Annotated in this window: 46 protein-coding genes; 17 read left to right on the top strand and 29 right to left on the bottom strand. The window is 61.8% G+C overall.

Going from position 1 to position 56795, the window contains the following annotated elements; translation table 11 throughout:
* Positions 1-125: 125 nt before the first annotated feature.
* Positions 126-2219, top strand: a complete 2094-nt coding sequence (locus ACYVGC_RS23350) for a M13 family metallopeptidase (RefSeq protein WP_460586257.1) — start codon at positions 126-128, stop codon at positions 2217-2219.
* Between the two features lie 135 nt (positions 2220-2354).
* Here the strand turns inward: ACYVGC_RS23350 and ACYVGC_RS23345 are convergent, their stop codons facing one another.
* Complete coding sequence (locus ACYVGC_RS23345) at positions 2355-3563, bottom strand: glycosyltransferase family 61 protein (RefSeq protein ID WP_460586256.1); 1209 nt, start codon at positions 3561-3563, stop codon at positions 2355-2357.
* Positions 3564-4001: 438 nt separating this feature from the next.
* On the opposite strand from ACYVGC_RS23345, the gene ACYVGC_RS23340 reads away from it, so the two are divergent.
* The 4 genes from ACYVGC_RS23340 to ACYVGC_RS23325 all read left to right on the top strand — a co-directional run bounded on the left by ACYVGC_RS23340 (position 4002) and on the right by ACYVGC_RS23325 (position 9035).
* Positions 4002-5966, top strand: a complete 1965-nt coding sequence (locus ACYVGC_RS23340; RefSeq protein ID WP_460586255.1) for an endo-1,4-beta-xylanase — start codon at positions 4002-4004, stop codon at positions 5964-5966.
* Positions 5967-6109: 143 nt separating this feature from the next.
* Positions 6110-7108 carry a DUF1028 domain-containing protein gene (locus tag ACYVGC_RS23335; RefSeq protein WP_460586254.1) on the top strand — a complete coding sequence of 333 codons (999 nt, stop codon included), beginning with the start codon at positions 6110-6112 and terminating at the stop codon, positions 7106-7108.
* A gap of 158 nt (positions 7109-7266) precedes the next feature.
* Positions 7267-7689, top strand: coding sequence for a hypothetical protein (locus tag ACYVGC_RS23330; RefSeq protein WP_460586253.1), 423 nt, complete (start codon positions 7267-7269; stop codon positions 7687-7689).
* A gap of 257 nt (positions 7690-7946) precedes the next feature.
* Positions 7947-9035 (top strand): alpha/beta hydrolase family protein, encoded by a 1089-nt coding sequence (locus ACYVGC_RS23325; protein WP_460586252.1) that lies wholly within the window; start codon positions 7947-7949, stop codon positions 9033-9035.
* A gap of 136 nt (positions 9036-9171) precedes the next feature.
* On the opposite strand, the gene ACYVGC_RS23320 is transcribed toward ACYVGC_RS23325, so the two are convergent.
* The 8 genes from ACYVGC_RS23320 to ACYVGC_RS23285 form a co-directional block, all read right to left on the bottom strand.
* On the bottom strand, positions 9172-10209 hold the full coding sequence (locus tag ACYVGC_RS23320; protein WP_460586251.1) for an acetamidase/formamidase family protein: 1038 nt from the start codon (positions 10207-10209) through the stop codon (positions 9172-9174).
* A 181-nt stretch (positions 10210-10390) separates the two neighbouring features.
* Positions 10391-11461 (bottom strand): chorismate mutase, encoded by a 1071-nt coding sequence (locus ACYVGC_RS23315; RefSeq protein WP_460586250.1) that lies wholly within the window; start codon positions 11459-11461, stop codon positions 10391-10393.
* A gap of 140 nt (positions 11462-11601) precedes the next feature.
* Positions 11602-12450, bottom strand: coding sequence for a Rossmann-fold NAD(P)-binding domain-containing protein (locus tag ACYVGC_RS23310; RefSeq protein ID WP_460586249.1), 849 nt, complete (start codon positions 12448-12450; stop codon positions 11602-11604).
* Positions 12451-12515: 65 nt separating this feature from the next.
* Positions 12516-13742, bottom strand: coding sequence for a pyridoxal phosphate-dependent aminotransferase (locus tag ACYVGC_RS23305; protein ID WP_460586248.1), 1227 nt, complete (start codon positions 13740-13742; stop codon positions 12516-12518).
* Between the two features lie 77 nt (positions 13743-13819).
* Positions 13820-14728 (bottom strand): prephenate dehydratase, encoded by a 909-nt coding sequence (locus tag ACYVGC_RS23300; protein WP_460586247.1) that lies wholly within the window; start codon positions 14726-14728, stop codon positions 13820-13822.
* A 232-nt stretch (positions 14729-14960) separates the two neighbouring features.
* A complete protein-coding gene (locus ACYVGC_RS23295; protein ID WP_460586246.1) occupies positions 14961-15812 on the bottom strand; it encodes a pirin family protein in 852 nt (283 codons plus the stop codon).
* A 27-nt stretch (positions 15813-15839) separates the two neighbouring features.
* Complete coding sequence (locus ACYVGC_RS23290) at positions 15840-17135, bottom strand: glycoside hydrolase family 2 TIM barrel-domain containing protein (RefSeq protein WP_460586245.1); 1296 nt, start codon at positions 17133-17135, stop codon at positions 15840-15842.
* 209 nt (positions 17136-17344) lie between these two features.
* On the bottom strand, positions 17345-18694 hold the full coding sequence (locus tag ACYVGC_RS23285; RefSeq protein ID WP_460586244.1) for a Gfo/Idh/MocA family protein: 1350 nt from the start codon (positions 18692-18694) through the stop codon (positions 17345-17347).
* A 213-nt stretch (positions 18695-18907) separates the two neighbouring features.
* On the opposite strand from ACYVGC_RS23285, the gene ACYVGC_RS23280 reads away from it, so the two are divergent.
* Positions 18908-19984 carry an NADH:flavin oxidoreductase/NADH oxidase gene (locus ACYVGC_RS23280; RefSeq protein ID WP_460586243.1) on the top strand — a complete coding sequence of 359 codons (1077 nt, stop codon included), beginning with the start codon at positions 18908-18910 and terminating at the stop codon, positions 19982-19984.
* 158 nt (positions 19985-20142) lie between these two features.
* Here ACYVGC_RS23280 and ACYVGC_RS23275 read toward each other — a convergent pair whose 3' ends face one another.
* Both ACYVGC_RS23275 and ACYVGC_RS23270 read right to left on the bottom strand, forming a co-directional pair.
* Positions 20143-21165, bottom strand: a complete 1023-nt coding sequence (locus tag ACYVGC_RS23275) for a N(4)-(beta-N-acetylglucosaminyl)-L-asparaginase (protein ID WP_460586242.1) — start codon at positions 21163-21165, stop codon at positions 20143-20145.
* A gap of 288 nt (positions 21166-21453) precedes the next feature.
* Positions 21454-21975 (bottom strand): DinB family protein, encoded by a 522-nt coding sequence (locus ACYVGC_RS23270; RefSeq protein ID WP_460586241.1) that lies wholly within the window; start codon positions 21973-21975, stop codon positions 21454-21456.
* Between the two features lie 141 nt (positions 21976-22116).
* Between ACYVGC_RS23270 and lysA the strand changes: the two genes are divergently transcribed.
* Positions 22117-23322, top strand: coding sequence for a diaminopimelate decarboxylase family protein (gene lysA / locus ACYVGC_RS23265; protein WP_460586240.1), 1206 nt, complete (start codon positions 22117-22119; stop codon positions 23320-23322).
* A gap of 86 nt (positions 23323-23408) precedes the next feature.
* Here lysA and ACYVGC_RS23260 read toward each other — a convergent pair whose 3' ends face one another.
* Positions 23409-23825: a hypothetical protein gene (locus ACYVGC_RS23260; RefSeq protein WP_460586239.1), complete on the bottom strand. Its 417-nt coding sequence runs from the start codon at positions 23823-23825 to the stop codon at positions 23409-23411.
* A 132-nt stretch (positions 23826-23957) separates the two neighbouring features.
* On the opposite strand from ACYVGC_RS23260, the gene ACYVGC_RS23255 reads away from it, so the two are divergent.
* The 4 genes from ACYVGC_RS23255 (at position 23958) to ACYVGC_RS23240 (ending at position 26478) form a co-directional block, all read left to right on the top strand.
* A complete protein-coding gene (locus ACYVGC_RS23255) occupies positions 23958-24566 on the top strand; it encodes a pentapeptide repeat-containing protein (RefSeq protein ID WP_460586238.1) in 609 nt (202 codons plus the stop codon).
* Positions 24567-24608: 42 nt separating this feature from the next.
* Entirely contained in the window at positions 24609-24992 is a 384-nt protein-coding gene (locus tag ACYVGC_RS23250; RefSeq protein ID WP_460586237.1) for a cupin domain-containing protein, read from the top strand.
* An 8-nt stretch (positions 24993-25000) separates the two neighbouring features.
* Positions 25001-25792: an SDR family oxidoreductase gene (locus ACYVGC_RS23245; protein WP_460586236.1), complete on the top strand. Its 792-nt coding sequence runs from the start codon at positions 25001-25003 to the stop codon at positions 25790-25792.
* 158 nt (positions 25793-25950) lie between these two features.
* Entirely contained in the window at positions 25951-26478 is a 528-nt protein-coding gene (locus tag ACYVGC_RS23240; RefSeq protein WP_460586235.1) for an NADPH-dependent FMN reductase, read from the top strand.
* A gap of 177 nt (positions 26479-26655) precedes the next feature.
* Here ACYVGC_RS23240 and ACYVGC_RS23235 read toward each other — a convergent pair whose 3' ends face one another.
* The 3 genes from ACYVGC_RS23235 to ACYVGC_RS23225 all read right to left on the bottom strand — a co-directional run bounded on the left by ACYVGC_RS23235 (position 26656) and on the right by ACYVGC_RS23225 (position 31212).
* Positions 26656-28278 (bottom strand): PepSY domain-containing protein, encoded by a 1623-nt coding sequence (locus tag ACYVGC_RS23235; RefSeq protein WP_460586234.1) that lies wholly within the window; start codon positions 28276-28278, stop codon positions 26656-26658.
* Between the two features lie 105 nt (positions 28279-28383).
* Positions 28384-30723 (bottom strand): TonB-dependent receptor domain-containing protein, encoded by a 2340-nt coding sequence (locus ACYVGC_RS23230; RefSeq protein ID WP_460586233.1) that lies wholly within the window; start codon positions 30721-30723, stop codon positions 28384-28386.
* A 117-nt stretch (positions 30724-30840) separates the two neighbouring features.
* Positions 30841-31212 carry a hypothetical protein gene (locus ACYVGC_RS23225; protein WP_460586232.1) on the bottom strand — a complete coding sequence of 124 codons (372 nt, stop codon included), beginning with the start codon at positions 31210-31212 and terminating at the stop codon, positions 30841-30843.
* Positions 31213-31492: 280 nt separating this feature from the next.
* On the opposite strand from ACYVGC_RS23225, the gene ACYVGC_RS23220 reads away from it, so the two are divergent.
* Genes ACYVGC_RS23220 through ACYVGC_RS23210 form a run of 3 tightly spaced genes read left to right on the top strand, consistent with a single transcriptional unit; the run spans position 31493 to position 34536 of the window.
* Positions 31493-32257 (top strand): MbnP family protein, encoded by a 765-nt coding sequence (locus ACYVGC_RS23220; protein ID WP_460586231.1) that lies wholly within the window; start codon positions 31493-31495, stop codon positions 32255-32257.
* 7 nt (positions 32258-32264) lie between these two features.
* A complete protein-coding gene (locus ACYVGC_RS23215) occupies positions 32265-33395 on the top strand; it encodes a cytochrome-c peroxidase (RefSeq protein ID WP_460586230.1) in 1131 nt (376 codons plus the stop codon).
* A 22-nt stretch (positions 33396-33417) separates the two neighbouring features.
* Positions 33418-34536, top strand: a complete 1119-nt coding sequence (locus tag ACYVGC_RS23210) for a cytochrome-c peroxidase (protein WP_460586229.1) — start codon at positions 33418-33420, stop codon at positions 34534-34536.
* A gap of 169 nt (positions 34537-34705) precedes the next feature.
* Here the strand turns inward: ACYVGC_RS23210 and ftsZ are convergent, their stop codons facing one another.
* From ftsZ to ACYVGC_RS23140, 14 genes are all read right to left on the bottom strand, one after another.
* Positions 34706-36217, bottom strand: a complete 1512-nt coding sequence (gene ftsZ / locus ACYVGC_RS23205) for a cell division protein FtsZ (protein WP_460586228.1) — start codon at positions 36215-36217, stop codon at positions 34706-34708.
* A 95-nt stretch (positions 36218-36312) separates the two neighbouring features.
* Positions 36313-37722: a cell division protein FtsA gene (ftsA, locus tag ACYVGC_RS23200; RefSeq protein ID WP_460586227.1), complete on the bottom strand. Its 1410-nt coding sequence runs from the start codon at positions 37720-37722 to the stop codon at positions 36313-36315.
* A gap of 85 nt (positions 37723-37807) precedes the next feature.
* Entirely contained in the window at positions 37808-38566 is a 759-nt protein-coding gene (locus ACYVGC_RS23195) for a cell division protein FtsQ/DivIB (RefSeq protein WP_460586226.1), read from the bottom strand.
* Positions 38567-38692: 126 nt separating this feature from the next.
* On the bottom strand, positions 38693-40081 hold the full coding sequence (gene murC, locus ACYVGC_RS23190) for a UDP-N-acetylmuramate--L-alanine ligase (RefSeq protein WP_460586225.1): 1389 nt from the start codon (positions 40079-40081) through the stop codon (positions 38693-38695).
* 140 nt (positions 40082-40221) lie between these two features.
* Entirely contained in the window at positions 40222-41310 is a 1089-nt protein-coding gene (gene murG / locus ACYVGC_RS23185) for a UDP-N-acetylglucosamine--N-acetylmuramyl-(pentapeptide) pyrophosphoryl-undecaprenol N-acetylglucosamine transferase (protein ID WP_460586224.1), read from the bottom strand.
* Between the two features lie 130 nt (positions 41311-41440).
* Positions 41441-42640 carry an FtsW/RodA/SpoVE family cell cycle protein gene (locus ACYVGC_RS23180; RefSeq protein ID WP_460586223.1) on the bottom strand — a complete coding sequence of 400 codons (1200 nt, stop codon included), beginning with the start codon at positions 42638-42640 and terminating at the stop codon, positions 41441-41443.
* A 20-nt stretch (positions 42641-42660) separates the two neighbouring features.
* Positions 42661-44037 carry a Mur ligase family protein gene (gene murD / locus ACYVGC_RS23175; RefSeq protein WP_460586222.1) on the bottom strand — a complete coding sequence of 459 codons (1377 nt, stop codon included), beginning with the start codon at positions 44035-44037 and terminating at the stop codon, positions 42661-42663.
* Positions 44038-44123: 86 nt separating this feature from the next.
* A complete protein-coding gene (gene mraY, locus ACYVGC_RS23170; protein WP_460586221.1) occupies positions 44124-45344 on the bottom strand; it encodes a phospho-N-acetylmuramoyl-pentapeptide-transferase in 1221 nt (406 codons plus the stop codon).
* Between the two features lie 125 nt (positions 45345-45469).
* Positions 45470-46942 carry a Mur ligase family protein gene (locus tag ACYVGC_RS23165; protein WP_460586220.1) on the bottom strand — a complete coding sequence of 491 codons (1473 nt, stop codon included), beginning with the start codon at positions 46940-46942 and terminating at the stop codon, positions 45470-45472.
* Positions 46939-49521, bottom strand: a complete 2583-nt coding sequence (locus ACYVGC_RS23160) for a penicillin-binding transpeptidase domain-containing protein (protein ID WP_460586219.1) — start codon at positions 49519-49521, stop codon at positions 46939-46941. The genes ACYVGC_RS23165 and ACYVGC_RS23160 overlap by 4 nt, the downstream gene beginning before the upstream one ends.
* Positions 49505-50488: an FtsL-like putative cell division protein gene (locus ACYVGC_RS23155; RefSeq protein ID WP_460586218.1), complete on the bottom strand. Its 984-nt coding sequence runs from the start codon at positions 50486-50488 to the stop codon at positions 49505-49507. Before ACYVGC_RS23155 ends, ACYVGC_RS23160 begins: the two co-directional genes overlap by 17 nt.
* Positions 50489-50492: 4 nt before the next feature.
* On the bottom strand, positions 50493-51434 hold the full coding sequence (gene rsmH / locus ACYVGC_RS23150; protein WP_460586217.1) for a 16S rRNA (cytosine(1402)-N(4))-methyltransferase: 942 nt from the start codon (positions 51432-51434) through the stop codon (positions 50493-50495).
* Complete coding sequence (gene mraZ, locus ACYVGC_RS23145) at positions 51431-51913, bottom strand: division/cell wall cluster transcriptional repressor MraZ (RefSeq protein ID WP_460586216.1); 483 nt, start codon at positions 51911-51913, stop codon at positions 51431-51433. The genes rsmH and mraZ overlap by 4 nt, the downstream gene beginning before the upstream one ends.
* Before the next feature lie 279 nt (positions 51914-52192).
* Complete coding sequence (locus ACYVGC_RS23140) at positions 52193-53263, bottom strand: glycoside hydrolase family 43 protein (protein WP_460586215.1); 1071 nt, start codon at positions 53261-53263, stop codon at positions 52193-52195.
* A 174-nt stretch (positions 53264-53437) separates the two neighbouring features.
* On the opposite strand from ACYVGC_RS23140, the gene ACYVGC_RS23135 reads away from it, so the two are divergent.
* The 3 genes from ACYVGC_RS23135 (at position 53438) to ACYVGC_RS23125 (ending at position 56636) form a co-directional block, all read left to right on the top strand.
* Positions 53438-54496: a LacI family DNA-binding transcriptional regulator gene (locus ACYVGC_RS23135; RefSeq protein ID WP_460586214.1), complete on the top strand. Its 1059-nt coding sequence runs from the start codon at positions 53438-53440 to the stop codon at positions 54494-54496.
* 121 nt (positions 54497-54617) lie between these two features.
* Positions 54618-55724 (top strand): glycoside hydrolase 5 family protein, encoded by a 1107-nt coding sequence (locus ACYVGC_RS23130; protein WP_460586213.1) that lies wholly within the window; start codon positions 54618-54620, stop codon positions 55722-55724.
* A gap of 321 nt (positions 55725-56045) precedes the next feature.
* Positions 56046-56636 carry an RNA polymerase sigma-70 factor gene (locus ACYVGC_RS23125; RefSeq protein ID WP_460586212.1) on the top strand — a complete coding sequence of 197 codons (591 nt, stop codon included), beginning with the start codon at positions 56046-56048 and terminating at the stop codon, positions 56634-56636.
* The last annotated feature ends 159 nt before the right edge of the window (positions 56637-56795 follow it).

Below are 56795 nucleotides of genomic sequence, written 5' to 3'. Positions count from 1 at the left end.
AAACTACCTCGCCATGCTCCATTTTGCCTGCGCTCGAATCACTTGGTATAATTGCCTATTTGGATAGCCTCTTAGTTTATTTACCGTAGCATTTTACTTTCACGCTTCCTCCTCCCCGCTCCCCTATGGCTAAACGTTTCTTTCTAATCAGCGCCGGCCTGCTCGGCCTGGCGGGCTGCGCCAGCAGTGGCCCGGCCGCACCCGTGGCCACCGGCACCGCCCCTACTCCGCCCGCCGTTGCGCCCGCCCCGCCGGGCGTGGGCCTCGATGTGGCTGACCTCGACCGCGCGGTGTCGCCGTGCCAGGATTTCTTCGAGTTTTCGGGTGGCAACTGGCTCAAAGCCAACCCCATTCCGAGCTATGCTACCAGTTGGGGGCCGCGTAACCTACTGGGACTGCGTACCCAGGCCACGCTCAAGCAAATACTGGAAGAGGCCGCGGCCAACCGCAATGCTACACCCGGCTCCAACGCCCAGAAAGTGGGCGACTTCTACGCCGCCGCCATGGACACGGCGGCCATTGAGCAGGCCGGCATCGCGCCGCTCAAGCCCGAGCTGGCCCGCATTGCGGCCCTCAAAACCCGCGCCGGGCTGCCGGCGCTCATTGCCCACGAGCAGGACTTGGGCACTGGCGCGTTTTTCCGCGGCGGCGTGCAGGTTGATGAGAAGAATACCACGCGCTACGTTATCGGCCTCGACCAGGGCGGCCTGACGATGGGCGACCGCGACTACTACCTCAAGGACGACGCCCGCACCCAGAAAATCCGGGCCGCGTACCAGGCTTATATGCAGCAAGTATTTGGCTTGCTGGGCGATAACGCGGCCACGGCCCAGCGCAACGCCGCCACCGTGGAGCGCCTCGAAAAGCGCTTGGCCACCGCCTCACGCAGCCGCGTGGAGCTGCGCGACCCGCAGGCCAACTACAACCAGATGCCCCTGGCCGCCGCCGCCAAACGCTATCCGGCCGTGCAGCTGCCGCAGCTGCTGGCCGCTATGCAATTATCTAAAGCCCAAGAAGTTATTGTGGGCCAGCCGGCGTTTTTTGACGAGCTGAACAGCTTGCTTAAAACCGAGCCGCTCGCGGATATTCAGACGTATCTGCGCTGGCACTTGGTGCGCTCGGTGGCCGGCACGCTGCCGGCGGCTTACGTCGATGCCAGCTTTCGCTACAACCAGGCCCTGACCGGGGCTAAGCAGCAAACCGTGCGCTGGAAGCGCGTGCAGGCCTCCACCGACGCGACCATTGGGGAGGCCTTCGGGCAGCTGTACGTGGATAAATCTTTCTCGCCCGAGGCCAAGCAAAAGGCGCTGGCGATGGTGGCCAACATCAAGGCTAGCCTGGCCGAGCACATCCAAACCAACACCTGGATGAGCGCGCCCACCAAGGCCGAGGCCCTGAAAAAGCTGAACGCCCTGCGCGTAAAAATCGGCTACCCCGACAAGTGGAAGGACTATTCGGCGCTGCCCATCACGCGGGCCAGCTACACCACCAACATCCTCAACGCCCACCTGTGGGAGAGCAAGCGCGAGGCCGCCCGCTTTGGCGGCCCCGTGGACCATACCGAGTGGGGCATGACGCCGCCCACCATCAACGCCTACTACAACCCGCCGCTCAACGAGATTGTGTTTCCGGCCGGCTACTTGCAGCCGCCCTTCTTCGACCCCAAGGCCGATGATGCCGTGAACTACGGGGCCATTGGCGGTGTGATGGGCCACGAAATGACCCACGGCTTCGACGACCAGGGCCGGCAGTACGACAGCCAGGGCAACCTGCGCGACTGGTGGACGCCGGCCGATGCGGCCGAGTTTACGAAGCGCGCCGCCGTGGTGGGCCGCCAGTACGACGCCTTTTCGCCGCTCGACTCGGTGCACGTGAACGGCAAGCTGACCATGGGCGAAAACCTGGCCGATTTTGCCGGCCTCACCATCGTGCACGGCGCCCTCGAAAAGCAGTTGCAGCAGCGCTACGGCAACGGCCCGCGCCCGCAGTACGACGGCTTTTCGCCCGAGCAGCGCTTCTTTCTGAGCTGGGCCCAGCTACGCCGCACCAACATTCGGCCCGAAGCCCTGCGCCAGCAAATCCAGACCGACCCGCACTCGCCCGGCCAATACCGCACCATCGGGCCGATTATGAACATGCCACAGTTTCAGGAAGCCTTTGGCTGCAAGGAAGGCGACAAGATGACGCGCACGGCCGCCGACCGGGCCGTTATCTGGTAGGCGCGCCGCTTAGCCGGCCGACCGGTTGTCGTTGACACACTTAACAGAGTCAACCGGTCGGCCGGCTTGCGCCGGCGGACCGGCCAGGCGGCGCAGTTCTCAACTTAAAAGGACTCATGCAGAAGCTGCTTTGGCTTACTGATTCACGGGTATCAGCGCTGGCTGGTACCCGTTTTTTGTGCTGGCCAATGTGGCCAGCCAAGCTACGATATCAGCCACCGGCAGGTGGGCCGCCGCCGAAGGCACCGACCGCGAACTACCGCACAAAAACGGCGCGTACTCGAACCCCATGCTGCTAGCCAGGCGAGCGTAGCAGTCGTTGAAGCAGCCTTCGGGGAAGATTTCGGCTACCTGCACGGCCCCGGTGGCCCACACCAGATGGCTCAGCCCAGCCCCGTGCAAACCCACTAGCAGGCGCGCCTCAGCAAACAGCGCCACTTGCGCCAGCAGGGGCAGCGCCTCGCAATACACTATCTCGAAGCCCTGTTGCCGCAGCGCGGCTTCCAGCGCGGGCTCGCCGGGGGCCGAGCGGTTGGCGGTGCGCACCCGCGATATGTAGAGCCGGCGGTGGCCAGCCCCGCCCCGCCCCGCGGGCAAAAATGCCTTTCTAAGGTTCTTAATATCAGCTGGATGCACAAAGCCCGCCATCTCGTCCTTGCTGATTAGCAGTAGCTCGGCCACCCGCCGGGGGCCCGCCACCCGCCGGGTGCGCGCGGCGTAGTCGGCCGGGCCTAGCAGGTGTTGCAGCGCCTGCTCTACGAAGGCGGGCACCGTAGGGGGCAGCAGGATGCGTACCTCGGGCCAGCGGTCCAGGGCCAGTAGCAGGTTGGGCAGGGTTTCGAACAGCCAGTGGAAGAACGGGGCGGGCGGGCAGGCTACCAGCAGCCCGGTTTCGGCCAGGGGCGGGGTGGGCAGCAGTAGCTCGGGGGTGAGCGCGGCCCAGCCCATGAGGCGGTGCACGCAGCCTACGCTTTCGGCCAGGGCCAATGGGGCGTCGGGCAGCCAGGTGAGGCCGCTGGCGGCCGACACGCACACATCGCGCAGCACGTAGGCCCGCCGCGCTTCGAAAGCCTTGGTACGGCGAAAGGCGGCGGGCAGCTCGGGGAGCAGCGCATACGTGAGGGCCAGGGGCGGCAGCAGCGTGTGGGTGGCCACCACGTGGGGACGCAGCTCATCGCGCAGCGAATGCTCTTCTACCGAGCGCAGGGCACTGCTGGGCAGCTCACTCACTAAGGGCCCCAAAATCAGCTTGTTAAGCACTTGGGCCAGCCGCACCCGCAGCTGGCTGCTACGCTGGGCTGACGGCAGGGCCAGGAAACGGCTTAAAAAGGCGGGCTTCGTCATGGGGCAGCAGCCTGAGCGCACAAAGGGCGAATACGGGCGCGGGGGCCGCGTAAATGTAGCCAGCTTTTTCAGCCTCCTCATTTTAAGGGGCTTGAAAAATTGTAACTGGCGCGAACAGGCAAGCCTAGCGCGGCCGAGCGGCATTTCGCGGGGCATGAGCGGCCTTGTGCCACCAGTACTCAAGGCAAGCCGGGCGCGCCGCAACTCTCCCTGACGCCGGCCGCACCAAGGGCAGTTGAGTAAGCACTATTTTTTAACCTATCGCAATCGATGTTGCAGCTACCGCAATCGTTTCCGCCAGTTGACGAGGTTATTTATTTGATTTTCAGACTTTTATTTAGCTAACCAGCTAGCCTACCTTTAGCCAACTGGCCAGGTTGAGGCGCGCTTGCGAGCCACCGGCCGGCCTTCCTTTTTCCCACCCACTCCTTCTTCCACATGAAGAAACCTCAACTCCTGGCGCTTGCGCTGGTAGCTGCGCTTGGCAGCTACGCTCCCTTACTAGCCCAAACTACCCCCGTGGTGGTCGAGGCCGAAACCGGCACCTCCACCAACCCGGCCACGCCCCTGCCAAACACCACCACCGGCGACTGGGCCGCCCGCACCATCGATGCTTCGGGCACCACGCCAGCCATTACGTACGTGACCTCGCTCAGCGACGTGGCGTCGGTGCCGGGCGGTGGCTCGGCCCCCGGCACGGCGGCGCGGGTGCTCAGCTACACGGTCACGTTTCCGGCGGCGGGCACCTACGACCTCTACGCCCGCCTGCGGGTGGGCAGCGGCGGGGCCAACGACGACAGTTATTTTTATGGTAAAACCTTCGGCAGCAAAGACTTCGCTACCACCAGCGCGGATTGGGTGAACGCCAACGGCCTCTTCAACGTGGGCTACGTCAACGGCAGCCCGCTGGCCGTAGATGGTGCCGGCAGCGGCGCCACTGGCGTGTGGAAATGGGTAGACCTGTCCAAATTTACGGTCAACGGCAGCGCCGCTACCACTTTTACCGTGCCGGCCGGCGCGCTCACCCAAACCTTCCAGATTGGGGCGCGCGAAGACGGGCTGGACTTTGATAAGTTCGTGTTTGGGCAGTCGGGCCTGTACTTCACCGTGGCCAACCTCAACGCCGGCGCGCAGGGCAGCCCCACCGCGCCCACTCTCTTTGTGCCCACCGGCCCGCCGCTGGCCACCGGCAAAACCAAGTACCTGGGCTGCGCCTACAGCGACGCGCAAGCCCCCAACTTCGGCGCCTACTGGAACGCCGTGACGCCCGAAAACGGTGGCAAGTGGGGCAGCGTAGAAAGCACCCGCGGCACCTATAACTGGGCCGACCTCGACAAGGCCTACGCCCAGGCCAAGCCCGCCACCGGCCCCCAGACCATCTTCCGCATGCACACCCTCATCTGGGGCGCACAGCAACCCGCCTGGCTCAAGGGCCTCTCGGATGCCGACCAGTTGGCGGCCATCAACGCCTGGATGGCCGCCGTGGCGGCGCGCTACCCCAAGATTGATTTTATCGACGTGGTGAATGAGCCGATTAACACGCCGCCCACGGGCCTCGTCACCATCGGCTCGCCCACTACGCCCACCGGCACGCCCGACCCCACCGGCGGCGGCTACATTAATGCGCTGGGCGGCGCGGTGGGCAACGCCTGGATAATCAAGTCGTTCCAGCTGGCCCGCCAGTATTTTCCGGCGGCCAAGCTCATGATTAACGAGTACAGCGTCGAGAACTCGACCACGCGGGCCACGGCCTACGCCGCCATCATCAACCAGCTCAAGGCGCTCAATCTGCTTGATGGGGTGGGGATTCAGGGCCACGCCTTTTCTACGGCGGGCCAGTCGGCGGCTACCATCAACGGCAACCTGGCCCTGCTGAGCGCCCCCGGCCTGCCGCTCTACATCACGGAGTACGACTCCGACGGCCTCACCGATGCCGTGCAGCTAGCTGAATACCAGCGCGTTTTCCCGCTGTTTTGGGAAAACCCCAGCGTGAAGGGCATCACCCTGTGGGGCTACCGCCCCGGTCACTGGCGCACTGCCCAGGGCGCGCCCCTGGTGAATGACGACAACAGCGAGCGCGCCGCGCTGGGGTGGCTGCGCGGCTACGTGCAGAGCACCGTGCTGGGCACCAAGGCCACGGCGGCCACGGCGGCGGGCGTGTTTCTCTACCCCAATCCCGCAGTGGGCGGCCGCGTGTCGCTGAACTTACCGGCCAGCCTGGGCCAGCAAGCCATCGGCGTGTCGCTGCTCAATGCGCTGGGCCAGACGGTGTTCAAGCAAACCCTCGCTCCTTCTACCGAAGCCAGCCGCGCCCTGGCGCTGCCTGGCGTGGCCCGTGGCCTCTACACCGTGCGCCTGCAAACCAGCGCCGGGGCCCTCAGCCAGCGCCTGACGGTGGAGTAAAGCTCCGGCACTAAACTTAGCTTTTGCCTAACTACTTACTATGCAGCCTCCTGGCACTTTTGCCGGGAGGCTGTTGGCATTAGTAGTCAGCCCGTAGCCAGGGCTAGGCCGGCGGGGGGCTACATTCGCTTTTCTTCCAACTTATGCTTCGCAAACTCCTACCTTTCTTCGCGGCGCTGCTGCTGCTGGCGCGCCCGGCCGCTCAGGCGCAATCCATCTACTCGGCCACCGACCCACTGGCCCACACCTTCAGCATTGTGGCCCGCGACCCCAAGACCGGCGAGATGGCCGTGGCCGTGCAAAGCCACTGGTTTTCGGTGGGCACCAGCGTGAGCTGGGCCGAGGCCGGCGTGGGTGTGGTAGCCACGCAATCGTTTACCAATAAGTCGTTTGGCGTACGCGGCCTGGCCCTGCTGAAAAGCGGCAAAACCGCCCAGCAGGCGCTCGACGAGCTACTAGCTGCCGACGATGCCCGCGAAGTGCGCCAGGTGGCCATTCTGGACAACCAGGGCCGCGTGGCCACCCACACCGGCAAAAAATGCGTGGATATGGCCGGCCACCAGCAGGGCGCGCAGTTCTCGGTGCAGGCCAATATGATGCTGAATGCCACCGTGTGGGGGGCCATGGCCAAGGCCTACGAAGCCGCCACCATCCTGCCGCTGGCCGAGCGCGTGCTCGCCGCCCTCGATGCAGCCCAGGCTGCCGGCGGCGACATCCGGGGCCGGCAGTCGGCCGCGCTACTCGTGGTGCGCGGCACCACCACCGAAGGCCCCTGGGCCGACCGCCTCGTGGACCTGCGCGTGGACGATAGCGCCGCGCCGCTGCCCGAGCTGCGCCGCCTCCTCAAGCTGCACCGCGCCTACGACCACATGAATGCCGGCGACCTGGCGGTGGAGAAAAACGACATGCCGACGGCGATTGCGCAGTACCAGGCGGCCGAAAAGATGTTTCCCCAAAACCTGGAAATGAAGTACTGGCACGCCATCACGCTGGCCAACAAGCAGCAAGTGCCCGCCGCGCTGGCCCTGCTGAAACCTATTTTTCAGCAAGAGCCCAACTGGCGCGTACTGACTGAGCGCCTGCCCAAAGTAGGCCTGCTCACCGTGAGCCCGGCCGAGTTGAAGCAGATACTGGCATTGTAGCGTAAGCTTCAGCTTGCGAGCGAGCGCAGCGAGCAGGCGGTACCGGACGCCGCGCTTATGTATGCGCGCTACCAGCATTCTTACTACAATTAATTGTTAATCAGAATAAAAGCTAGCAACTAAAGGCTAATGGCTCACTATTTAACAACCAAGCAGCAATGTCTAATCTGGATTCCTTTCTGGCTAAGCTGGGTCAGCTAGAAGCGCAGCTTCTAGCGTTGAGCCACGAATACGCTGAGCTGTATCAGCAGTTTGCCGGCGACGCGTTTGCTGAGCAAAATGCGTGTGCCAGCTACCTGGAAAATTTGGTTTTAACAGCTACCCACGAAAGCGCCACCGACCTGGGCTTTGCGAGAGAAGCAATTATAGTCGTGGCCAAATTCATTGAGTTTCGTCGAGACTATAAACACCTTTCTGATTGGCAGTTAGCGCAGATTATTGATAACCTAGAGCTAGCAGCCCCGGCTAAGCTGGAACTGAAAAACCAGTTGGCTATCATGGATACAGCGCACTTGCTAGCGCTCCTCGCTGAAGTCAAAAAGGCGTGGCAACTGAAGTTTCCCACCAAAACCTACGCGTAGGTAAAGCAGGCCGTTGCCTAAATCGGCGGTCAGTACTTACTCTTTCACTAGCCCGCCCTGGTACACAACTAATTGTAATATAAGTATTTATAATTCAGGCTTTGAATTCCTTTGGCACGAGCGATAGCCCCGTAGCGTAAGCTTCAGCTTGCGAGCGAGCGCAGCGAGCAGGGGCGTTCGTGCTGTGCGGTACCGCCTGCTCACTGGCGCTCGCTCGCAAGCTGAAGCTTACGCTACATCTTCACTTACTCTCCGCTATGCGTCTCCTCCTCCTTACCCTACTCGTCACCCTCGCCGCCCGGGCCCAAACCAAGCCGGCCGCGGCCCCAGTACCGCACCATTTTTTCACCCTCACCAACTTCAAAACCGAGGGCGGCGCGGTGCTGCCCCAGGCGCGGGTGGGCTACGGCACCTACGGCCACCTCAACGCCAAGCGTGATAATGCCGTGCTGCTGCCCTCGCACTACATGGCCGGCCACCGGGGCTACGAGTGGCTCATTGGCCCCGGCAAGTGCCTGGATACCACCAAGTTATTTTTAGTTACGACAGAGCTGTTTGGCAATGGCAAGTCGTCGTCGCCCAGCAACACGCCCGAGCCGTTTCATGGGCCGCGCTTCCCAGTGATGACCATCCGCGACAACGTGCAGGCGGTGCACGAGTTGCTGGCTAAAGACTTGAAAATAACGCATTTGCGCGCCATTATTGGCTTTTCGATGGGCGCGCAGCAGGCGTTCCAGTGGGCCGTGAGCTACCCCAGCTTTGCCGACCGCATTGTGGCCACCTCGGGCACGGCCAAGAATTATCCGCACGGCGTGGTGCGCCTCGAAGGCCAGATTGCGGCCCTCACCGCCGACGCCGCCTTCCAAAACGGCGACTACACCGCGCCGCCCACCAAGGGCATCGAGGCCTTCGCCACCGTCTGGACGGGCTGGCTTTTCTCGCAGGAGTGGTGGCGTAAAGAGCTGTGGCGCAACGAGGAAAAGCCCGGCGTCACCTTCGAGCAGGTGCTCAATAACTATCGCACGCACTTCATCCCGGGGGCCGACGCCAACGACCTCATCGCCCAGATGCGCACCTGGGAATACCACAACGTGGGCACCACCCCCGGCCTGAGCGGCGACATCGAAAAAGCCCTGCGCAGCATTAAAGTGCCCATTTTATACATGCCGTCGGAAACGGATTTGTACTTCCCGGTGGGCGACGCGCGCTACGAGGCGGCATTCATTCCGGGCGTGCAGCTACTGCCCATCCCGTCGCTATGGGGCCACACCGCCGGGGCCGCCAGCAACCCCGCCGACGCGAAGTTTCTAAACGAGAACATCAGCAGGTTTTTAGCTGGTAAATAATAGCGTATCATTCCCTAATAGAACGTCATGCTGAACGCAGTGAAGCATCTCTACCGCATCGTTGAATAAACACTGACGATGCGGTAGAGATGCTTCACTGCGTTCAGCATGACGTTCTTGTTTAACCCATTAGGGGCTACTTCTTTTTCCCGAAAATGCTTTTGGGCAGCAGCATGTGCGCGCCGCGGGTGCCGTCTACCACCTGCGTCACGTTGAGGTCGGCGGCCACGCTGCACAGCATGTAGGCGTCGTCTTTGGTCAGGCCCTTCGTTTTCATTAGGAAATCAATCATTTCGCGCACGGCCTGCTTGCCGGCCAACGTCAGGTCTTCGTTGAGGCCCATGCTGATGTAGTGGGTCGGCGTTTCGGCGCGGGGCATGGCTAAGTGCATGTCTTTATGCACGATAAACTCCAGGTTGCCGGTCAGCGAGGTTTCGAGCGCGGTGATATCTACCTCGCCGTTGCCCTGGCCGGCGTGGCCGTCGCCCACAAAAAAGAGCGCGCCCGGCACGTGCACCGGCAGGTAGAGCGTGGTGCCCACCACCAGGTCTTTGTTGTCGAGGTTGCCACCGAAAATGCCGGGCGGGGCGCTGTTTACCCGGCCCATGGCGGGCGGCGGGGCCACGCCCATGCTCCCAAAAAACGGGTGCAGCGGCAGTTCAATGCCCGGCGCAAAGTCGGCCACCATCCGCTTTTTATCGAGCGGAATAATTTTCATCTTGGCGTAGCCAAAGTCTTCGGGAATAAACCCGCTCTTCGGCCCAAACCCGTTGTATGCGTACGGAATGGCCAGCTCAATCGCCTTGATGCGCACTTCCAGCACGTCGCCCGGCTCGGCCCCTTCCACAAAAATGGGCCCGGTGAGAATGTGCCCGCCCGGCCCTTTGTTGGTCACTTTCTCATAAATATCGCGCAGCGACTGCTCTACTTGGGCTGGGGCCACGCCCGCGCCTTCGAGCCGCGTGGGGCTGGAGGTGAGAAGCGTGTGCACCTGCACCGTTTCGCCCGATTTGATGCGCAGCACCGGCGGCGCATCGGCCGAGTAGTAGCCCCAGGCCACGGTGGTGGGCGTGGCCAGCAACTCGTGCTGGGCCTTGGGCAGGCGCTGCGCCTGGGCGCTGAGGCCGAGTAGTAGGCCGGCAGCCAGGAGGAGGAATCGGGTATTTTTTTTCATTGCTGAAAAATACGCCCTGTGATTATTAAATCCCATTAAAAAAGAACGTCATGCTGAGCTTGTCGAAGCATCTCGCTCGCGCCGTTAGGTTAGCCACCCAGCGGCGCGAGCGAGATGCTTCGACAAGCTCAGCATGACGTTCTGTTGGTCTGGTTGTTCTGGCAGCTTATGCCAGTACTACCTATCCGTTCATTACCCGCTCCTGGCGCATAACCGACTCTAAGTGAACCGCTTCCATGTAGCGCTCCACAAAGTCCTCGGTGAGGCCCACCTGGGCACCCTGGCGCTTGCTGCGCTCCAGAATCTCGTTGAGGCGGGCGGTTTGCAGGATGGTGATGTCGTTCTCTTTCTTGTACTGACCGATTTTTTCGGCCACGGCCATGCGGCGGCCCAGCAGCTGCATCACCTCGGCGTCGAGGTTGTTGATTTGCTCGCGCAGGCCGGCCAGCGCATTCAGGTACTCGGCCTTATCGGTGGTTTCGTGGCGCCACACCAAGTCGGTGATGAGCTGGCCCAGCACCTCGGGCGTAATTTGCTGCTTGGCATCGCTCCAGGCATTGTCGGGGTCGATGTGGCTCTCAATCATCGTCCCGTCGAAGTCGAGGTCGAGCGCCTGCTGGGCCACGGCAAACAGCGTGTCGCGCCGGCCGCAGATGTGGCTGGGGTCGTTGAGGATGGGCAGCTCGGGCATCCGGCGCTTCATCTCGATGGGCAGGTGCCACATCGGCGCGTTGCGGAAGTCGGTATTACCGTAGCTCGAAAAGCCGCGGTGAATCATGCCAACCTGCTTCAAACCAGCCTTTTGCAAGCGCTCGATGGCGCCCACCCACAGCTCCAGCTCGGGGTGAATGGGGTTTTTTACCAGTACCGGAATGTCCACGCCACGCAGGGCATTAGCAATTTCCTGCACCGAAAACGGGTTGCCGGTGGTGCGCGCGCCCACCCACACCAAGTCCACGCCGAAAGCCAGGCAGTCTTCCACGTGCTTGGCGGTGGCTACTTCCACGGCCACCGGCAGGCCGGTAAGCTCGCTAGCTTTTTTGAGCCACGGCAGGCCCTTGGCGCCCACGCCCTCAAACCCGCCGGGCTTGGTGCGGGGCTTCCAGATGCCAGCGCGCAGGGCCTGCACCTTGCCGGTGGCCGCCAGGCGCTGGCAGGTTTCGAGCACCTGCTCCTCGGTTTCGGCCGAGCATGGGCCAGAGATGAGGAAGGGCTTATCCTCGGGTTTACGGTTGAAGAGGTCGTTGAACATGGGGATTAGGGATTTTATTAGTTGTTGATAATTAATCAGTTGTCATTGCGAGCACAACGAAGCAATCGCACGGGCACGATGACTGAACGATTCCGTTCTGGTGCGATTGCTTCGCAGGCTCGCAATGATAGAAGGGGTTTTCAAGGAATAATCTTGCGGATTTCATTGGCGTGTTCCAATTGCTCAGTAAGGCCCACGTAGTCCTCAGTGGCCAGCATTTCGCGCAGCTTTTGTAGCTGCACCAAGTGCTCATCGAGCACGTCGAGCACGTTGAGCCGGTTTTGGCGGAAGATGGGTACCCAGGTGGCCGGCGCGCTTTTGGCCAGCCGCACGGTGGAGGCAAAGCCGCCGCCCGCCAGGTCAAAAATGCGCTGCTCGCCGCGCTGTTCTTTCTCTAACACCGTGAGTGCCAGTGCAAACGAGGTGAGGTGGGAAATATGCGATACGTATGCTGTGTGCAGGTCGTGGTCGGCCGCGCCGAGGTGCAGCACCCGCATAGGCAGCGCCCGAAACAGCGCCTCTACTGTGGCCACGGCATCGGGGTCGCTGGCCTCGGCATCGCAGACTACCAGCGTTTTGCCCTCGAATAAGCCGCTCACCGCCGCATCCGGCCCCGAGTATTCGGTGCCCGCCATGGGGTGAACCGCCACGAAGCGGCCCCGGCGGGGGTGCCCGGCCACGGCCGCCAGCAGGTTGCCTTTGGTCGAGCCCACGTCGATAACCAGCTGCTTATCAGTCACCAAGTTAAGCACCTGGGGCAACACCGTGAGCATGGCATCCATGGGCACCGCTACAATGACGAGGTCGGCCGGCGCCACGGCCGCCGCCAGGTTAGCGGCGATTAAATCGACCAAGTCCAGCTCCAGTGCCCGGCGGGCGTAGGCAGGGTTGGCCTCCAGGCCGATAAGCCGAGTGGCCAGGCCGTGCTGCCGCAGGCTGAGGGCCAGCGAGCCGCCGATGAGGCCCAGGCCGATAATGGTGATAGTCATTTGATTAAATGAGATATAAACCGTTTGTCATTGCGAGCAACGCGAAGCAATCGCACTAACACGAGCTAGCGGGGTGCAACTGCGCGAACGTCTTCGTTCTGATGCGATTGCTTCGCGTTGCTCGCAATAACAGGCATATTCTTCACCCGTTCCAGGGCCTCGCGCAGCACGCTTTCAGGCTGGCACAGACTAGCCCGGATGTAGCCGAGCCCGTTGCTGCCAAATATGCCGCCGGGCGTGAGAAACACGCGCGCCTCGGCCAGCACGGCGTCGCTCAGGGCGTAGCCATCGGCGTACTGCTGCGGCACGGCGGCCCAGACGAACAAGCCCGTTTGGCCCGGCGCGGCCTCGCAGCCGAGCGCCGCCAGCAGCTCGCGCACCAGCGCCCGGCGGGCGCGGTAGGTGGCATTCAATTCTGCAAACCACTCCTCGCCCAGCGCCAGCGCGGCCACGGCGGCCTGCTGAATGCCCAGGAACACGCCCGAATCCATGTTGCTCTTGAAGCGCAGCACTTCAGTCAGCCAATCGGCGCGGCCCACCAGCATGCCCACGCGCCAGCCAGCCAGGTTATGGCTCTTACTCAGTGAGTTGAGTTCCAGCGCCACTTCCTTCGCGCCCGGGATACTGAGCAGGCTGGTGGGCGGCGTCTCATTCAGCACGAAGCCGTAGGGGTTGTCGTGCACCAGCATAATATCGTGCTCCGTGGCAAATTCGACCAGCTTTTGCAGAAATTCGGGGCTGGCCGGCGTACCGGTGGGCATGTGCGGGTAGTTGACGAGCATCAGCTTTACGCGGCTCAAGTCACTCTGGGCCAGCGCGCCTAGGTTAGGTAGCCAGCCGGTAGCGGCGGTCAGGTCGTACTCGCGCACCTCGGCCCCGCAGATTTCGGCCACGGCGCGGTAAGTGGGGTAGCCGGGGTTGGGGATGAGCACCGCGTCGCCAGCTTCCAAAAACGTCATGCCGATGTGCATCAGGCCTTCTTTGGAACCAGCTAGGGGCAGCACTTCGGTGACGGAGTCGAGGGCCACGCCGTAGCTTTTTTGGTAGAAGCCGGCCATGGCCTGGCGCAAAGCCGGCGTGCCCTGGTAGCTCTGGTAGCCGTGGGCGTTGGGCTGGGCGGCGGTGGCCGCCAGCGCGGCCACCACGCTCGGGTGCGGCGGCAAATCGGGGCTGCCGATGCCCAGGCTGATGATATTGGCCCCGGCCGCGTTGAGGGCAGCCAGCTCGCGCAGCTTGCGTGAGAAGTAGTATTCGCCGGTGTGAGCAAGGCGGCTGGCAGTGGAAACTTGCATAAAATCAAATTTTTCGGTCGTGCTGAATGCAGTGAAGCATCTCGCTCGCACCGTTCGGGTATCGTTCAACGATTGAGTTACTGCTGCATGCGAGATGCTTCGGCAAGCTCAGCATGACGTTCTTTTGGGTCGGTTTCGGCAGCCGGTTCCTGCCCAAAATCCATGCTCCCGCGTTGGTACGCGCCCAGCACGCGCAACTCCTCCGTCACGGTGGGCAGTTCGGCCAGCAGGGCTGCCAGCTGGGCTGGTGTAGCAAACTCTACATCGGCGTGGAAGCCGTAGTGCCAGGGTTGGCTGGGCCGCGGGCACGACTGCAACTTACTCAGGTTCAGGCCGTGGCTGGCTACCAGCGTGAGCACCCGCGCCAACATGCCGGGCGCGTGCGAGGTGTAGAAATACAGCGACGCCTTATCGGGCTGAGCCACCAAGTGGGCCTCAGCGGCGCGCTCCAGCACCAGGAAGCGGGTGTAGTTGCTAGGGTCGTCGTTGATGGCGGGGGCCAGAATATGCAGGCCGAACGCCTCGGCGGCCTGCGCGCCGGCTACTACGGCCACGCCCGCCGGGCGGCGCTCGGCCAGCAGCTGGGCGCTGAGGCCGGTGTCTTCCGTTTCGACTAGCTGCCAGTGGGGGTACTGGCTCAGGAAATCGCCGCACTGGCGCAGGGCCATGGGGTGCGAGTGCACGGCGCTGACGTCAGCCAGCGTGGTGCCGGGCAGCACCAACAGGTGCTGATGGATGGGCAGGTACACCTCGCCCGTGATGGTGAGGTGATTGCGCTCCAGCAATAGATAATTGGGTAAGATACTGCCAGCCAGCGAGTTCTCCATTGCCATGAGCGCGGCATCGGCGCGGCCGTCGGCTACCTGGGCCACTACTTCGCCAAAGGTGGCGCAGAAATTAAGCGCCGGGGCGGCCCCGAAATACTGGCGGGCCGCTACTTCGTGAAAACTGCCTTGGAACCCTTGGATGGCGACGTGCTGGGGCATGGGATTGGAAAACTAGGCGGTAATACTGGCGGGCGCACCGCCAAAAAAACACAAAAAAAGCGCCACCCGAAGAACGAGTGGCGCTGCTAAATCTCAGTGGCTTAGCTACATGGCGACTCGTTCTACGCGGGAGGCGTAAAATAATAGAAGCCAAAAAAGTAGCGGGCGGTGAACATGGTATCTGTCGAATTGGCTGGCAAGGTAGGCAGGAATTTTAAACTGGCAATTTTTATTACCCCTTCCAAGTGCCAAATTTACCCTGCTGGTAGTCAGCATACGCCTGCTCAATTTCGGCTTCGGTATTCATCACAAACGGCCCACCCGACACCACCGACTCGCCGAACGGCTCGGCGTGACCAAGCAACAATACGCTGTCAGTCAGGGCTTCAATAGCCAGCTCGTTGCCGTCATAGTCGAACTCGACCAGCTCGCGGGCGAAGGCCTCGGTGCCGTTGACGCGCACGCTGCCGCTCACCACGTAGAAAAGAATGCTGCGGCTGGCCGCAATGGGCAGCGTGGCCACCGCGCCCTCTGCCAGGTCGAGCCAGGCCAGGGCCACATCGGCCAGCGGCTGCATGGCCCCGGCAGTACCTGACCAGTCGCCCGATACGGCGTGCGCCGTAATGCCGGCGGCTAACTCTACTACGGGTATCTCATTGGTTTGTAGGCCAATGTAACGTGGCTCCGTCATCTTAAACTTCGCCGGCAAATTCACCCACAGTTGGAGAATTTCGAGCGGGCCGCCTGTTTTCTTGAACTCGTTGGACGACACTTCGGCGTGGATGAGGCCCGCGCCGGCCGTCATCCACTGGATGCCGCCGGCTTTTATCACGCTCTCGTGGCCGCTGCTGTCCTTGTGCAGGATGTCGCCTTCCAGAATAAACGTGACCGTTTCGAAGCCCCGGTGCGGGTGCGGGCCGAAGGGCAGGCCCCGGTTATTGGCCCGGTACACCTGCGGCCCGTGGTGGTTCAGAAACAGAAAGGGGTCGATGTACTCGACTGATTGCGTGGGGATTGCCCGGTACGTAACGAGGTCGGCAATGGGGGCATTCACGGCCCGGTGCTTTTGAATGACAGTGCGCATAGACCGTTTAAACCTACTAGAAAGACGTTAGTTCGGCACCAGAAACGGCACGTTGCCGGTGGCTACGTTGCCGTGGTCATCGTGGGCGTACACAAACAGGCGGTAGGCGCCCGGCGTGGTGGGCGCGGTGAAGGTGGTTTGGCCCGTGGCGCCGGCCGGCACGCTGCCGGCTACGGGCGCGGGGCGGCTTTCGCGGTCGCCACCCTGCTTCAGGTAGGTGCTCTCGGGCAGCAACTCCCACTGGTAGGTGAGGGCACCATGCTCGGGGTCGGTGACGGCGGCAGCCAGCGGGTAGGGCTGACCGAGGCGCAACGTGACGCTGACCGTAGCAGACTTGTTATCAAGGGTTAAGGAGGCAATGTGCGGGGCGCGATTCTGGGGATAGCGGCCGGTCCAGAGATACTGAATCACGTCCACTACCTCCGTTTCTTCCCCTTTCTCAGTGAAGAGGCCGTACCAGGTGGGCGTACGCTCCTGCTTCTGACCCCATAGAAAAACGTAGCTGCCCAGGCAGTGCGCCCGGTCCTTCTCGATAGAAGCCTCGTAGCGGCTCTTGTACACGGCGGCTTTCTGGCTGCTGGTTTCCTCCACGGAGGCTTTCCAGGCCGTTTGGGGGCCTTCCCAGTGGCCGGTGGGTCCCCACTCGGCTACGAGGTAGGGGCCGGTCCAGCCAGCTTCGGCCACCTGCTGGGGCAGGGTGGTTAACCCGGCATACGTGTTGATACTCAGGATATCTACGGCCGGGCAGCGGGTTTTCACGTACTCAACCTCCTTTTTATTGGCCCCGGCCAGCACGGTCGAAGTTGGGTGGTCGGGGTCAGTTTCGTGAATCATCTTGGCGATGTCGTTCACGGCATCCCACACCTTGGGGTTGGTGTAGTCGAGGTTCAATTCGTTGCCGATGCCCCAGAGCAGCACGGCCGGGTCGCCTTTATACTTCAGTACTTCTTGCTTAATTATTTGCAGCTGCGCGGCCACGGCCACAGGGTCGTTGTAGTCGAAGCCATGGCGCTCGCGGGCCACGTCGAGGCCCATCATCACGGTAAGGTGGTTCTTGTTGGCAGCCGCCAATACGCTTGCTGCCTCATTGGTGCTCCAGGTGCGGATGGAGTTGCCGCCGTAGGCCGCAATGCGCTCGGGATACTGGCTGCCGCCCGCGCCTTTTACAAAGTACGGCTGCCCGCCGCGCTGCAGCTCGTAGCTGCCATTCGCCTGGTGCACAGTCACTTTAATGGAGCCGGCAGGTGGGCTAGCCACGGCTAGCGTGCTGGTGAGCACGGCCAGGGACAGCGGCAGTACGAAGTACGGAAAAGGGTTTTGCATGGGGTGGGGCGAGATAGAATGGGCAAAAGTAGAAGTGTTACTTGCTTTCACTCCTCCTCTAAAACACGAACGTCATGCTCATCTGGCGTCCACGCAGTGAAGCATCTCGCTCGCATTGCTGGGGTATCAATCCAACGATGCGAGCGAGATACTTCACTGCGTGGACGCCAGATGAGCATGACGTTCTTTTAGATGAAGGCAATCGGGTGCTACGCTTCTTCCTCCGTGGGCGGCGTGCCGCGGAAGGCGTCGGTTTTGCCTACTCCGGCGGTCAGCTTCACGGGCCGGTTCTCCTTGGCCGACTGATAGATAGCCTCCATAATACGCTGGTCCTGCAAGCCTTCTTCGCCGGGCGTGTAGGGCGTTTTGTTGCCGCGCACGCACTCGGCCATGTGGTCCATTTCGAGGGCGAAATGCTGCTTGGCGGGGTTGCTCGGAATTTCGGTTACTTGCTTACCGTTGGGGGCGTGCACCAGTTCCTGCTTGAGGCCTTTGTAGGGGAAAGCCGGGTCCATTTTGATGGTGCCGGCTTCGGCGTGCACGGCGTAGCTCTTGGCGTTGAATGAGCCGTAACCCGTCATGCACTGCGAGATAACGCCGCTCGGGAAGCGCAGCGTAAAGCTCACATTCTCTTCGATTTCCTTGAAGCGGTCGTCGCCGGGCGTGCTATAGATTTGGGCCGAAACCTCGGTCGGCTCCTCCCCTAGCAGAAAGCGCGTGGTATTGAGGCAGTACAAACCCACATCGGGTAGCGAGCCACCGCCGGCCAAGGCCTTTTTGTGGCGCCACTGCTGGTCGTGAGCCTGGTTTTGGCAGTTCATCATCTGGATGAGCTTGGTGGTGCCGTATTTCTTTTCGCGCACCATTTTCATGGCGGCGCGGTTAAGCGGCTCGTACTGAATGCGATAGGCAATCATGAGCTTCTTACCGGCCTTGTTGCAGGCGGCAATCATTTCCTCGCACTCCTTCACCGAGTTAGCCATTGGCTTTTCGCAAAGGATATGCTTACCAGCCTTCGCGCCCCGCAGCGTGAACTCGTGGTGCTGCGAATTGGGCAACACAATGTAAATCACCTCCACCTCCGGGTTATCCTTGAGCTTATCGTAGGTTTGGTACGAGTAGCAACTGCTGGCTTTGATGCCGTACTGCTTGGCGGCCTTGGCCATTTTGTCGGCATCGCCGCTCACCAGGGCCACGGCCTTGGCGTGCTTGCACTGGCCAAACGCGGGCAGAATTTCGGCCAGCGTGAGGTGGCCCAGGCCTACGATGGCGTAGCCCACGCGCTGGTCGGGCGCATCGGGGTTGGGGAAGGGGCCAGCCTTGGGGTCGGTGGGCGCTTCGAGGGGCGGCAGCTTAATGTCGAGCGGGCCGGTGACGAGCGGCGTATCGAAGCCGCCGAGGTCGGCGGCTTCGGCGGCGGCCAGCGGCAGGGCGGTGGCCAGGCCGGCGGCCAGCAGGCCACGCCCGGCGTGGTTGATAAACTGGCGGCGCGAGGCATCGCAGGCAGTATCGACCGCAACCCGGTCGAGGGTTTCGGCAGTGGAAATCTCGTGGAACATAGTAGCGGGGGATAGAAAGCTGGCTTTACGTACCACGGGGGGCCTAGCGTTGCCCCCGTAGCGGGTAAGCTCGGCGGTGATAACCTCTCCTGCATAAGCTGGTTTAGCACAAGTCAATTGCTGGCTACCAGCCGCTTACCTGTTTTACCAACTTCTTGATAGACAAGCAGTAGCAAGCTAATTTTTCTTTTTCCGACGCTCATTTCCTTTCGCATGTCCGCACTTTTCGAGCCGCTTACCCTGCGCGGCCTCACGCTCAAAAATCGTATTGTTGTTTCACCCATGTGCCAGTACAGCGCGGTTGACGGCTTTGCCAACGACTGGCACCTGGTGCACCTGGGCAGCCGCGCCGTGGGCGGGGCCGCGCTGCTCATTCAGGAAGCCACGGCCGTATCGCCCGAGGGCCGCATTACGCCCGAAGACCTCGGCATCTGGAAAGACGAGCACATTGATTTTCAGCGCCGTATCAACCAGTTTATCGAAGCCCAGGGCAGCGTACCGGGCGTGCAGCTGGCCCACGCCGGCCGCAAAGCCAGCACCTACACCAGCTGGCTGGGCAAAGGCCACGGCGCGGTGCCCGAGGCCGAGGGCGGCTGGCAGGTAGTGGCGCCCAGCGCCCTCCCGTTTTCGGCCGACTACCCCCAGCCGGTGGCGCTCGATGCGGCCGGCATCAAAAAGGTAATTGCCGATTTTCGCAGTGCCACTGAGCGGTCGTTAGCGGCTGGCTTTAAGGTAATTGAGCTGCACGCGGCCCACGGCTACCTGCTGCACGAGTTTCTGTCGCCGCTCAGCAACCAGCGCACCGACACCTACGGCGGCTCGTTTGAAAACCGTATCCGGCTTCTGCTGGAGGTAGTGGCCGCCGTGCGCCAGGTGCTGCCCGACGACTTTCCGCTACTGGTGCGCATTTCGGCCACCGACTGGACCGAGGGCGGCTGGTCGGCCGACGAGTCGGTGCAGCTCAGCGCCTGGCTGCGCGACCGCGGCGTGGACCTCATCGACTGCTCGACGGGCGGCAACATCGGCGACGCCAAAATCCCGGTTGGCCCTGGCTACCAAGTCGAGTTTGCCGAGCGCATCAAGCGCGAAGCCAACGTACCCACCGGCGCTGTGGGCCTCATCACCACGCCCGCCGAGGCCGAGAAAATCGTGGCCAGCGGCCAGGCCGACCTCGTGCTGCTGGCCCGCGAAGAGCTGCGCGACCCCTATTTCGCGCTGCACGCCGCTCACGAGCTGGGTGCCGAGGTAACCTGGCCCGTGCAATACGAGCGCGCCAAGCCGCGCAAGTAGCCCGCAAGGATTGATAAAAAAGAACGTCATGCTCATCTGGCGTCCGCTTGCCGAAGCATCTCTACCACGCCAACAGGTTAGTAACCCCAGCGGCGTGGTAGAGATGCTTCACTGCGTTCAGCATGACGTTCTTTTTTATCCGACTGACTTATTGTTTGCTACTTCAGCAAATACTCGCTGGTCACCAGCTGCTTCTGATTGGCGGCGTTGCACACGGCGTAACTGAATCCCTTTTGCAAAGCAAAGGCGCCGTGCTGGCCCTGGTTGTTCACGGCAATAAAGCACACCTGAATGTCTTTGGCGCTGGCCCCCTTTATTTTCGCTACCCGCTCCACGGCGGCGCGGCAGGCGGCGGTGGGCGATAAGCCCTGGCGCATAAGTTCCACCACGGTATGCGCGCCGGCCATGCGAATCACGTCTTCGCCCTGGCCGGTGGCGGCGGCCGCACCTACTTCATTATCAACGAACAAGCCCGCCCCAATAATGGGCGAGTCGCCCAGGCGGCCCCGCATTTTGAAGCCCATGCCGCTGGTGGTGCAGCTGCCGCTGAGATTGCCGGCCGCGTCGAAAGCGAGCATGGCAATGGTATCGTGGTTTTGGGGGCCGCCCACCGGGCCTACCTTTTTATTACCTGTGTTTTCGACATTGATGACGGGCTTGTAGGTGCTGGTTTTCAGCCACTCACGGTACGCTTTTTCGGCGTCGGGGCTCAGCTGATTGGGCTCCAGTGGGAAGCCCTGCGCCACGGCAAACTGCTGGGCACCCTCGCCCACGAGCATCACGTGGGGCGTTTTTTCCATAATGCGCCGCGCCACGCTAATGGGGTGCTTGATGCGCTCGAGCGCCGCCACGCTGCCGCAGTTGAACTGATGGTCCATGATGCAGGCGTCGAGCGTGACGATGCCCTCGCGGTCGGGATTGCCGCCCAGGCCCACGCAGCAGTTTTGCGACGACTCGGTAATCATCACGCCGGCTTCGGCGGCGTCGAGGGCCGCGCCGCCTTTTTTCAGGATTTCCCAGGCACCTTGGTTAGCGGCCAGGCCCTCATCCCAAGTGGAAATAACCAGGGCTTTGCCGCGCACATTGGGCGGGGGCGAGGTAGCTACGGCGCTCGCCGGGCCGGCGGCCAGCAGGGCCAGCCCCGCCGCCGAGGAAGTCACAAATTTCCGACGAGTGGTCATGGTCAGGAATATAAAAGGAAACGTGAAGTCAGTAAATCAGGTCCCAAATAACGCCTTGCCAGGTAGAATCCCGGCCCGGGCGGCCGGTGGGCCAGGTCGCCATAATTGGGTTTACTCGTAGGACTCGCGCAACCCGCCTGTCCTTGCGAGCGCAACGCAGTGGAGCGCGGCAATCGCACCTAAACGATACCCGCCCATCGTCGTTCAGGTGCGATTGCCGCGCTCCACTGCGTTGCGCTCGCAAGGACGGCCGGCTTCCAAATCAGTAAATTATATTCATCCTGAAAACTATGCACCGGCCTCATTGCCCACTAGTCTAACCGTTACTAGCAGCTGCCCCACGTGGCGGGTGGTGTGCTCGGCGGCGTGCACCAGCAGGCCCATAACGGTGCTCGGCAGCTGCGCCCGGCCCACGCCGCGCCACTCGGGCAGGCTGGCTTCGGGGGTAGCTTCCAATTGCGCTAAAGCCTTAGCTACTTGCTCACCAAATAGTTGCACCAGCTCTTGCGCGGCCCCGGCATGTGTAGGCGGCTGGCCCTCGGCGGCCAGGTAAGCGAGTTGCGCTTCGCTAAGAGCCTCGCCGCGGGCGTAGGTGAAGGTGCGGTCGAGCACGCCCGCCAGGTGGCGCAGGTGAAAGCCCACCGAAGCCAAACCCAACGGGCGCTCGGCCAGGCGCGCCGCCGGAAAACCGTGCAGCAGCTCGGTTACTTCTTCGCGGGCTTGCAGCAGGGCGTGGGCCACCGGCTGAAGCAGCGGCGGCACGGCGGGCAGCGGGCCACGCAGCCAGACTTCGGGCAAGTTTTGAGACATAAGCGATTATTAATTAACGCGTAACGCGCCACCGAGCGTTGCAAACAGTCGCGTTCACTACTCACGCGGGCCAGGGCGGCGGACAAAGTTCGGGCACCCGCGCTACTAGCGGGGCCGGCCAACGTATTTTTGCGGGTACTTATGTCTGCACTTCCAACTACGGCCCTGCTGGCCGCCGCCGCGCAGTTTGGCACCCCGCTTTACGTGTACCAGGCCGATACTATTCGTGCGCAGTACCAGAAGCTTACCACCGCTTTTACGGGCCACCCCACGCGGTTTTTCTACGCCTGCAAGGCGCTTACCAACGTCGCCATCCTGAAGGTAGTGCTAGCTGAGGGCGCGGGCCTCGACTGCGTGAGCCTCAACGAAGTGCGGCTAGGTTTGCACGTGGGCTTTCTGCCTGAGAACATTCTATTTACGCCCAATAGCGTGGCGTTCAGCGAGTTGGTTGAGGCCAAGGAGTTGGGCGTGAACCTCAACATCGACAACTTGTCGCTGCTGGAGCAGTTTGGGGCCACGTACGGCGGCAGCTACCCGGTGTGCGTGCGCCTGAACCCGCACATTGAGGCGGGCGGCAACTACAAAATCTCGACCGGCCACATCGACAGCAAGTTTGGCATCAGCATTCACCAAATGCGCCACCTGGAGCGCGTGGTGAAGGGCACCGGCCTGCACGTGCGCGGCCTGCACATGCACACGGGCTCCGAAATAAAGGATGTGGCGGTATTTCTGCGGGCCCTCGAAGTGCTGTTCGACGCCGCCCGGCGCTTCCCGCAGCTGGAGTTTCTGGATTTGGGCTCGGGCTTCAAAGTGCCCTACAAGCCCGGCGACTACGAAACCGACATGACCAGCCTGGGCCAGCAGGTAACGGCCGCCTTCGCCGAGTTTGAGCAGGAATACGGCCGGCCGCTCGAAGCCTGGTTTGAGCCCGGCAAGTACCTGGTGAGCGAGGCGGGCTTTCTGCTAGTCGAAGTTTCGACGGTGAAGCACACCACGGCCACGGTGTTTGCGGGCGTCAACTCGGGCTTCAACCACCTCATCCGACCCATGATGTACGATGCGTACCACTACATCAGCAACCTCTCGCACCCCAGCGGCCCCGAGCGCCTCTACACGGTAGTGGGCAACATCTGCGAAACCGACACCTTTGCCTGGGACCGACTGTTGCCTGAAGTACGTGAGGATGACGTACTTGCCTTCCACAATGCCGGCGCTTATGGCTTCGAAATGAGCAGCTCGTTCAACTCGCGCCTGCGCCCCGCCGAGGTGCTGCTCGACGGCGACGCCGCCCCCCGCCTCATCCGCCGCCGCCAAACCTTTGAGGACCTGCTGGCCGGGCAAGTGTAGCCACCCGTTGGTTTGCTGCAAAAAGGAAGAGGTGCTGTTCTAAATTTATTGAACAGCACCTCTTTCACTTTATAAACGCAGGCAACTTACGCCTGTTGCAGCAACCAGCTTACCGCTTCGGTTTCCTCTTCAAAATTACGGTAGAGGTGACCCAGCTTGCGGCTGGTGGTCAGCAGGCTATTCATGGCGAGACGGGCAAATACGTCGTGCGCTACCAGCACGGCTCCGTAGCGATAGCCGTTTTCGTGCACAGCCTTAGGCAGCCATTCTGTGGTCATCCAGGTTTCTTCGGCGGCCGTGAAGGCGCTCATTTCGTGCTGGTTGATGAGCAGGCGGTCCCAGCGACGGCGCTGCATGGCCTGCCGCGCGTGCGTCAGTAACGACCGGAATTGCACCTCCTCGCGGGGGCCGGGGTAGTAGTCGAGCCGCAGGTAGGCCTGGGGCTCTTCCCAAATGCAGCCAATGCTGTTTTTGAAGTAGATAGTGCGAGAATCAGCGGACATAACGCGCAAGCAAAACGCCCAGCTCGTGCCCAACCGAAATATGCCGGTGGGTGGGGCGAAGCCGGGGTAACTTGCCTTAAACTGCGAACGGCCGCCTTGGGTTAGGGCGGTGCGCCGTTTACTTTGCGGCCTATGAAGCCCCGCCGCAAGCCCGCTGCCCTCCGCAAGCCCGATTATTTCCCAGTCGACCACGTACTCACCGGCCTCGATGCGCCTCGTTTGCTAGCCTTAGGTACTGATTTTGAGCAGTTTCGCTTTGTGCAGTGCGACTTTAGCGAGGCCAGCCTGGCCGGCCTGCGCTTCGAGGATTGCCTGTTTGAGCGCTGCAACCTCACCACCACCAAGCTCAGCGGCACCTCCCTGCAAAACGTAGCCTTTGCCGATTGCAAGCTGCTCGGCGTGAGCTTCGGGGCGTGCCTCGACATGCTCTTTGGGGTGCATTTCGATGGCTGCCAGCTGCGCTACGCCTCCTTCGGGGGCAAAAAAATGCCGGGCACCCGCTTCGGGCAGTGCAGCCTCGACGAGGCCGATTTCACGAATGCCGACCTGAGCAACGCCGCTTTCCCGGGCTGCGACCTCACGCGCACCAACTTCCACAACACCCTGCTGGCCGGGGCCGACTTCACTACGGCCACCGGCTTCAGCCTCGACCCCGAGAACAACAATCTGACGGGAGCCCGCTTTGCGCTGGCCGGCCTGCCGGGCCTGCTCGACAAGTACGGCCTCGTAGTGGAAGCGTGAGCAGGGCGTTCTTTTGCACTCTCACACCCCACCCCATTTTCCATGAACCAGATTCCCCCCGCCACCCACTACCGCTGGGACGATATGCCCAAGGACGAGCTGTCGGACACCATTGCGCGCCGCCTCATCACCGGCGACCAGATGATGCTGGCCCACGTGTACCTCAAAAAAGGCGCCATCGTACCCAAGCACTCGCATCATAACGAGCAGATTACCTACATCTTAGAAGGTGCCCTGCGCTTTCACCTCGGCGAAGACGAAAGCCAGGAAGTAATCGTGCGGGCCGGTGAAGTGCTGACCATCCCCTCAAACCTGCCGCACAAAGCCGAGGCGCTGGAAGACACCCTCGACGTGGACGTTTTTAGCCCGCCCCGCCAAGATTGGCTCGATGGCAGCGACAGCTACCTACGCAACACTCCCAAATAACCCCACCCATGGACCTCGGAATAACCGGAAAAGTAGCCCTCGTAACGGCCGCCAGCAAAGGCCTGGGCCGCGCCGTGGCCGAAGAGCTAGCCGCTGAAGGCGCCAGCCTAGTGCTGTGCGCCCGCACCGACGAAACCTTGCAGGCAACCTGCGCCGCCATTCGGGCGGCTACCGGGGCACGGGTGCTGGGCGTAGCCGCCGACGTGGCCAACCCCGCCGACGTGGCCCGGCTGGTGCAAGCCGCGCAGACTGAATTTGGGCAGGTCGATATCCTGGTGACCAATGCTGGGGGACCGCCCGCCGGCACCTTCGAGCAGCATGATGCCGCTGCCTGGGATGCCGCTACCCGCCTGCTGCTCAGCAGCGTAGTGGAGCTGACGCGGGCCGTGCTACCCGACATGCAAGCGCGTGGCTGGGGCCGCATCCTCAACATCACCTCCATCGCCGTGAAGCAGCCCGTAGCGGGCCTCATGCTTTCCAATAGCCTGCGGGCGGCCGTCACGGGCATGGCCCGCACGCTGGCCACTGAAGTGGCAGCCAGTGGCGTCACGGTCAACAACATTTTGCCCGGCTACACCCGCACCGAGCGCGTAGAGCACCTGGCCAGCGCCGCCGCCACCCGCGACAACATTAGCCCCGAGCAGGCTACCGAGCGCTGGACCAGCGAGATACCCATGCGCCGCCTGGGCGAGCCCCGCGAGTTTGCGGCGCTGGCCGCGTTTCTGTGCTCCGAGCGGGCTAGCTACATCACCGGCACCTCCACGGCCGTAGATGGCGGCTGGCTGCGGGGGCTGTATTAGGCTTGTTCTTATTGATTGTCATTGCGAGCGCAACGCGGCAATCGCCCCAGAACGAAACCAGAACAAGCTAATTGAGTTGTTTTAGTATCGCTCTAGGGCGATTACCGCGCTCCTATTCGTTGCGCTCGCAATGACCTATTTTTCCCGAATTCTCTACCTTGATTACCCTGCTTGTCGGCACTAGCCGCCCCCAGTCGCGCACCCGGCGCGTGGCCGAATTCTACGCCAGCCTGCTCGATGAGCTGGGCGCCGCCTACCAGTTTCTGGATTTGGTGGATTTGCCGGTCGATTTTCTCAGCGCCGCCCTTTACCACAACGCGGGCAAACACGCGGCTTTCAACCAGTTGGCGGCCCCACTCGACCACTCGGAGCGCGTCGTCATCTTCGCGCCCGAGTACAATTGCTCCATCCCCGGCGCGCTCAAGGCCTTTATTGATGCGCTGCCCTACCCCGGCGGCCTGCGCGGCAAAAAAGCGGCTCTCGTGAGCCTGAGCAGCGGCGGCCAGGGCGGCCTGCTGGCCCTGAGCCACCTCACCGATATCCTGTTCTACCTAGGTAGCAACGTGTTGCCCCAGCGCGTGCGCCTGCCCAACATCAGCCAGCACCTTTCACAAGAAGGCCAGATAACCGACCCGCTGCTGCGCCAAGTGCTGCGCGAGCAGGCCCAGGCGCTGCTAAATTGGTAGTGGGGTAAATGGGTAAGTGGGGTAGGGTAAAAAAGAACGTCATGCTGAACGCAGTGAAGCATCTCGCTCGCAGCAGTAATTCAATTCTTTGACGGCATTGATTACTACCCTACGCGAGATGCTTCACTGCGTTCAGCATGACGTTCTTGTTGATTACTAATTACCTCCTACCCACTACTACCGCCGGGTGCGCAGCAGCAACCCAAAGCCGTAGAGCGTAACAGCCAGCACGCCCAGCGCCGACAGCATGGCCACGGCGTCGCGCACGTTTTTGCCGGCCCAGTCCATCAGGAAGAACTTATGGAGCACGGCAAAAGATAGCCCCTCGCGCCGGTCGCCATCCGTGACGAAGGCGGCGAGGCGGCCGGTGCCGGGCTCCACGTACAGGGCCGGATGGCTCGCCCCGGCGTAGCTGAGCTTCACTACGGGCAGGCGCTTGTTTACGAAGCCATACTCGCCGGCAAACTTGGTCACCAACTCGGGGCTGCCCAGGCTGGCTGCGGCCGGCGCGGGGCTGCCCCCCACTGCGGCGGGCACACCGATGGCCGCCGGGGCTTCGGCGGTGAGGGCGGGTGCGGTGCAACAGTCGGGCAGGGCCCCGTCTTCGGCCGCGCCGGTAGCGCTGGCGGTGGCTGGCTGGCCATCAAGCGCCAGCATAAATTCCTGGCCCAGCTCGGCGGCGTAGCTCATTTCGCCGTCGGGCAGCAGGGTGCCGTCACGGGTGCTGCGATAATACACAATTGGCTGGCCATCAGCGCCCTTTCTTACCAGGCGGTAGTAGGGCTGGCCGGCTACTCGCACCAGCGACAGCCGAGTAGGGGGCACGGGGCCCGCCAGAGCGTCGGCCAGCGGCCAAGTCAATTCGCTGGCGGCGAAGGCGCTCACCCGCGCCACGGAGTCGCGGCGGTCGGGCGCAAATTTTTGCCAGAGGTGATACGAGGCGCTGAACGCGAACGTGCACGTGACAAACGCCACCCACAGCCCCAGCGTGCGGTGCCGGCGCCGCAGCCAGCCCACCTCATCCTGCGCCGAGCGGGGCTGCCGCAGCTTCTTGCGCACGAAGCCATAGATAACCAGCCCGCTCAGCGCCGACAGCCAGATAACGGTGGTGAAAACCAACATAATACCCAGGTGCAGCGGCCGGGGCAGCACCTCCAGAAAATCCCAGTTGTGCAGCATGCCAAACACCCACAGGAAGCGGGCGCGGGCGTGGTTGTTGAACGTGCCCAGCCGGCTCTGCCCGGTTTCGAGGTACACGGCCATGCCGTCGGGCCGGGCCAAGGTGATTTTCCAGACGGGCAGCAGGCGGTTAATAAACTTATAATCACCGGTATAGTGCGTCAGGCGCTCGGCGCTGGCCACGGCGCTGGTCGAATCGGCCAGCAGGTAGCGGGCCACGTCTTCGGCATAGGCGCGGTCGCCGCCGGGCACTTCCTGGCCAGTGGCGGCCAGGAAGTAGCGTAGCCGCCCCCGAAAGTCGGTGAGCTGGTACGTGGGCTGGTGGTGCAGCTGCACCACGCGCAGGTTTTGGATGGCTGCCAGGTGGTTCTGGGTGAGCACCTGCGTCAGCGGCACGGCCAGTTCACTGGGCAGCAGCGGCGGCGCGGGCACGGTTTCGTGGGCAATGGCCGGGCGCAACCAGTTGGACATCAACGGGTGCGAGAGCCCGCTGAGCGTCCACATGATAACGGGCAGCAGCGTGACCAGGCCCAGCGTGCGGTGCCAGCGATACATAGTGCGGCCCACAAAACGCCGCACGGGCGAGGCCGCCGCGCGGGGCGGCAAAGAAGTGGTTTGCATAAAGGAAAGATTGTAGCGTGGACTCTGCGAGTCCGCGCGTGGGAGCATTGGGTTATAAGGCAGGGCAACGGCGCAACGCGCGGACTCGCAGAGTCCACGCTACTTCTACTCCCGGGCCTTGCCGGCAAACGTGTAGCCCAAGCCTAGCGTGACGGTGCGGGGCGCGGCGGCCTGGTAGGTGGTGCCGTACTGGTTGCTGGTTACCAAGCTGGCATACAGCTCATTACTAAGGTTCACCACGTTCATCCACACTTCGAGGCCGCGCACGGCGGGCTGCGGCAGGCGGTAGCCCAGGCGCAGGTTCAGCAGGTTGTAGCCAGCATAGGTCTTGGTATTGGCCGTGTTGGTGAAGTACTGGCCAATGCGCTGGTACTCCAGCCCCAGCCGGGCCCCGGGCACGAAGCGCGGCTTGTAAAACACCTCCGCATTGGCAATCCAGGTGGGCGCGCTCACCATGCGGTTACCGGCGTAGTCGCGGTTTTTGCCCTGCACTACTTCGCTGTATTCCAGGTAGGTATGCCGCACGTTGGTACCGCTGAAGCGAAAATTCACCTCCGACACCGGCGCGTAAGTCAGCGTATATTCGATGCCCTGGTGGCGGGTCGCGCCCACGTTTTCGCTCTGGGTGGTGTTGTCGGGCTGCAAGAGGCTCACAATCTCGTTGCGGCCCTCTAACACATACGCACTCAGGTCGATATACACCTTGCGCTCAAACAGCGCCACCCAGCCACCGGCCTCGTAATTGTTGAAGTTGGCCTGCTTGAGCTCAATAGTCTGGCGTGAGCTATAGAGGCTACCCGTTTCGGGCGGCTGAAAACCCGTGCTGAAGTTGGCGTACAGGCCCTGCGCCGGCCCCAGGGCATAGGTGAGCCCCAGCTTGGGGGCCACGATGTTATACGTATTGTTCTGGGCCGCTTTTTTAGACGTTTGCGCGCCGCTCAGGTTGTTGATGAAATTGTACTGCACCCGGTCGTAGCGCAGGCCGCCTACCACGCGCAGCGCCTCGGTAGCCTGCACCTCATACTGGGCGTAGGCCGCCGTGTTAAAGAGGTCAATCTGGTAGTCGTCGAGGTAGCGGCCGGTATCGGTGTAGCCCGTGTAGAAGTTGTTGGCCACGTCCTTGTCAATGGTTAGGTAGCGGGCGTAGTACGTGCTCGGGCTATAATCAAAATACCCGCCCACGATGAGCCGCGAGTTCAGAAAGCCCAGGTCGAGGCGGTGCTGCGCTAGGGCTCCGTAGCTATGAAACGACTGGTTATTTACCTGGCCATTAGAGCTTTGATATACGCCATTGGCACGCACATCGGCAATGAAGTAGCTCGGCAGCTGCCCGGTCGAGTTATAGCGCGTAAACGCCGTAAACGCCGTTTGCTGGCGCGCGTTCCAGTCGTGCTCCAGGCGCAGGCTGGCCCGCACGGCCGTGACCACGCGGTTGGTGAAGCGGTTGTTGCTCTGGTAGCGGCGGCTATAAAAATGCGCGCTGTCCAGGGTGCCCGGCGTTTGGGTGTTGAGGTAGTTGTAGGTGCCCATACCCACTAGCCGCGTTTTAGCACTAAACCGGTAGTCGGCCCGCGCCGTCCACGACTGCTTATCGAAATCCGTGTAGTCTTGCCAGCTGTTGCGCTGCCGGGCCGCGTAGCCGCCCACGTACAAACCCAGCCGGCCGGCCGTGCCGCTGGCGCTGGCATCCACGCGCCGGTAGCCAAAGCCGTCGCCCTGCACCGACACGCCCGCCGTGGGCAGCGGCGTGGGGCGCTGGGTCAAAAAATTCACCGCCCCGCCAATGGCATTGGAGCCGTAGAGCGACGAGGCCGGCCCTTTCACCACCTCTATGCTGCGCACGCCGGCCTGGTTTATCTCATACAGCGCGTTGTGGTTGAAAATCCCAATGGGCCGAATCGGCAGGCCATCTTCCAGGTACAGGTACACCGAGTTGGTGCTAATGGGCTGGCGGATAGCCATCATATGCTGCTCATTGCCGAGGTTCACCATGTACACGCCCGCCACCTTGTTGAGCAGCTGGTAGGGCGCGGTAGCCTTGGTATCGGCCAGGAGCTGCGGCGAGAGCTGGCTGATGGCCACCGGCGCTTCAGTACGCTTTTCCTGCTCGCGGCTCGCCGACACCACCACGCCTTGCAAGCTCACCGGCGCGGCTTCAAGCCGCACGGTAAGGGCCTGGCCGTGGGCAGGCACGCGCACCTGCTGAGCATTATACCCAATGAATGAGATAGTTACCTCCCGCGCATCGACCGGTGCGGGCAGTGTAAAATGGCCGCCGGCATCGGTAGTGGTGCCCAGGCTGCTGCCGGGCAGCAGCACCGTCACGCCCGGTAGCGGCTGTTGCGACTGCGCATCGAGCACGGTGCCGCGTAAGGTAGTTTGCTGCGCAACGGCGCAGCTCAGGCTGGCAACAGCCAGCCCGGCAGTCATAAAAACAGCTTTCATTCCCTTGATAATCAGGCTATAAACAAACCAAGGGGGCAAGGCCCAGCAAGCCGGAATACGCGCCAAGCGGCATCCGGGCCACGGCCGGCCGGCAACTCCCCAATCGAAGGTTGGTTTTTAGCCCAGCGGGGGGCGGAACACGGTGCCCAGCGGGGCGGCGTAGGTGCCTGGCACGAGGCGGCGGTAGCGCGCCGCCACCCGCGCCACGGGGCGCACAGCCTGCGGGTGCCAAGCCGCGAAGGCGGGTGGCAGCATTTCGAGGCGCTCCTTTAGCGGGCCGGCCGAGCGGCTTTCGCGCTCCTCCTGCTGCTTCAGCTTTTTGGCGAAGTAGCATTTGCCGTTGCAGTGCAGCATTGGCCGGGCCTTATTCACGCAAAAGCGCGCCGTAATGGTGGCTTGGTTCAACGCGAAATCCACCACCAGCAGCTCGCGGCTGAAGGTTTGCAGCAGCACCAGGGCCGCGAGCAAGTAGGCAAAACAGGATTTCAACAGAAAATAAACAGGGTGAACCGGCGGCAAAAATACGAGCACCTGTCGATTATCCGGCTCTTTTGGCAGTTTATTGGCAGTTTCTTCACGCGCTTCACAAGTGGCAGCGCTAGCTTAGCCTCTGTAAATCTGCTACCTTTAACCTACCCTGCGTAGGTACTTAGCTGCCCCGCCGCGGCCGAACTTTTCGGCCGCGCTGCGTGTGCTAGCAGGCCCACTTTCCTTCGCCCTGCTCCTCTTGGCATTTTTTACTATTTCGATGAGAACCCGCTCGTTTACTATGCTTTGCAGCCTACTGTTCGTGGCTTCGGCGGCCGTTTTTGTCGGCTGCAAAAAAGACAGCGACACGCCCTCTACCATGCCCGGCGAGGTCGATTTACAGATTGCCAACGTAGTGGGCACTAAAGCATTGGCGCTTGACGGTACCACCTACACCACCCCAGCAGGCGAAACGTTTACTGTTACCACACTCAAGTACTACGTTTCCAACCTGAAATTCACGAAGAGCGACGGCACCGTATACGCCGCGCCCAACACGTATTTCCTCGTTGACCAGGCCCAGCCTGCCTCCCAGCACCTGGCCGTAACGGGCGTACCCGCCGGCACTTACACCGGCGTGAGCTTCGTGGTGGGCGTAGACGCGGTCACCACCCAGGCCGACCCACTCACGCTAACCGGCGCGCTCAACCCCGCCAACAGCATGTGGTGGGCCTGGGCCACGGGCCACATTTTCATGAAGATGGAGGGCACCGTGACCTCCGCCAGCCCCGCGCGGCCCATCACCTGCCACATCGGCGGCTACACCGAGCCCAACAATGCCATTGTCACGGCCGCGCCGGCGCTGGGTAGCAACGTACTCACCGTGAGCGGTGCGCACACCGCCACGCTCTTCGTCAATGCCAACGTACTGAAGATGTTCGACGGAGTTAACCACATTACGCTCAGCACGTTCTCGAACGGCATGATGCCCGGCGCCGAAGCCATGCAGGTAGCCAAAAACTACGCCGCCGGCATGTTCACTGTTACTAAAACACAGGTCAACTAGCGCGGCCGTGCGAACCGGGCGTTGGAAATCGGCGGGGCCCTGGCTGGGGCTGCTGGGGCTGGGAGCCGTGCTGGCGGCCGGTAGCTATGGCGCGCCGCGGTCGGCCGCGGCCACCGCCGTGCCGGGGGCCACGCAGCCCGCCAACTTCCCGGCCATGACCTACGCGCTGGCCAAGAACCAGCCCGACCGCGCCACCTTCGAGCTGGGCCGGGCCCTGTTCTACGACCCGCGCCTGTCGAGCAGCGGCACCGTGTCGTGTGGCTCGTGCCACCAGCAAAGCCGGGCCTTCACCGACGGCCAAGCGCTGGCCATTGGCGTGGCCGGCCGCCGCAGCCCGCGCAACGCTCCCACCCTGCAAAACCTACGTTGGCGCACCAGCTTCATGGCCGACGGTGGCGTGCACGGCCTCGAATTACAGGCCCTGGCCCCCCTCACCAGCCCGGCCGAGATGAACACGCCCCTGGCCACCGCCTTGGCCAAGCTCAACGCTAACCCTGCCTACCGCCAGCGCTTCGCGGCTATTTATGGACCCGGCACCATTGATACGCCGCAGTTTCTGCGGGCGCTGGCGCAGTTCACGGCGGCCCTCACGTCGGCCGACTCGCGCTACGACCAGTACGTGCGCCACGAGGCGGGCGGCACGCTCACCCCTACCGAACTGCGCGGCCACGCGCTGTTTACGGCTAAGTGCGGCAATTGCCACACCGGCGAGTTATTTAGCGACAACTCCTTTCGCAACAATGGGTTAGATAGAGCTTTTTCCGTCGATTCGGGTCGGGCGCACATCACGCTGCGGCCCACCGATGCGGGCCGGTTTGCCGTGCCCAGCCTGCGCAACGTGGCTCGCACCGCGCCCTACATGCACGATGGCCGCTTTGCCACGCTGCCCCAGGTGCTGGCCCACTACGCCCACGGCGTGCAGCCCTCGCGCACCCTCGACCCGGTGCTGCGCCGGCCGGGCAGCCGCCTGGGCATTGCGCTCAATAAGACGCAACAGGCTGATTTACTAGCCTTTTTGAATACGCTCACCGACAATATCTTTTTAACCGATAAGCGCCTGGCCGACCCCAAGCTGGAAACCAAGCCGGCTGCTTCGCGCGTTGGGGCTGCGGTGGCCGCCGTACCTTTTGGCCGCTAACTCCGCTTTCTAACTCTTTACTATGGCGCTGTTTACTACTCGGTTTTGGGCCCCTTTGCTGCTGGCAGCCAGCGCCTTGCTGGGCCTCAGCAGCTGCGGCAAGGGTAGTGAGCCGTCGGTAGAGCCCACGCCCACCGCGCCCACGGCCTACCAACTAGTGGTGCCGGCGGGTTTCCCCACGCCCGTTATCCCAGCCGATAACCCGCTCACCAACGAAGGCGTGGCGCTGGGCCGCCAGCTGTTCTACGAAAAGGCGCTGTCCAGCACCGGCACCATGAACTGCGGCTCGTGCCACCAGCAAAGCAAGGCATTTACCGACGGCCGGGCGCTGGCTGTGGGCGTCGATGGCGTGGCCAACCCGCGCGGCACCATGTCGCTGGCCAACGTGCTCTGGAGCACCCAGCTCACCTGGGACGGCGCCTTCACCACCCTCGAAGCCCAGGCCCTCAAGCCCCTCGAAAACCCCATTGAGCTGCACCAGTCGCTCACGGTAGGCGTGGCTAAGTTGCAGGCTAGCAGCACCTACCCGGCGCTCTTCCAGGCTGCGTTTGGTACCAAAACGATTACCAACGAGCTAACCCTTAAGGCCCTGGCGCAGTTTGAGCGCACGCTCATTTCGGGTAATTCGCGCTACGATAAGTATATGGCTACCCGCCAGGGCTTTACGGCCGATGAAGTAACGGGCTTACGGCTTTACTCCACGCACATTGCGCCCGGCGTGGTGCGCGGGGCCGAGTGCTTTCACTGCCACACCCAGCCGCTGATGTCGTCGAACTACGAGGGCCGGTTTTTCAACAACGGCCTCGACCTCACCTTTGCCGACCCCGGCCGGGGTGGCATCACCAAGCTGGCCGTGGACCAGGGTAAGTTCATCGCCCCCACCCTGCGCAACATCACCCTCACGGCCCCCTACATGCACGACGGCCGTTTCAAAACCCTGGAGGAGGTGCTGGACCATTACTCCGAGCACGTACAGATGGCCAGCCCCGGCCTCGATAACAACCTTATTCAAGGCCTCAACAACCCGCCCTTCGGCACCCACATGGACCTCACGGCCACCGAAAAGCGCCAAGTGCTCGCCTTCCTCAAAACCCTAACCGACTCCACCTTTATCACCGATAAACGATTCGCCGCCCCATAATCGCAGATTTTGCAGATTGAGCGGATTTCACTGATTCGAAATGCGCCAACTAGAATACTGCTTGCGTGAAGGATAAATTATCAGCTATAAAAAAGGCCACTCCGAAGAGTAGCCTTTTGCTTTCGTAAAAAAGACGTTCGAATCAGCGAAATCCGCTTAATCTGCGATTTTAGTCGACATTATCGTGTAGGAAGCGGTTATCGCCCAGCAGCTCATTATCGTCGCTGAGGTTGAAGCGCGAGATGTTTTGGGCACTGCTGGGCGTTACTGGCTCTAGCTTTTGGCCACGGCGTAGGTAAGCGGGCGTATCGAGGTGCGTGGTAGCTTCCGGCGACAAGCCCTGGTTTTGGCTGAGCTGCTGCAAGCGGCGGCGACGCTCTTCGGCCTGGGCCTCCAAGATGGCGGGGCGTGGGCGCGGAGCGGGCTGGCCCGGCTGCGCCGGATTCTGACCCTGGCCTTGGCTCGATAACAGCACGGGGTCGCCGGGCGCAGTGATGGGCGCACCCGAGAGCCCGGTTTGGGCGTTGGGCGAGTTAGGGCCGTTGAGCTCGTAGGTAACGCGGGCGGGCTCGGGCGTGGTGAATTTCGGCACCATGGGTGCTGCCGTGGCAGAATGCATGGGCCGGTCCTTCTCGTAAGCCTCTGCTGCCGGAGCCGCGGCCACTGGCTCAGGGGTTGCTTCGGTGGGCCGGGTACTGGTCGAAATGGTGTGCGCCTCGCGGGCAAAGCCGGTGGCAATAACCGTCACGCGAATGCTCTGGCCCAGCGTGTCGTCGGTGCCGTGGCCAAAAATCATTTCGGCGTCCTCACCTGCCTTGTCCTGAATGTACTCGGTGATTTCCGACAGCTCATCCATTTCCAGCTCGGCTTGGTCGCCCGACATAATGCTGAGCAGAATGCGCTGTGCACCCTTGATGTCGGTGTTGTTGAGCAGCGGCGAGTTCAGGGCCTCCTCGGCGGCGCGGCGGGCGCGGTTTTCCCCTTCCGTGATGGAGCTGCCCATTACGGCCGCCCCCGAGTCCTTCATCACCGTTTTCACGTCCTCGAAGTCCACGTTCACATCGCTGGTTACCGTGATGATTTCGGCAATTGACTTGGCCGCCGTCGTCAACACCGTATCGGCTTTGGCAAATGCCTGGCCCATCGTGAGGTTGCCGTAAAGCTGACGCAGCTTATCGTTGAGAATCACCAGCACCGTATCGCAGTGCTCGCTCAGCTCCTTGATGCCCTGCTCGGCCTGGTCGCGCTTCTTCTTACCCTCAAACAGGAAAGGAGCCGTCACGATGCCCACCGTCAAGATATTCAACTCCTGCGCCACTTGCGCAATAACCGGGGCTGCGCCCGTGCCCGTGCCGCCGCCCATGCCCGCCGTAATAAATAGCATTTTGGTGCCGTTGCTCAGCAACTCGCGGATTTGCTCGCGGCTTTCTAGAGCTGCCTGGCGCCCACGCTCGGGCTTGGCGCCCGCACCGAGGCCCTCGGTGAGGTCCACGCCAATCTGGAGCTTGTTCGGCACCGTGGAGCTTTCCAGGGCCTGCCGGTCAGTGTTGCAGATAATAAACTCCACGTCCTTGATGCCCTGCTTATGCATGTGCTTCACGGCATTGGAGCCCCCGCCTCCTACCCCAATCACCTTAATGATGGAGCGGCTCTGGGCAGGAATGTCGAAGGTAAAATTCATAGTTTCAATGAGTGATTGAGTGATTGAGTGAATGAGTGATTGAGCAGGCAGCTAGGCCATTCACTCAGTCACTCATTCACTCATCCGCTCATTGATTAATATTGCTTATCGTCAAAATCGTCAATTAGAATACCCTTTAGCTTGCGGGTGATGTCACCCAAAAACTTGAGGCCCTTCTGCTCCTTGGCCGGCTTGGGCGGCTCGGGAGTAGCAGCAGCGGGAGCTACCGGGGCCGCGGCGGGGGCCGGCGGGGCAAAGCTGGGCACTACGGGCGCAGCCACCGGGGCCACCGGCTGGTAATTATAGGCCGAAACCTCTTCCTCACCGTAACCAGGACGGGCAATGCGCTCATCCTGACCCTGGTAGCCAGCTAGCACGAGGCCCACGCCAGTGGCGTGCATCGGCGACTTCACGGCTTCAATTTTGCTTTTGCCCAGGTGTTGGTTGGGGTAGCCGATGCGCGTGTCGAGGCCGGTGAGGTACTCGGTCAGCTGCTCCAGGTTTTGGAGCTGCGAGCCGCCGCCGGTCAGCACGATGCCGGCCGAAAGCTGGTCCTGCAAACCCATGCGATATATTTCGGCATACACCAACTCGATAATCTCCGACATGCGGGCCTCGATGATATACGCCAAGTTCTTGAGCGACACCTCTTTGGGCGGGCGGTTGGGCAGGCCCGGGATGCTCACAATTTCGTAGTCGCTGGCTTCCTCGGCAATAGCTTTGCCAAACTTCACCTTCAGCTGCTCGGCCTGGTTGGGCGTCACGTTGCAGCCCTGCTTGATATCTTGGGTGATGATGTTGCCGCCAAACGGCAGCACCGCCGCGTGGCGAATAATGCCATCCTTGAACACCGCCAGGTCGGTAGTGCCGCCGCCAATGTCAATCAGGGCCACCCCGGCTTCCTTCTCCTCGTCGCTCAGCACCGATACGCTCGACGCCAGCGGCTCCAGAATGAGGTCAGCAATGGCCAGCCCCGCCTTGGTTACACACTTGTTGATGTTGTTGATAGCCGCGCTTTGCGCGGTGATAATGTGGAAGTTACCTTCCAGCCGCACACCGGCCATGCCAATGGGGTCGGTTACGCCACCTTCAAAGTCAACTTTGTAATCCTGCGGCATCACGTGGATAATCTGCGAGCCGGGCGGGGTCACCAACCGGTACATATCCGCGGTGAGGCGGTTCACGTCGTCCTGGGTAATCTCGTTGTCGCTGCTGGGGCGCGTGATGGAGCCATTATGTTGCAGCGACTTGATGTGCTGCCCCGCAATGCCCACGTTTACCACCCCAATATCAATGCCCGACTGCTCCTCGGCCTGCCGGATGGCACGCTTGATGGCGTCAACAGTCTTGTCAATATTGAGCACAATGCCGCGCTGCACCCCATCGGATACGGCCTTGCCCATGCCCAAAATCTCGAGCTTGCCGTACTCATTCTTACGGCCTACCAGGGCGCAGATTTTCGTGGTACCAATGTCGAGCCCGACGACGATTTTATCTTGTTGCATAGGAAGGAGGTAGGCAGTGAAAGAGCAGAAGCTAAACTAGTTAGCAAGACACGTAAAAAATAGATTTATGATTGCCAAGTAGTTACTACTCGCAAATTATTTGGTTTTGGTATTCTACGTTGACGCGATGGTACGTATCCCAGCCCAAAACCGAGGGTATTTGTCGGTAAAATACCATCAATTTGGCGAATTTCTCTGAAATATTGTCCGGCGCGCCGAACTCGATGCGCTGGTCGCCAACCTGCTGCGTAAAGCTGAGCTTGCCGCCCGGCTCCACAAACACTTCAGCCACCTGCGCCCGCCAGAACGGATGTTCGTCTACGAAACGCAGGAAATCTAGGTAACCGCGGCTGGTGCTATCCTGAAAAAAATTACTGGGGAGCGTGCCGCCGCCGGCGCGGCTCACCGTGGCCACCCGCGCCGTGTAGAGGGGCGAAAGCGGCAGGCGCTTGCCCTCGGCATCGACGTAGGCATCGAGGCGGTCGTCGGGGTGCACGAGGCGGGCAATGGGGCGGTTCTGGTGAATGTCGGCGTGCAGCGTACCCGAGAGGTCGCGGTACACTTGGGCATCACGCACGAAGGGATGCGCCTTGAGGCGATTTTCGAGCTCGCGCAGGCGGGGGCCTTCGGGCATAGTACCAATCACCGGCTCCTTGCCGCCGTTGGTGAGCAGGGCCGTCACGCCGCGCTCGCTAATGAAGTAATTATCGGCGTCGTTGGCCACGTTTACCACAATGTCTTGCACCGGGCGGTGGGCCTGCCGAAAAGCCGCAAACGCGGCCATGCCCCCTAGCCCCAACAGGCAGGCAAGCGCGACGAGCAGATTGCGGACGGAGGTATTCATAAAAATCGCAGATTTAGACAGATTGCGCTGATTTCGCTAATTCGAATGGCGCTGGAGGTTGGCTCTTGGGGCCGAAATCAGGAGCGAAATAGTTGGGTATTTTTTGGGGAGAATCTGAGGAAATTATTAGTTAACCAAGATTCTTTTTAGCTGCGGAACCAGCGTGTCAATGTCACCAGCACCCACGGTTGCCAGGATATCAAAAGTAGGTCTATTTTCCACATATTCCAACACTTGTGCCTTGGTTTGCAAGGATTTAGCTGCTGAAGTAATGGCGGGTAATAACATGCTCGCCGTGATGCCCGGCAGGGGCAACTCACGGGCCGGATAAATGTCTAGTAATATGACTTCGTCGGCCAGGCTCAGGCTCTGCGAAAAGCCCTCCGCAAAATCGCGCGTGCGGGTAAATAGGTGGGGCTGAAAAATGGCGCAGATTTTTTTATTCGGATACAGCGCCCGCAGCGAGTGCAGAAAGGCCTCTATTTCGCGGGGGTGATGGGCGTAGTCGTCTACGTACACTTTATCGGCCCCGGTTACGATAAATTCAAAACGTCTTTTCACGCCCCGGTAGGCAGCCACGGCCTCAGGCAGTTGCGCGGCCGTGACGCCAAATAATTGCGCGGCCGCCGCGGCCGCCAGCATATTTTCGACGTTGTGAAACCCCGGTACGGCCAGTTCCAACCCCGCTACCACGCCCTCGGGGCCGTGCAAATCGAAGTGAAACTGATGGCCCTGGGTGGTAATATTCGCCGCAAACAAATTGGGGCCTTCGGCGGCCGTGAGCCCGTAACGCAGCACCCGCGTGCCAGGCGGCACGGCGGCGGCCACGCGGGCATCGGCGGTGTGGTTAAGCAGTAGCGTGCCGCCGGGCTTTATCTGGCTCACAAACTGGCAAAATGAGTCGATGAGGGCGCTTTGCTCGCCATAGATGTCGAGGTGGTCGGCGTCGGTGCTCGTAACGATGGCCACGTCGGGGTACAGCGTGAGGAAGCTGCGGTCATACTCGTCGGCCTCCACCACCACGGGCGCGGCGGGGCTTTGGGGCAGCAATAGATTTGACCCCAGGTTAACGGCGATGCCGCCCAGGAATGCGCCCGCATCGAGGCCCGCGTGGTGCAGCAAATGCGCCACCATGCTGCTGGTAGTAGTTTTGCCGTGGGTGCCGGCTACCGCAATGGTAGGCCGGCCCTGGGTGAGCACGCCCAGCACCTGGCTGCGTTTGCGAATGTCGTAGCCCTGCGCGCGCAGCCACGCCCACTCCAAGCTGGTGGCCGGAATGGCAGGCGTGAGCACCACCAACGTCTGGTCTTTATTCTCGCGAATTGCCAGCGGAATATTCTCCACTGCATCGGCGTAATGCACGACAATTCCTTCGGCCTGCAAAGCCAGCGTGAGCGGGGTTTCGGTTTTATCGAAACCACTGACCTGGTGGCCATTGGACTTAAACCAACGCGCCAGCGCCGACATACCAATGCCGCCGATGCCAAGGAAAAATACGTAGGGAAATTGCTGCATTATTTGGTGGTATCCGGTCCGAAAAAGAACGTCATGCAGACCGAAGGGAAGCATCTCGCATGGGGTAGCAATCTCAATTGTTCGGCGATGTGAGCGAGATGCTTCCCTTCAGTCTGCATGACGTTCTTTTTAATTTAATTCTATTTTCCGATTAATTTAAACAGCTCATCCACAATGTCTTTGGTGGCATCGGGGCGGGCCAATTCGCGCACGCGCTCGCTGAGCTGCTGCTGCCGCTCGGGGTCAGCGAGCAGGCGCAGGGTTTCGTCGTAGAGGCGCGCGGCGGCGTGGGCATCGATGATGAGCACGGCCGCGCCTTTGCCCACCAGGGCCAGGGCGTTTTTGGTTTGGTGGTCCTCGGCCACGTTGGGCGAGGGCACTAGCACGCTGGCCTTGCCCGTGAGGCAAAGCTCTGATACGGAGAGCGCGCCGGCGCGGCTCACTACTACATCGGCGGCGGCGTAAGCCAAGTCCATGCGCTTGATAAATTCCAGCGCTTGCAGGTGGGCGGCGGCGTAGGGCGCGGCCTGCTGCTGGGCTTCGGGGAAGTAGAGCTTGCCGGTTTGCCAGAGCAGCTGCACGCCGGCTTCGCGCAGGCGGGGCAGGGCGGCGGCGGTAGCCAGGTTGAGGGTGCGGGCGCCGAGGCTGCCGCCGATTACGAGCAAGGTTTTCTTAGTGGGGTCGAGGCCGAAAAAATGCAGGGCTTCAGCGCGGTCGCCGTGGGCAATTTCGGCGCGCACGGGGTTGCCGGTGAGTACGATTTTATTGGCTGGAAAAAACTTATCCATGCCTTCGTAAGCCACGCATATTTTACCCACCCGGCGGCCCAGCAATTTATTAACCAGGCCGGCGTACGAATTTTGCTCTTGAATGAGACTCGGAATAGTACGCGAGGTGGCGGCCAGCAGCACCGGGGCAGAGGCGTAGCCGCCCACGCCCACCACGGCATCGGGTCGAAATTGCTCAATTAACTTACCGGCCCGGCGCACCGAGCGAAATACCCGCACCGGGAACAGAATATTCTGGGGCGTGAGGCGGCGCTGCAAGCCGGTAATATCCAGGCCCACAATCTGATAGCCAGCTTCGGGCACGCGCGTCATCTCCATGCGGCCGTTGGCGCCCACAAACAAGATATCGGCGTCGGGCTGCCGCCGCCGAATTTCATTCGCAATTGCCACCGCCGGGAAAATGTGCCCGCCCGTGCCGCCACCGGAGATGATAAATTTCATGTTTTTATTCAGTTAAAATCGTTTGTCATTGCGAGCCTGCGAAGCAATCTTTCCTTATCGTTTGCTTCGGCGGATTACCAACCCTAACGGAGAGAAAACTGCTTCGCAGGCTCGCAATGACAGATGTATTTTACGCATATTGCGCCCGCTTGCTGGGGATGCGGGGCGTATCGCTGGCTTCGCCAGCCATTGGGCGGGTTTCGCGCTCGCCACGGCTTACGGCCAGGATAATGCCGACACTTAAGCCGGTGAATATCAAGGAAGTACCACCCATACTGAGCATGGGGAGCGGCAGGCCGGTAACCGGGCCCAGGCCTACAGCCACGCCCATATTCACCATGGCTTGCAATACCAGGCTAAAGCACAGACCGGCCGAAAGCAGGCCGCCAAATGCACCCTGGCTATTCATCACAGTTTTGAGCCCTCGATAGAGAAAAGCGAGGTAGAGGAAGAGCACGACCAAGCCGCCAATCATGCCGTATTCTTCAATAATAATGGCGTAGATAAAGTCGGAGTATGGGTGCGGCATGATGTTGCGCTCGGTGCTTTTGCCGGGGCCTTTGCCGGTGAGGCCACCCGTGGCAATGGCGATGTAGGCGTGCTCCGACTGGAAGGCAACTTTTTTGGTGTGGTCGGTGAAATTGGTGATGCGCGATACTACCGTGCCCAGGCGCTGCCCGGCGGCCAGGCCGGCCCCGCCCAGCACCACGCCAATGACCACCATCACCAGCATTTGGCGCATCGGCACGCGGCCGATGAACATGAGTAGCAGGCAGGTTAAAAATAGGAGCAGCGCCGTGGAGGCGTTGGACAATACAATCAGGCCGCAAATAACTCCTACCCAAATCATTACCGGCAGCAGCGTGCTTTTGAAGTCGTGCAAGTGCTGCTGGCGGCGGCTCAACATGCTGGCCAGGTGCGAGATAAGCGCCAGCTTGGCTAGGTCGGAGGGCTGAAACGTTTGGTTGATAACCGGGATGGTGAGCCAGCGCGAGGCCCCGTTGGTTTCGCCGCCCATGAGGTAGGTAAAAAGCAACAGCGGCACCGACAACAGCAGCGCGTAGAGCGACAACCGCGAGTAGTGTCGGTAGTCGATGCGGTGAGCCAACCACATGAGGCCTAGACCAATAAATATCAAGCTGCTGTGCTTGAGCACAATCATCTCGACCGAGCCGTTGCGGCCGTGCAGCTCGTTGCGGTATGCCAGCGTGCCGGTGGCCGAGTAAACCACGGCAATGCTGATGAGCGAAAACAGAATAACGATGGCCCACAAAATGGGGTCGCCCTTGAGGTTGCGCTGGAGCCAGGTGAGGCGGTGAGGAGCTTCCATAAATCGCAGATTATCGCTGATTAAACTGATTTCGCTGATTCGGCCGGGGCCAGTGCCTGCACGGCGGCGGCAAACTGGCGGCCGCGGTCTTCGTAGTTTTTGAACAGGTCGAAGCTGGCGCAGCAGGGCGAGAGCAGCACCACGTCGCCGGGGGTAGCGAGGGCAGCGGCGCGCTGCACGGCGTCGGCCATGCTTTGGGTTTCTTCGAGGTGGGGCACCGTAGTTTCGAAGGTGGTGCGCAGCTTGGTATTGTCCACGCCGAGGCAGATGAGGGCCTTCACTTTTTGCTCGGCCAGCGGCAGAATGGTGGCATAGTCGTTGCCCTTATCGGTGCCGCCGGCAATCCAGACGATGGAGCGCTTGATACCGTCGAGGGCGTACCAAGCGGCTTCCACGTTGGTGGCCTTGCTGTCGTCGATAAACTGCACGTCGTTCAGCTCGCGCACCAGTTGCAGGCGGTGGTCGGCGTTGTGGAAGGTAGCCAGGGCAGCCTCAATCTGGGTGGGCGAGGCTCCGGCCACGCGCGCGGCCAGGATGGCGGCCGCCATATTCTGCTGGTTGTGCTGGCCGATGAGCGGCGAGTTTTCGATGCTCACCTTATCGGGGTGGCGGTCCTCGATGGGCAGGTGAATGCGCAGCGTAGTCTGGTTCTGGTAATAGGCGGCCAGGTGGTAATCGGGCCGGTGGTGCTGGCTAAACGGCAGCGTGAAGGCACTCATAAACGCCGTGGCCAGGAAGCGCCCAATATTCTCGTCGTCGGCGTTATAAATCAGGTAGTCGTCGGTGGCCAGGTTTTCGGCAATGCGCAGCTTGGCAGCGGCGTATTTCTCCAGTGAATATTCGTAGCGGTCAAGGTGGTCGGGCGTGATGTTGAGCAGCAGCGCAATCCAGGGGTGAAAATCTTGAATATCATCGAGTTGGAAGCTACTCAGCTCCAGCACGTAATACTCAAATTTATCCGCCATCACCTGCTCGGCCAGCGAGTAGCCGATGTTGCCGGCTAGGCCCACGCTAAAGCCTGCTTCCTTCAGCAGGTGGTAGGTGAGTAGCGTGGTAGTGGTTTTGCCGTTGGTGCCGGTAATGGCCACAAAGCGCGCCTTGGTGTGGCGGCTGGCAAACTCGATTTCGGAATGAATTGGGATTTTCTGCTCGCGAATAGCCTTGATAACGAGCGCTTTCTCGGGGATTCCGGGGCTTTTAATTACCTCATCAGCTTGCAGAATACGGGGCAGCGAATGCTGATTTTCCTCAAACTCGATGCCCGCCTGCGTGAGCTTGGCCTTGTACGCGGGCTGGATTTCGCCGCGGTCGGACACGAACACGGTGTGGCCTTTCGCTTGCGCGAGCAGGGCGGCACCAACGCCACTTTCGGCGGCTCCGAGGATTACGATATTCATTGCAGCGTAGGGTTAGCTTTAGCTTGCCTTTTTGGGAAATAAATTACTTTGCGCTAACGGTGGCAAGCTAAAGCTTACCCTACAGGCTAGCGCAGTTTCAGGGTAACCAACGTGATGATTGCCAGCATGATACTCACAATCCAGAAGCGGGAAACAATTTTAGATTCGTGGTAGCCCAGCTTTTGGTAGTGGTGGTGCAGTGGCGACATGCGCAGCAGCCGGCGGCCTTCGCCATACTTGCGCTTGGTGTATTTAAACCAGCCCACCTGCACGACTACCGACAGGTTTTCGATAATAAACACGCCGCACAGAATAGGAATGAGGATTTCCTTACGCACAATGAGGGCCAGCACCGTGATGATGCCGCCCAGCGCCAGCGAGCCGGTATCGCCCATAAATACCTGCGCCGGGTACGAGTTGTACCACAAAAAGCCCACGCAAGCCCCCACAAAGGCCGTACAGAAAATAACTAGCTCCCCCGAATCGGGAATAAACATAACATCCAGGTAGTCAGCTAGTAACGCATTACCGCTCACGAAGGCGAAAATGGCCAGCGTAACCCCAATAATGGCCGAGGTACCGGCCGCTAGCCCGTCGAGGCCATCAGTAAGGTTGGCCCCGTTGCTGATAGCCGTGACCAGAAAGATGACAATGGGGATGTAGAGAATGCTGTAGAGCCCGTTGAATACGGTACCCGCCGAGGCGAATAAATCGCCGTAGTTCAGCTCGTTATTCTTCATGAAGGGCACGGTGGTAATCATCAGGTGCACGTCGTGGTACACTTTGCTGGCGTCGATTTCCGAGAGCGTGCCGTTGGGCATTACGTATTGGCGAATGGTGATTTCATCGCTAAAAAACAGCACCCACCCCACCGTGATGCCCAGGCCCACCTGGCCCAGTATCTTGAAGCGGCCACTCAAGCCCTCCTTGTTTTTGCGAAATACCTTGATGTAGTCGTCCAGGAAGCCAATTAACCCCAGCCACACCGTGCTTAGTAACATCAAGATAATGTAGATGTTACGCAGGCGGGCAAACAGCAATACTGGCACCAGAATGGCCAGCAGAATGATGAGGCCGCCCATGGTAGGCGTACCTTTTTTGTCGAGCTGCCCCTGCAAGCCCAGGTCGCGGATGCTTTCGCCGACCTGCTTTTTTTGCAGCACTTTGATGAGCCGGCCGCCAAAAATCTGGGCAATGAGCAGCGACACAATCACCGACAGCCCGGCGCGGAAGGTCGTGTATTGGAACACGCCCGTGCCCGGGATGTGAAAGTGTTCGTGCAGGTAGCGAAAGAGGTAATAGAGCATGGTATCAGATTATGAGCCGTTCGTCATTGCGAGCCTGCGAAGCAATCGCATCTGAACGAAATCGTTCGGGTGTCATGCGGGTACGATTGCTTCGCAGGTTCGCAATGACGAGCGGTTCATGGTGTTTATTTTTCGATTGCCAGTAACGCGGCGCGCAGTTCTTCGCGGTCGTCGAAGGGCGATTTCACTCCTTTGACTTCCTGATAAGTTTCGTGGCCTTTGCCGGCCACCAGCACCATATCGCCGGGGCGGGCCAGGGCCACGGCGGCCCGAATGGCCTGGCGGCGGTCGGCAATGAGTTGGGCGTGGGCATCGGCGGGCGGCAGGATGCCGGCCTGCATCTGGGCTAGAATGGCGAGCGGGTCTTCGTCGCGGGGGTTGTCGGAAGTGAGGATAACCTGGTCGGAGAGCTGGGCAGCCAGCCGCGCCATGATGGGGCGCTTGGCCGCGTCGCGGTTGCCGCCGCAGCCCACCACCGTAATAATGCGCTGCTCGGGGCGGCGGATTTGGTGCAGGGTTTGGAGCACGTTTTCGAGCGCGTCGGGCGTATGGGCATAGTCCACGAGGCCGGTGATGGCCTGGCCCGGCACCGTTACCGGCTCGAAGCGGCCGGGCGCGGTGGTGAGGCCTGAGAGGATGGTGAGGGCCTCGGTGGGGTCTTCGCCTAGCAGTACGGCCGCGCCGTACACAGCCAGCAGGTTGTAGGCGTTGAACACGCCGATGAGGCGGAAGTGGACTTCCTGGCCATCGAGTTCCAGCAGCAGGCCATGCATCTCGTTGGCTACCAGGCGGGCGCGGTAGGTGGCGGCCGTGCGCAGCGAGTAAGTGGCGCGGTGGGCAACCGTGTTTTGCAGCATCACCGGGCCGCGCTTGTCGTCGGCGTTGGTGAGAGCGAAGGCGGTTTTGGGCAGCGCGTCGAAAAAGCCTTTTTTGGCCTTCAGGTAGTTGTCGAAGGTGCCGTGGTAGTCGAGGTGGTCGTGGGTGAGGTTGGTGAACACGCCACCCGCAAAGCGCAGGCCCGCAATGCGATGCTGGGCCACGGCGTGGCTGCTCACCTCCATGCAGGCGTGGGTGCAACCCGCAGCTACCATATTAGCCAGCAACTCGTTGAGCCGAACGGCGTCGGGCGTGGTATGCGTGCTCGGAATAACGGTTTCGTCAATTTGATTCTGCACCGTGCTTAGTAGGCCGGCGTGGTAGCCTAGCTCGCGCAACAGCTTGTGCAGCAGCGTGGCGCAGGTAGTTTTGCCATTGGTGCCCGTGATGCCCACCAACGTGAGCTGGCGCGACGGGTGGCCGTAGAACGCGCTGGCAATGGGCCCGAGCGCGGCGGCGCTGTTGGCCACCTGCACGTAGGTGGTGGCGGGGTTCAGCTCGGCGGGCAGCTCTTCGCAGATGATGACGGCCGCGCCCTGCTGCACCGCTTTTTCGATAAACTTGTGGCCGTCGGTGGCGGTGCCGCGCAGGGCGCAGAACAGCATACCCGGCCCGGCCTGCCGCGAGTCGAGGGTGAGGCCGGCCACGGGCGCGTCGGGGTTGCCGTGTTGGGCGAGCACGTCAAGGTCCGTTAGCAGGGCGAAGAGGGGCAGCGTACTCATGCGGATTTCTTGGTTTTGGTAGCCGAAGCTCCCGACTTGGCGGTTGACGGGCCCGATTTGGCAGTCGAAGCTCCCGACTTGCTCGCCTTAGCAGACGAGGTTCTTGCAGAGGGCGCTGAGGAAGGCGCTGAGGTTCGCTGAGTCGTGCGGATATCCGGCTTCTTAGTTGAGGCCGGCTTCTTGGATTTATCTTCTGGCTTGTTAGATGATTTAGAGGCTTTTGAAGTTGCCTTAGCCGAAACATCTTCATCATCGGCGTCCGACTTGGCGGCCGTCGGGGCTGGCTTAGCAGCAGCCGGCTTAGCGGTTTTGGCCGAGGCGGGTTTGGCGGCCGGTTTGGTCGTTTTGGTGCGGATGCCCGGCTCGGCCGGAATCAGCAGCGTGTTCTCGGCAATCTCGGTATGGTCGGGGGCAGGCAGGGCGATGGGCGCGGCGGCTACCGTGGCGGTGGGCGTGAGCATCAGGCCCACTACGAGGCCGCGCCGGGCGGGATCACCGGGCGCTACCGACTGCTCGCGCACGCGGCCGGTGCCGCTGGCCTGCACTTTAAGGCCCCGATTTTCGAGCAGGAACAGCGCGTCACGCAGGGTGAGGCCGCGCACGTCGGGCATGCGGCCGGGGTGGGCCACGCTGGCATCGGGGCGCAGCGACACGGTGCGGGCTACGAAGGCCGTGTCGGTGGCGCGGGTGGCGCGCACCCACTCTTCGCCGCCGGTAGCGCGCGTTTGGCCGGGCAGGCCGATGCGGTCGCACACCAGGGCGATTTCCTGCTGCAAGCCTGCTCGCACCAGCGGCACGGGCGTGCGCCGGGCGGGCACCCGCGCCAGCATGGGGCGCTGGCTGGCCTGGTCGCGGGCCATGCAGCGGTCGGCGATGTCGCGGAACACCGGGGCGGCCACGTCGCCGCCGTAGATGCGGCCCTTGCTGGGCGAGTCAATCACCACAATGCAGCTGTACTTGGGCTTGTCGGCCGGGAAAAAGCCGCAGAAGCTGGTCGAATACGTCTTCGTGTACTGGCCATTCTTGAACTTCCAAGCAGTGCCCGTTTTGCCGGCAATGCTGTAGTCTTTGGGCCGAATGGCCTTGGCGGTGCCTTCCAGCACCACGCCTTCCAGCATGGCGTGCAGCTTGCGTAGCGTGGCATCGGAGCAGATTTTGGGGTTCAGCACCTGCGTGTCGAAATGCTCAATTACCTGGTCGGCCTGCTTGATTTCGCGCACAATCATGGGCGCCACCTTCACGCCGCCGTTGGCCACGGCGTTGTAGAAGGCCAGCGTTTGGAGCGGCGCCAGCTTCAGCTCGTAGCCGATGGCCATGGTTGAGAGTGAGGTGCGGCTCCAGCTGCGGTCACGCGGGTCCTTCACGTAGGGCAGCGCTTCGCCGTTCATCTGAAAACCCAGCGGCTTGTCGAGCCCGAAGCGCTTGAGGTAGTCGGTGTAGTGGCTGGGGTTGCTTGAAAAATGCTCCTGCACCAGCCGCGCCACCCCAATGTTGCTCGACTTCTCAAACACCTGCTGCACCGTGATGCGGCCGTTGGCGTGCGAGTCCGTTTTCACGGCCCCGCCGATGAGCATGCGGCCGGGGCCGGTATCCACGATGTCGTCGAGCTGCAAGCTGGGGTCGGCCTCCATCACGGCCATCAGCGAGGCCAGCTTGAAGGTCGAGCCCGGCTCGGTGCGGCCCTGGTCGGCAAAGGCGTAGTTGTAGTCCTCCTTGTAGGTGCCGTCGGCGGTTTTGCCGAGGTTGGCCACGGCCTTGATTTCGCCGGTTTTAACCTCCATCAAAATCACGCAGCCGTACTTGGCATCGTTGGCTATCAGGGCTTTGTAAAGGGCGTCTTCGGCCCCGTCCTGCAAGTTGATGTCGAGCGTGGTTTTCACATCGAAGCCCGGCTGGGGCTTGATTTCGGTGCCGTCGTACACGGGCTTGAGGCCGCCCGGCACGCGCTCAAACAGCGCCTCGCCGGCCCGGCCCGACAGCTTTTTCTGGAACGTGAATTCCAGGCCCGCGCCGTTGTTGTCCTCGTTCACAAAGCCCACCGTACGCTGGGCTAGCCCGCCGAAGGGCCGGAAACGCTTGTCTACTTTCTCAAAAATAACCCCGCCCTTGCGCTTGGCCCGGAAGATGGGCCAGGTAGCGAACTCCTTCTTTTCCTGGAAGTTAATCTGCCGCGAGTTCAGCCGGATGTAGCGCACCTCGTGGCCGTTGTGGGCCTCTATCAGCTTGCGGCGGTATTCCGCCACGCTGCGGTCCTGGAAGAAATGGGCCAGGTGAATGGCCAGCGAATCCACGTTGGCCTTGAACAGGCCATCCTCGACCACGCCGGGGTCCCAAGCCACCCGGTAGAAGGGCAGCGAGGTGGCCATGATGCTCTTGCCATCATCCGAAAAGATATTGCCCCGCGTGGCCGGCACCGGCTGGTAACTGATGCGGCGCTCCTGCTCCAGGGCGCGCCACTTGGCGCCCTCCTGGTACTGAATGCGCGAGATTTTCCAGGCCACGGCGCACGAAAACAGCGCCACCCCCAGAAACGCGAGCCGCACCCGCGTGACGATGGATTTCTTAACGCTGCCTTTCATGGTTTTGGGAGTCTGATTTCTGGTTGCGGGAGGATGATTTAGCAGAAGCTGCCTTCTTAGGGGCCGCACTTCGGATAGTTGATTGGACCGTTTTAGACTTTTTTGTACCCTTTTCGCTAGTAACGCGGGAAGGCGTCTTTTTATTCTTGCCAGTTATCTCGTTGTTTTCCAGGTCAGTATCCTCCCCAGTTGCGCCGGCTTCCTCGGGCGCTACGCCGGGCGGCGGCGCGCCCAGCTCCGGCGTGTCATCGTCAGTTAGGCCCAGCTCCTGGCGGCGGGCGCGACCCTGAATAGAATCGGCGCGCACGGACGCGATAGAATCGCGGGCGGCGCGGGCGGCCAGCGTATCGGCGGTGAGCACGGGCATGGTTTCCAGCTCGGCCTGGTCAAGGCGGCCGGCCGGAATGGCGATGCGGAAGGGCGGCGACGAGCTTTCTATCAACCCGATAGCCGCCACCTTGCGCGCTACCTCGCTCTGCTTGCTGGCCTCCATGTAGTCCGACGACAGCGTGGTGTAGTCGGCGCGCAAGTCCTCGGTTTCCAGCTTGAGCCGCTGGATGTTACGGTTCATGCGGTTGCCGTAGTGCGTGTTGCCGATGTAGAGCAGCGTGAGCAGCATCACGAACAGCATTTTGGGCAAAAAGCGCACCGGCAGGCCCTCCCGAAACAGCCCGTCGAGGCCGGTGAAGCGGTCGAGCAGCGAAAACAAGCTCCAGCCGGTGGCCGACACGCCCTCGTGGCGCTCCCAGGCGGGCGCGACGTATTCGACGGCCGGGGCCGGGGCGGGCTTGGCCGCCTTTTTGGGTGCGGCGGGCTGGGGCTGGGCGGGCGGCGCAGGCTCGGCCGCCAGCGGCGGCACCACGGCGGCGGGCACCTCCGCGGGCGCAGGCTCGGGCACGCGCGGGGGCCGCAGGGTATTGGCACGGGGCGGGCCAGCCGTATTGGGGCGTATCGTATTACCGGCCATATACTTACGCAGGAATAGAGGTACGAACGCCGATGCGCAGCTTAGCACTGCGGGCGCGGCTGTTTTCGGCTACTTCCTCGGCCGAGGCCTCGGTGGGCTTGCGCGTGAGCGACTCAAAAGGCAGGGCCGTGCGCCCGTACAAGTCCTTCTCGGCCTGGCCGAAAAACTTGCCCTGGCTGAGGAAATTCTTCACCAGCCGGTCTTCTAAGGAGTGGTAGCTCATGACGACCAGCCGGCCGCCGGGGCGTAGCACCTGGGCCGTTTGGGTCAGCATTTCCTGCAGGGCGGTCAGCTCGTCGTTTACTTCAATACGCAGAGCCTGAAATACTTGCGCCAGGTATTTATTCTCCTTGCCGCGGGCTACCACGGGCTGAATGGCCTGCTTGAGCTCCTGAATGGTACGCAACTGACGCTGGCGGCGGGCCTGCACCACGGTGGCGGCCAGCGTGCGGGCGTTGGTGACCTCGCCATACATGCCGAAAATGCGGTGCAGCGCGGCCTCGTCGTAATCGTTGAGCACGTCGGCGGCGGTGGCCACGCTGTTGTCGTGCGGGTCCATGCGCATGTCGAGCGGGCCGTCGAAGCGGGTGCTGAAGCCGCGCTCGGCGGTGTCGAACTGGTGCGACGACACGCCCAAATCGGCCAGCAGGCCATCGACCGGTAGCGCGTCGCGCTGGGCTAGCTCGGCGGTGAGTTGCCGAAAATTGGCCCGAATGAAGGTGAACTGCGGCCGGGCCAGGGCCACCGACTGGCGCTCAGCAGCCTCATCCTGGTCGAAGCTATACAAATGACCCTCAGGCAGTTGTTCCAGGATGCGGGCCGAGTGGCCGCCGCCGCCAAAAGTCACATCGACGTAGCGGCCGCCGGGCACGAGGTCGAGGCCGGCCAGGCATTCGGCCAGCATTACGGGGCGGTGGTAGGCGGTATCGTTGGGGTAGGTGCTCATGCGGCCAGGCCGGGCAGAGCCGGCGTTTCGGGGGTGTCCGACAAGAACTTCTGGGCCAGCTTGGAAAAGGCCTGCTGGTCCTTGATAAGGTAGTCGTCGTAGCGGGTGGGGTCCCACACTTCGCAGCGGTTGCCGAGGCCCACGATGACGGCGTCTTTTTCGAGGCCGGCGTAGCGGCGCATGGAGCCCGGCAGGCCAAAGCGGCCAATGCTATCGAGCTCCACCTCCGTCATGCCCCGCAAAAAATTGCGCTGAAACTGCCGGTACTCCTCGTTGAACTCGTCGAGGGCAGTGACTTTGGCGTGAATCAGGTCCCAGGCCGAGCGCGGGTACAGCACCAGGCAGGGCTCGAAGCCGCGCACCAGCACTAGCTGGTTGGCGAAGGCATCGGGCAGGGCGCTTTTCACCTTGGCCGGCAGCACCAGCCGCCCCTTCGGGTCGAGCTTGCAGTCGTATTCGCCGGACAGGAGCTGTTGCATGGGAGAAAAGGCCAGGCTAGGCAGCAGCCGCGGCTAGGTAACAAAAGTACGGACCCTTTCAAAAAAGCCGCCACTTTCTACCACTTTCTACCACAGGCCCAAAAGGGCTTCAGTAATGCACAGAGCAAGTTTTTATTAATTATGAAACGTTGTTGCGTTGTTAATATAGCCCTGATTTCGGCATTTTGCCAAGTTGCGCCCGCTCGGATTCCTGGCTGATTCACTTTTATTTTAAGCGAAACAATGTTGCATAAATCAGCTGACTAAAGCCTTGACCGGCTACTGCGGCCGGGGCTGGGGCGTGTAGCTAGGGCCCTGGCAGCGGGGGCCTTGCGCGGTCCAGGCCAGGGAGTCGATGCAGAGCTGGCGCTCGGTCATGGCGGCGTTCCAGGCATGGTAAACGAGATACTCGGTGCGGCCGTCGGGGCTGAGGGTATGCGAGTGGTGGCCGGGGCCGCGCACGTGGCCGGGCACCGCGTGCAGCACCCGCGCCCCGGCATCGGAGCCCGAGTCGGCGTAGGGGCCCAGGGGATGGTCGGCCACGCAATAATCGACGCCGTAGCGGTCGGTGAGGAAGTTAGCGCCGCTGAAAAAGCAGTAGTATTTACCCGCGTGGCGGCGCGCGAAGGGGCCTTCCAGGGTGTGCCACTGGGCAAAGGTGCGGTTGCCGTAGAGCGGCATGCGGCGGTTGGCTTCGAAGAGCGTCCAGGCGTGGCGGGCGCGCAGCACGGTGCGGGGCTGGCCGGCCAGCTGGGTCATGCTCAGCAGCTTATCTACCACCAGGCCGGTGCCGGGGTAATAGCCATCGTCGGTGTCGGTGAAGTCGCGGGCGTAAAACAAATACCACTGGCCATCAACATCTTGAAAAGCGTGGGCGTCGATGGTAAACTGGCTGTCGGCCACGGGCAGGGCGGCTACCTCGGTGTAGGGGCCTTCGGGGCGGGCGCTGGTGGCCACGCGCAGCTGGTGGCCCACGGTGGCCCCAATGGCCCCGCCGCCCCGCGAGTAATACATATAGAAGGTGCCCGCGTGCAGCACCACTTCGGGGGCCCAAAAGTCGAATTCCGCGGTGCCGGGCGGCGGCGTGAGGGCCCCGCCCGCCGGTTGCCAGTTCACCAGGTTATCGGAGGTGAGCAGGGTAAACACGCGGCCGTCGAGCGTGCGGCCCCGGCCAGTGGTGCCAAAGGCGTAGTAGCGCCCCGCGTGGCGCAGCACAAAGGGGTCGGGGAAGTCGCGGGCCACGACGGGGTTGGTGTAGGTGCGGGCCGCCGCGGCAGCAGTAGGGACGCGCATGGCAAGCAAAGCCAGGCCTGTGGCCGAGCCCGTGAGAAAGTGACGACGAGTGGGCATGAGTGGGTGGCTAGGCTGGCAAATAAACGCGCTGCCGGGGCCACGTCCGCAAAGGTGGCCTCCGGCAACGGCGCGGCGCGGCCCTCACCTACCGGGCGCAAACGTTTGCAAGCCTCTATTATGTGCCACCTTTGCCGCACCCAAGCACTCGCCCGCTTTATTCCCTCCCCGTTCGTGGCCCACAAACGCGTTTCCCTCAAGGACCTGGCTCGGCAGCTCAACCTCTCGGTTTCGACGGTTTCGCGGGCCCTGAGCGGGCACCGCGCCATCAGCCAGGCCACCCGCCAGCAAGTTGGGCAACTTGCCCAACAGCTTGGCTACCAACCTAATGCCCTGGCGGCGGGCCTGCGCCGGGGCCGCAGCAACCTGCTGGGCGTGGTAGTACCGCATATCGACGGCAATTTCTTTTCGCAGGTGGTGAAGGGCATTGAGGCCGCCGCCAGCCAGGCGGGCTACCACGTGCTCATCTGCCAGTCGAACGAAGACGTGGTGCACGAGCGCGACAACCTCGAAACCCTGATAAACGCGCAAGTGGAGGGCATTATGGTGTCGCTGTCGCGCACTACCCACGATTTTCAGCACTTCGAAAAAGTCCGGGCGCGCGATATTCCGCTGGTTTTTTTCGACCGCATCCTCAACGGCTTCGACGTGAACGCGGTGGTGCTCGACGACCGCGTGGGCGGCTACCAAGCCACCCGGCACCTGCTGGAGCAGGGCTACCGCCGCATTGCGCACCTGGGCGGGCCTCAGCACCTCAACATTTACCGGCTGCGCCGCCTGGGCTACGAAGATGCCCTGCGCGAGCATGGCCTGCCCGTAGAAGCTGCCCTCACCGTGGTGGGCGACATGGAAATGGCGGATGGCCGCGCCGCCATGCATCAGCTGCTGGCGCTGCCCCAGCCGCCCGACGCCATCTTTTCGGCCAGCGACTTTGCGGCGGCCGGAGCCTTGCAGGCGTTGAGCGCGCAGGGCTTGCGCGTGCCGGAAGACGTGGGCCTGGTGGGCTTCAGCAACGAGCTGTTTGCGCGCCTGACCACGCCCCTGCTCACGTCCATCGACCAGCACTGCGAGCTGATGGGGCAATCGGCCACGCGGCTGCTGCTGCAACTGCTGGCCGCGCCGGGGCCACCCGCCGCGCCGCGCCACGTGGTGTTGCAGCCCGAGCTGTGCGTGCGCGCCTCGTCGCTGCGCCTGGGGCCGCCCGCCATCCACGCTGAAAGCGGGCCAGCGTAGCAGCCTGGGGCGAAGGCCAGCCGAAGCTGCACAATCGATTGCGCATTCTCCGCTACATTTAGTCCGGTTGCTAGCCGCCCGCGCTGGGTTGCGCTCGTCCATCTCCTTTCCCACCCATTGCATGAAGAAACTTTCGCTACTGCTGCTGGCCCTGACCCTGCTCGGGGCTCCGGCCACCCAGGCCCAAAAAGTAAAAACCAAAACCAAGGGCGGCGCGCCCGCGCTGGCCACGAGCCCAGACGTCCGCTGGCCCGCCGCCAAGGCCAATGCCTGGTACAGCGCCCACCCCTGGATGACGGGTGCCAACTTCATTCCCAGCACTGCCATCAACCAACTCGAAATGTGGCAGGCCGCCACCTTCGACCCCACCACCATCGACCGGGAGCTGGGCTGGGCCGCGGGCATCGGCTTCAACACCATGCGGGTTTTCCTGCACGATTTGGCCTGGAAGCAGGACCCGGCGGGCTTCAAAAAGCGGGTGAATGACTACTTGGCTTTGGCCGACAAGCACCACATCCAGACCATTTTTGTGCTGTTTGACGACTGCTGGAACAAGACCGGGCAGGTGGGCCCGCAGCCCGCGCCCAAGCCCGGCATTCACAACTCGGGGTGGCTGCAAGACCCCGGCGACCCCGCCTCGCGCGACTCGGCCACGTTTATGCAGCTGCGGCCCTACGTCACCGACGTACTCACCAGCTTTGGGCACGATAAGCGCGTGCTGCTCTGGGACTTGTATAACGAGCCCGGTAACTCGGACAAGGGTGTGGCCTCGCTGCCGCTACTGCGCAACACCTTTGCCTGGGCCCGCGCCGCCGCCCCCGAGCAGCCCCTCAGCTCCGGCCTCTGGAACTGGGGGTTTGCGGCCCTCAACACGTTCCAGGCCCTACACTCCGACGTGATTACCTACCACGACTACGACGAAGCCCCGGCCCACCAGCGCGTTATCGAGCTGCTGGTGACCCACGGCCGGCCCGTGCTGTGCACCGAGTACATGGCCCGCCCCCGCAACTCGCGCTTTATCAACATCTTACCCCTGCTAAAGAAATACCACGTGGCCGCCATCAATTGGGGCCTGGTCGATGGCAAAACCAACACCAAATACGCCTGGGACACCCCCCTGGCCGATAGCTCGGAGCCCAGTGAGTGGTTTCACGAGGTGTTTCGGAAAGACGGCACCCCGTATCATCAGGACGAGGTTGACTTCATTAAAAAACTGAATGCTAACTAACTAACTAACTAATCGGCTTTAGGGCGGAGGTAGTTGCCGGTGCCTGACCGGAAACTGGTAGCCGACCGACCCGTAGCGTTATATACCCGGCCAGGCGCTGAAAAGGAGCTTATGCTGACCTTACTCCTTTGGGAGAAGGCCAGGTAAGCTCTTTTTTATGCCTGGCCGGCGCGCACGGCCCAGGGGCCAGGGCCGGCAGTATCGGTATTTGGGTATGTTACAATACCTTGCTACCCGCTAGCGGCCATTAGCTGGGCGTTACCATTGTATTATACTCCGCAAGTTTTCTATTAATTTTCGAGATAATTTAACCACTCCCCCTTGCCCACTCCCACCCCTTTTTCGGAACCGGACTGCCTGCGCCGCCTGAAACTGGACGACGAACGGGCGTTCGACGCGCTGTTTCGGCACTACAGCGCGCTGGTTTACCGCTTCGCCTTCAGCTACTTGAAGTCGCGGCCGGCCGCCGAGGAGATTGTGCAGGAGTGCTTTATCAAAGTCTGGGAAAAGCGCGAGCAGTTGCGCGACGATGTGCCGCTGAAGGGCTACCTCTTTACTACGGCCCACCACGCGGTGCTCAACGAGCTGCGGCGCGACCAGCACCACCTGCGCCTGCACGGCGAGGTGGCCGCCACCAGCCCCGCCAGCGTGGCCAACGAGGCCGAGTACCAGGAAATGGAGGCCCTTTACCTGGCCGCCCTCAACCGCCTGCCGCCCCGCCAGCGCGAGGCCTTCGAGCTGAGCCGGCAGCAGGGCCTCTCCTACCCCGAAATTGCCGAGCGCCAGGGCGTATCAGTCAAAACGGTGGAGGCGCATATTATGCAGGCGCTCAAAACATTGCGCAAGTACTTCAACCTGCATGGCGGCGGGGTGCTGGGGGTGCTGCTGATGCTGGCGCTGGGTAAGAAGTGAGGGGACGAGTCGCCCTCCGCGTGCGCCGCATCTGCTTGAAGCGCAGAGTCTCCGAAAAGGAGAAGGGGAACTAGTTTTCAGTCTTAGAGGGTGTTAGGAATTGGGGCTAACCCAAAAGAAAACGAGCCAGTAAGCAGCGAGCGGAGTTCCTAGGCTCCG

It is taken from the genome of Hymenobacter arcticus (genome assembly GCF_054779975.1).
The sequence above is the reverse complement of the archived record's forward strand: the minus strand, read 5'-3'. Positions and strand labels throughout refer to the sequence as shown.

Bases quoted from the DNA above. Each gene is read 5' to 3' on its own strand.
- ACYVGC_RS23330 (WP_460586253.1), top strand. From the start codon at position 7,267: ATGTCTAATCTGGATTCCTTTCTGGCTAAGCTGGGTCAGCTAGAAGCG.
- ACYVGC_RS23130 (WP_460586213.1), top strand. From the start codon at position 54,618: ATGAAGAAACTTTCGCTACTGCTGCTGGCCCTGACCCTGCTCGGGGCT.
- ACYVGC_RS23335 (WP_460586254.1), top strand. From the start codon at position 6,110: ATGCTTCGCAAACTCCTACCTTTCTTCGCGGCGCTGCTGCTGCTGGCG.
- ACYVGC_RS23210 (WP_460586229.1), top strand. From the start codon at position 33,418: ATGGCGCTGTTTACTACTCGGTTTTGGGCCCCTTTGCTGCTGGCAGCC.
- ACYVGC_RS23180 (WP_460586223.1), bottom strand. From the start codon at position 42,640: ATGGAAGCTCCTCACCGCCTCACCTGGCTCCAGCGCAACCTCAAGGGC.
- ACYVGC_RS23340 (WP_460586255.1), top strand. From the start codon at position 4,002: ATGAAGAAACCTCAACTCCTGGCGCTTGCGCTGGTAGCTGCGCTTGGC.
- ACYVGC_RS23140 (WP_460586215.1), bottom strand. From the start codon at position 53,263: ATGCCCACTCGTCGTCACTTTCTCACGGGCTCGGCCACAGGCCTGGCT.
- ACYVGC_RS23310 (WP_460586249.1), bottom strand. From the start codon at position 12,450: ATGACTATCACCATTATCGGCCTGGGCCTCATCGGCGGCTCGCTGGCC.
- ACYVGC_RS23315 (WP_460586250.1), bottom strand. From the start codon at position 11,461: ATGTTCAACGACCTCTTCAACCGTAAACCCGAGGATAAGCCCTTCCTC.
- ftsZ (WP_460586228.1), bottom strand. From the start codon at position 36,217: ATGAATTTTACCTTCGACATTCCTGCCCAGAGCCGCTCCATCATTAAG.
- ACYVGC_RS23275 (WP_460586242.1), bottom strand. From the start codon at position 21,165: ATGACCACTCGTCGGAAATTTGTGACTTCCTCGGCGGCGGGGCTGGCC.
- ACYVGC_RS23235 (WP_460586234.1), bottom strand. From the start codon at position 28,278: ATGCAAACCACTTCTTTGCCGCCCCGCGCGGCGGCCTCGCCCGTGCGG.
- ACYVGC_RS23270 (WP_460586241.1), bottom strand. From the start codon at position 21,975: ATGTCTCAAAACTTGCCCGAAGTCTGGCTGCGTGGCCCGCTGCCCGCC.
- ftsA (WP_460586227.1), bottom strand. From the start codon at position 37,722: ATGCAACAAGATAAAATCGTCGTCGGGCTCGACATTGGTACCACGAAA.
- ACYVGC_RS23325 (WP_460586252.1), top strand. From the start codon at position 7,947: ATGCGTCTCCTCCTCCTTACCCTACTCGTCACCCTCGCCGCCCGGGCC.
- ACYVGC_RS23320 (WP_460586251.1), bottom strand. From the start codon at position 10,209: ATGAAAAAAAATACCCGATTCCTCCTCCTGGCTGCCGGCCTACTACTC.
- ACYVGC_RS23165 (WP_460586220.1), bottom strand. From the start codon at position 46,942: ATGAGTACGCTGCCCCTCTTCGCCCTGCTAACGGACCTTGACGTGCTC.
- murG (WP_460586224.1), bottom strand. From the start codon at position 41,310: ATGAAATTTATCATCTCCGGTGGCGGCACGGGCGGGCACATTTTCCCG.
- ACYVGC_RS23220 (WP_460586231.1), top strand. From the start codon at position 31,493: ATGCTTTGCAGCCTACTGTTCGTGGCTTCGGCGGCCGTTTTTGTCGGC.
- ACYVGC_RS23155 (WP_460586218.1), bottom strand. From the start codon at position 50,488: ATGGCCGGTAATACGATACGCCCCAATACGGCTGGCCCGCCCCGTGCC.
- ACYVGC_RS23255 (WP_460586238.1), top strand. From the start codon at position 23,958: ATGAAGCCCCGCCGCAAGCCCGCTGCCCTCCGCAAGCCCGATTATTTC.
- ACYVGC_RS23160 (WP_460586219.1), bottom strand. From the start codon at position 49,521: ATGAAAGGCAGCGTTAAGAAATCCATCGTCACGCGGGTGCGGCTCGCG.
- murD (WP_460586222.1), bottom strand. From the start codon at position 44,037: ATGAATATCGTAATCCTCGGAGCCGCCGAAAGTGGCGTTGGTGCCGCC.
- ACYVGC_RS23260 (WP_460586239.1), bottom strand. From the start codon at position 23,825: ATGTCCGCTGATTCTCGCACTATCTACTTCAAAAACAGCATTGGCTGC.
- ACYVGC_RS23195 (WP_460586226.1), bottom strand. From the start codon at position 38,566: ATGAATACCTCCGTCCGCAATCTGCTCGTCGCGCTTGCCTGCCTGTTG.
- ACYVGC_RS23230 (WP_460586233.1), bottom strand. From the start codon at position 30,723: ATGAAAGCTGTTTTTATGACTGCCGGGCTGGCTGTTGCCAGCCTGAGC.
- ACYVGC_RS23285 (WP_460586244.1), bottom strand. From the start codon at position 18,694: ATGTTCCACGAGATTTCCACTGCCGAAACCCTCGACCGGGTTGCGGTC.
- ACYVGC_RS23280 (WP_460586243.1), top strand. From the start codon at position 18,908: ATGTCCGCACTTTTCGAGCCGCTTACCCTGCGCGGCCTCACGCTCAAA.
- lysA (WP_460586240.1), top strand. From the start codon at position 22,117: ATGTCTGCACTTCCAACTACGGCCCTGCTGGCCGCCGCCGCGCAGTTT.
- mraY (WP_460586221.1), bottom strand. From the start codon at position 45,344: ATGCTCTATTACCTCTTTCGCTACCTGCACGAACACTTTCACATCCCG.
- ACYVGC_RS23245 (WP_460586236.1), top strand. From the start codon at position 25,001: ATGGACCTCGGAATAACCGGAAAAGTAGCCCTCGTAACGGCCGCCAGC.
- ACYVGC_RS23305 (WP_460586248.1), bottom strand. From the start codon at position 13,742: ATGCAAGTTTCCACTGCCAGCCGCCTTGCTCACACCGGCGAATACTAC.
- rsmH (WP_460586217.1), bottom strand. From the start codon at position 51,434: ATGAGCACCTACCCCAACGATACCGCCTACCACCGCCCCGTAATGCTG.
- mraZ (WP_460586216.1), bottom strand. From the start codon at position 51,913: ATGCAACAGCTCCTGTCCGGCGAATACGACTGCAAGCTCGACCCGAAG.
- ACYVGC_RS23250 (WP_460586237.1), top strand. From the start codon at position 24,609: ATGAACCAGATTCCCCCCGCCACCCACTACCGCTGGGACGATATGCCC.
- murC (WP_460586225.1), bottom strand. From the start codon at position 40,081: ATGCAGCAATTTCCCTACGTATTTTTCCTTGGCATCGGCGGCATTGGT.
- ACYVGC_RS23295 (WP_460586246.1), bottom strand. From the start codon at position 15,812: ATGCGCACTGTCATTCAAAAGCACCGGGCCGTGAATGCCCCCATTGCC.
- ACYVGC_RS23345 (WP_460586256.1), bottom strand. From the start codon at position 3,563: ATGACGAAGCCCGCCTTTTTAAGCCGTTTCCTGGCCCTGCCGTCAGCC.
- ACYVGC_RS23290 (WP_460586245.1), bottom strand. From the start codon at position 17,135: ATGCAAAACCCTTTTCCGTACTTCGTACTGCCGCTGTCCCTGGCCGTG.
- ACYVGC_RS23300 (WP_460586247.1), bottom strand. From the start codon at position 14,728: ATGCCCCAGCACGTCGCCATCCAAGGGTTCCAAGGCAGTTTTCACGAA.
- ACYVGC_RS23350 (WP_460586257.1), top strand. From the start codon at position 126: ATGGCTAAACGTTTCTTTCTAATCAGCGCCGGCCTGCTCGGCCTGGCG.